The sequence below is a fragment of the Aeromonas sp. MR16 genome (assembly GCF_022549315.1).
Taxonomy (GTDB): domain Bacteria; phylum Pseudomonadota; class Gammaproteobacteria; order Enterobacterales; family Aeromonadaceae; genus Aeromonas; species Aeromonas aquatica.
The window spans coordinates 56,682-105,994 of the sequence record NZ_JAKZFK010000014.1 but is presented as its reverse complement, the minus strand read 5'-3'; the positions used below and the strand labels follow the sequence as shown (position 1 = coordinate 105,994).

Here is a 49,313-nt window from a genome sequence, read left to right as displayed (position 1 = left end):
AGCGCGATGACAAGGGCTTTTTGTGAAAAAAGTCCTGTTTGCTGAAAAAGCAGGCTGAAGTGTATGAAACACCGGCTTCCCTTCTATTCAACGCCGCTTTTTCACCCAAGCTCTCACTCTGGGTCTGGATATATGGTTACGCCTGTACCTTTGCAGTTCAAAGACCGATTCCAACACCTGTGCATGCTGCTCCTTATGATGAGGGCGCGCTTGCACCAGCATAACCTTGTCTCTGTTGTCCTGCTCGCTCTATGGCTGCTAGGTGACTCATGGCCTAGTCCACCTGGCTTTGCTGCAACAGCAGCTCGGCGGCCCTTGGGATAACCGTACTGCCTGGCGAGCAGTTGCAGTTGTGCATTCTGCAACCCTGTCTTGGCCAGGCGGCCGCATCCACTGCTTTCTCTATGATGTTGTTGAAAGGATTTGCCGTCATTCAGAGCGGGGGCGACCAAAATGCCTGCTTTCATAAAGAAAGAAGTGAACGGCCAGTGGTAACGGGACCGGCCTCCAAGGCCATTCCACTGCACACAGACTGGATCATGACAATTACTCTTGCGGCATCAACGTATCGTGACAGAGACAATCAGATGATTTTCTTGGCCTTCTGCCGAAAAAACAGGATAATTTTTAGACAAACACGGGAGTTACGGGCGTTGGTTGTCACAACACCATATTAAATAACTAAAAAATGTCTTTTCGATCAGGATGATAGAGGTCGGAAAAGGAGAGTGACATGTTTAACGATGCGATCTGGGAACACATTGATCGGTTCACCAAGGCCAAGAAGACCAGCGATATCCAGCAACAACTGGAGCGCTTCAGTCATCAGATGGGGTTTGATTACTTCCGTTTGCTGATTATTTTTCCCATCAGCATGCAAAAATCCCACGTAGCATTATTTAACAATTGCCCAACCAGCTGGTTTGAAGCCTATTCGGAGCGGCACTACCTGACTCAGGATCCAGTGGTTTTTCTGGGCCTTAAGCAGACCCAGCCCATCTTCTGGAACAAACTCGACTGCGATTCCCCCTGGTTGCCCAGCGCCAGTCGGGAGGTGATGAACCTGGCGGCCGACTTCGGGGTGAGAAATGGCGTCTCCTTCCCGCTGCATACCCCGCAAGGAGAGCACGGCATCCTTTCCTTTATCAGCAAGGAAAAATCCAGTTCTGACCTGATGTTTGAAAACGTTCCCTTGCTGTCATTTTGCGCCAGCTACATCTTCAACTCGGCGCTGCAGCTGATAAAGAGCAGACCGGACCTGATGAAGCACCTGGCCGAGCTGTCGGATCGGGAGAAAGAGTGCCTGTTCTGGGCCAGCGAGGGCAAAACCTCCTGGGAGATCGCCACCATACTCGGCATCAGCGAACGCACGGTGAACTTCCACCTCAACCAGGTCACCAACAAGACGGACTCCAAGAACCGCAACCAGGCGATCGCCAAGAGCATCTCCAGCGGCATCATAGTGCCCTCCCTGGATGATGTGACCATCACCAATCTGCGTCTGTCCTAGACAGGCCGATGGAAAAGCAAAAAGAGCCGCGATGCGGCTCTTTTCCATTCTGTGGCTAGGTCATATCACCCTAGGATAGCAATCATTCCAATTTATCCTGCGTGTCCTGTTCAGCCCTCCAGCAGGGCCAGGGCGGCGTCGAAATCATAGCGATCCACCTGTTGAGCTACCCGAGCCAGACGCTCGGCCAGTGCGGGTGCCAAGGCAAGGGCTCGCAGCTCAAGCAGCGCCTCGACCGCCTCGCTGTCACTCTCGGCCAGCAAACGGCCAAGTCGGGCCAATCGTGGCTGAAGGTAGGGATCGGACTCCTGTGTCCGCGGTTTCGGCGCAGGCTGCTCCTCTCCCAGACAGGCCAGAGCATCGAGCACCGGCCCCAGTCTTAACTCAACCTCGGCCAGACTGGCCTGGACCAGGTCATCCGCCGCTCCTGTCTGGCAGAGCCGTTCCAGTTCAGCTGCCGCTTGTGTTATCCCGAAGGCGCCGATATTGCCAGCCGTTCCCTTCAGGCTGTGTGCGAGCCGAGCCGCCGCCACAGGATCTGTGTCGGCAAGTGCGACCTCGAACTGCTCGGTAAAACCTCGATAGGCGGTAAGGAATTTGTGCAACAACCGCAGATAGAGATCGGTATGCCCCTGACAGGTGGCCAATCCGGCGGCCTGATCGATGCCATCAAGCTCTGCAGGCAAGATGATGTCCGCTTGGTGCTCAACCTCTACCACTTTCGCCGGTACGCGCGCCCGCGGCCTGATCCACTTGGCCAGAGTGGCAAACATGGTATCCACATTGATTGGCTTGGCGATGTGGTCGTTCATGCCGCAAGCCAGTACTCGCTCACGATCCCCGCTGATAGCGTTGGCCGTCATGGCGATCACCGGCAACGCCGCGAAACGTGGCTGCTGGCGGATCAGCTGGGTCGCGGTGTAGCCGTCCATCACCGGCATCTGGCAATCCATCAATACGCCGTCGAAGTCGGCGTCACGCTCCAACAAGTCGAGCGCCTGCTGACCATCAAACGCCTGATGCAACTCTATACCCACCCCCTGCAACAGCTCGTTCACCAGCTCACGGTTCAGCTCGTTGTCCTCCACCAGCAGCAGGCGAGCACCACGCAGGCTGGCCGTGGTGCTGGCGCTCTGCTCGCTGCGTTCAGCCAGGCGGGTATCAAGCTGAGGCGTCCTACCGAGCGCCCCCCCCAACGCCTCCAGCAAGGTGGATGGTGTCACCGGCTTGGTCAGCACCATGGGCAACACGACACCGTGCAACTCTGCCTGCTCACGCACCTCCTCACGGCCGAAGGCTGTGACCATGATCACCGACGGTGTGCGGGCCAGGTTGGCCCCATGTATCTGCCGCACCGTCTCAACTCCGTCCATGCCCGGCATGCGCCAGTCCATCAATACCAGGTCATAGGGCAAGTGCTTGTGCTCGGCTTCCACCAGCATTGCCAGGGCCATGCGACCACCGTCGGCCACGTCCACCTCGACCCCAAAGCTGCTGGCCATGCCAGATAGGATCTCGCGGGCGCTGGCATTGTCGTCGACCACCAGCGCCCGCACACCGCGCAGCTCGTCCTGGGTGAACATGCGCCGTGGCAACAGCTCGTCCTGGCGTCCAAGGATGGCCGTAAAATGGAAGGTGGAGCCCTGCCCAGGCACGCTTTCTACCCAGATGCGCCCCCCCATCAACTCGATCAGGCGTTTGGAGATGGAGAGACCCAATCCGGTGCCACCGTATTTGCGGGTGATGGAGCTGTCACCCTGACTAAAGGACCGGAATATCCCTTCGCATTGTTCGATGCTCATGCCAATACCGGTATCACGCACCCAGAAGTGCAGCTCCAATCCAGCGCCATCATCGCCGAGCAACTCGGCACCTACTACTATCTCGCCGCGCTCGGTGAACTTCACGGCATTATTGCCCAGGTTGATCAGTACCTGCCCCAGCCGCAGCGGATCCCCCACCAGTGCGGTAGGCAGATCGATGGCGGGGTTGAACAACAGTTCAAGACCCTTGTCTTCGGCACGCAGGCCAATCATGTTGGCAAAATTGTCCAGCACATCCTCCAAATGGAAGGGGATCTGCTCCAGATCCATCTTGCCGGCCTCGATCTTCGAGAAATCGAGAATGTCGTTGATGATGCCGAGCAGGTTCTCCGCCGAGCGATGCACCTTTTCGATGTAGTTGCGCTGGCGACGATCCAGCTCTGTACCCAACGCCAGATGGCTCATGCCGATGATGGCGTTCATCGGGGTACGGATCTCGTGGCTCATATTGGCGAGGAAGGCGCTCTTGGCCTGGGTCGCCTCCTCCGCGACCGCGCGTGCCTCGGTCAGCGCCGTGACGTCGATATTGACCCCGGTTGCCCGCAGCGGCGTTCCTTCCGGGGTGCGAGTAAAACGACACAGGGACTTGAAGGTGCGCACCGCACCATCCCGTTGACGCAGGATACGAAAATCGATCTCGAGTCGGTCATCGCCGTTTGCGATCGCCATTTCGAAGGCGTCGCCGGCAGGCGTCGCATCATCGGGGTGCAGCAGCGCCTTCCAGTGATCCAGCGTGCCGCCGAAGCCACCCGGCTCCAGCCCGAACATATTTTCCAGCTGGGGTGTCCAGTAGCCATGGCCGGTCACGAGATCCATGTCGAACAGACCTATGCCGCCAGCCTCCTGCGCCAGCGTCAGGCGCTCACTGGCCGTGCGCAACCTGGCCCCCAACGCCCGGCGCTCACTGACATCCCGCACCGAGGCACAGACACAGGTGCCACGCCCGGCCAGAGTGGGCAGGTGGGACAAGCCGATCTCCACGGAGAACAGGCCGCCATCCTTGCGCACCCCTTGCAGATCTTCGATGCTCGCCCCCATCTGGCGAGTGCTGCCGTGAGTGATGAAGTCATCACGCCGCGCCACATGGGCGCCACGGCCGCTCTCCGGTACCAGACACTCGATGGATTGACCGATCAGCTCGCCGCTGGCATAGCCGAACAGCTTGTCCAGCTGCGGATTGGTGAGCAGGATGCGGCCATCGGCACCGATCACCAGCATGCCGTCTGGCGCCGCCTCTATAATGCCGCGATACCATGCCTCGGTGGCCCGCAACGCAGATTGCTGCACCTCCAGTTCTACCGCCTGACGCTCCAGTTGCAGGGTTTGTGCCCCCATCTCGTCGGCCTGGCGCCGGGTCTCCTGTAACAGAGTCAGGGCGGCCTCGCTGCGTTCCATGATGGCCATGGCACCAGCCAGCCTGGGCAACACCTCCTGCAATAAGAGAGCCTCAGTCTCCCCAAGGGGATGGAAACCGGCCAACTCCATTACACCGAGCAGTCGATCGCCACGCATCACGGGTTGCACCAGCAGGTGGCTGGCCGGAGCCCCCCCCAACTGGGAACGCACATGCCAGAATGACTCGGCCAACCCCTCCAGCTGACGCGGCCGACGATCGATCGCGCACTGACCGAGCAGCCCCTCACCGAGAGCAACCGTCACTGCCAGCGGATGCGCGGGATCATTGGCATAACCCCCCAACAGTTGCAGGCTGCTTGAGCCTTGATGCAGGCTGTAGAGCCCCCCCTGGCAGATGCCAAGTGATGGGGCCATGTGAGCAAAGAAGACTTGCGCCAACTCCTGCGGAGTCTCTGCCTGCTGCAGATCGACCTGCAGCAAAGAGACATGGGACTTGACCTTGCGCTGCAGCTCGAGCTGGCGTGCCTCGAGCTGCAAAGTGGCGATGGCCCGCGCCAAGTCGCCAGTCTCGTTGGACATATCGACATGGGGTATGGGTTGATCCAGCTGCCCGGCCGCCAGCAGGTCCACCGCATGGCGTACTCGATCGAGCGGATTGTTGATCGATTTGCTGACCAACCAGGCCAGCATCAGCGCCAGCGCCAGGCCTCCCAGCAGCAGGATGGAGGTGAGCACGCTGCTGCGCTTGGCATAATCGCTGATTTGCATGACCAGATCCCGCAGAGCCTCCTGTTTGATCTTTGCAATCTGCGTCAGCATGCTGTCGGCGCGAAAATCCAGCTGCTCGAACTCATCGCCGTTGAGCAGCGCCTGCGCCTGATCCTGATGGCCCTGAGCAGCCAGTTGCAAGGCTCTGTCGCCGAGCTGTTGGTGACGTTCGAGCTGTAGTTTGAGTTCGGAGGCATTGATCAGGTTTTCGGTACGCCAGAGTGTCGGCTGGGTCAGAGCCAGCTCCTCGCGCAGGCGCAACTGGGCGTCATGCAGCTGCTTGATGGCCTCGCGCCTGATGTCTTCATCATCGGTACCGACGGCCTTGTGGAGCGCCTGTACGATATGCGGCAACTGTACCCGCGCCTCCTGTAGGTGGAGGGCACCCACCAGATCCTTGCTGTAGAGATGATCCAGATCCCGGGTCAGTTTGGTCTGGACACGCAGGCTCTGCACCCCAAGTGCCAGCGCAAGCACCAGCAACACGGCAAACCCCAGTATCAGCTTGTGTCGCAGCGCGAGCCGCTCAAGCAGGGCAAGCACTCTCATCATGGGCTCCTTGTTCCTGGCTCAGGGGGTTGGGCTATGCTTGGTCGCCAGCAGATTGGTCATATCCTGCTCGCTGTCGCTAAAACGCTCGGCGATAGCCCGGAATTGCTCGTGGGCAGACAGAAAGGCATCGCAGACGTCCGGATCGAAGTGCCGGCCCCCCCCCTGGCGGATGATCTCCACCGCTTCCTGGTGAGACATGCCTGGCTTGTACACCCGGCGACTGATCAGCGCATCATAGACATCCGCCACCGCCATCAGCCGGGCGCTGATGGGAATGGCATCTCCGGCCAGACCCTGCGGGTAGCCGCTGCCGTCCCACTTCTCCTGATGGCTGTAGGCAATCTCCTTGGCCAGACGCAAAAAGTCCACCGAGATGCCGAGCTGATCCTCGGCCCGCTGGATGGCATCACGCCCCAGGGTGGTGTGGGTCATCATGATCTCGAACTCTTCCACCGTTAATCGACCGGGTTTCAGCAGGATGTGATCCGGAATGCCGACCTTGCCGATGTCGTGCAGGGGGGCCGATTTGAACAGCAGCCCGATGGTGTCGTCGTCGAGGAAGTGACGAAAACGGGGGTGATCCCACAGCCGCTCGGCCAGCAGTTTGACGTAGTGCTGGGTGCGGCGAATATGATTGCCGGTCTCGTTGTCACGGGTCTCCGCCAGGGAGGCCATGGCCTGGATGGTCACGTCCTGGATGGCCATCACCTCGCGGGTGCGGCGCTGGACCTCCTGCTCGAGAAAGTCGTTCTGATCCCGCAGGAAATCGGCGGCAGCCTTGATCTTCAGTTGGGTATCAACCCGGGCCAGCACCCGGGGCGGGCTGATGGGCTTGGTGATGTAATCCACGGCGCCGAGCGCCAGTCCCTGGATCTCGCTCTCCACGGCGGTCATGGCGGTGAGGAAAATGATGGGAATATCGCGGGTTCGCGGCTCTTGCAGGAGCCGCTCGGCCACCTGATGGCCGGAGAGTCCCGGCATCATGATGTCGAGCAGTATCAGCTCAGGCAGAGGATCCCCCTGCAGGATGCGTAGCGCCTTCTCACCGCTGTTGGCAACCTTGACCCTGTACTTGTCCTTGAGCAAGGCGGCCATCAGCATCAGGTTGTCCGGGGTATCGTCCACCACCAGCACGGTTGCTGACTGATGGAAGTCTTGAGGATGATTCATGGTGCTTCCTGCTCCAGTTCAATAATGAGTGACCATTGCCATAAGCCACTCGATCTAGAGGAAGCTTAACTTTGATATAAACTGCCTGCTTTCAATAAGTTGAGCAATAAAAAACCGGCGCACCACTGGCATGGTGCGCCGGTTTTCAGGCGGGATCTCCCGGGGCGGACGGCGCCGTGAACCCGGGGTCTATTCCACGGTGACGGATTTAGCCAGGTTGCGCGGCTGATCCACGTCGGTGCCCTTGATCAGGGCGACGTGGTAGGAGAGCAGCTGCAACGGCACAGTGTAAACGATGGGGGCTATCATCTCTTCCACGTGGTTCAGGCTCATCACCCGCATGGTCTCGTCGCTCTTGAAGCCGGCATCCGCATCGGCGAACACATAAAGGATACCGCCGCGGGCACGCACCTCTTCCACGTTGGACTTGAGCTTCTCCAGCAGATCGTTGTTCGGCGCCACCACTATGATGGGCATCTCGGCATCGATCAGCGCCAGCGGGCCATGCTTGAGCTCACCGGCGGCATAGGCTTCGGCGTGGATGTAGGAGATCTCCTTCAGCTTGAGCGCCCCCTCCATGGCGATAGGGTACTGGCTGCCACGGCCGAGGAACAGGCTGTGGTGCTTGTCGGCAAACTCTTCGGCCAGGGTCTCGATCTGCTTGGCCAGCGCCAGGCTCTCCTTGATGCGCAGCGGCAGCGCTTGCAGCGCCTTGACCAGCTCGGCCTCGGCGGCGGCACTCAGGTTGCCACGGCAGTGACCGACGGAGGCCACCAGCATCAGCAGGCCGGCCAGCTGGGTGGTGAAGGCCTTGGTGGAGGCGACGCCGATCTCGGCACCGGCCCGGGTCATGAAGGCGAGATCCGATTCACGTACCAGGGAAGAGCCCGGCACGTTGCAGATGGCAAGCGAGCTCATGTAGCCGGACTCCTTGGCCAGACGCAGGGCGGCCAGGGTATCGGCGGTCTCGCCGCTCTGGGACAGGGTCACCAGCAGGCTGTTGGGGCGTACCACGGACTTGCGATAGCGGAACTCGGAGGCGATCTCCACGTCGCAGGAGACACCGGCGATCTCCTCGAACCAGTAGCGCGCCACCATGCCGGAGTTGTAGGAGGTGCCACAGGCGACGATCTGGACGTGCTCGACCTTGTCGAAGATGGCGCGGGCGCCGTTGCCGAACGACTCGACGATCACGTGATCGTTGCCAAGACGCCCTTCCAGGGTGTTGGTGATGGCCTTGGGCTGCTCGTAGATCTCTTTGAGCATGTAGTGGCGATATTCGCCCTTGTCACCGGCATCGTGGGACAGCTCAGACTCCAGCTCCTCGCGCACCACGGCGTCGCCGTTGGTGTCGAACACATGGACGTCGCGGCGGGTCACCTCGGCCACGTCCCCCTCTTCCAGGAAGATGAAGCGACGGGTCACTGGCAGCAGGGCCATCTGATCGGAGGCGATGAAGTTCTCGCCGATGCCGCGGCCAATCACCAGCGGAGAGCCGGAGCGGGCCACCACCACGCGGCTGTCGTCGCGGCTGTCCATCACCACAGTGCCGTAGGCGCCACGCAGCTGCTTCACCGCCACCTGCATGGCGGCCAGCAGGCTGGGGGCGGATTTCAGCTCGTGGTGTACCAGGTGGGCGATCACCTCGGTGTCGGTGTCGGAGCTGAACTCGTAGCCCATGCCCTGCAACCTGCTGCGCAGCTCTTCGTGGTTCTCGATGATGCCGTTGTGCACCACCACGATATGTTCGGAGATGTGGGGGTGGGCATTGCGCTCGGACGGCTCGCCGTGAGTGGCCCAGCGGGTGTGGGCGATGCCGGTGCCGCCGTGGACGGACTGCTCTTCCAGCGCCTTGGCCAGTTCGGCCACCTTGCCCAGACGACGCACCCGCTGCAGCGGCTGGTTGGCGCTGAACACGGCCACCCCGGCGGAGTCATAACCGCGGTACTCGAGACGGCGCAGGCCTTCCACCAGAATTTCAGCCACATCACGTTGGGCCACGGCCCCGACGATGCCACACATAGACTTCTCCTTGAACTTGAACTGTTAACAATGGGATGAGCAGGCGAGATTCAGCCTGCGAGGGGGGCGCAGATCAGCGTCACCCCTTTGGATTCGAGTAGTTGCCGGGTCTCGTCGGCCAGGCCGGCGTCGGTGACCAGGGTATGGATCTGTGCCCAGGGCAGCTCCAGATTGGGGATCTTGCGGCCTATCTTCTCCGACTCGACCATGACGATGACCTCGCGGGACACCTCGGCCATCACCCTGGACAGGCCCACCAGCTCGTTGAAGGTGGTGGTGCCTCGCTCCGGGTCTATGCCGTCGGCACCGATGAACAGCTGGTCGAAGTCGTAGGAGCGCAGCACCTGCTCCGCCACCTGGCCCTGGAAGGATTCGGAGTGGGGATCCCAGGTGCCGCCGGTCATCAGCAGGGTGGGCTCGTTCTCCAGCTCGCGCAGGGCGCCGGCCACGTTGAGGGAGTTGGTCATCACGATGAGGCCACGCTTGCTGCCCAGCATGGGGATCATGGCGCTGGTGGTGCTGCCGCTGTCGATGATGACGCGGTTATGATCGCGGATGCGCTCGGCGGCGGCACGGGCGATGGCCAGCTTTCGGTTCGAAACTTGTTCGAGGTTGCTGTCCGCCACCATCTCGCTCGGCAGGGGCACAGCACCACCGTAACGACGCAGCAGCAGACCACCGGTCTCCAGCACGGCCAGATCCTTGCGGATGGTTACTTCCGAGGTGGAGAAGTATTTGGCGAGGGTATCGACGCTCACTTCCCCCTGTTCCTGTACCAGGGTCACTATGGTGTGGCGACGCTGCTGAGTGTTTCGCTTGGTCATCTTAAAGTTTCGATTCGAAATAATGTCGAAATGTTAGCGTCTTTTTTGGAAAAATAAAACCGCAAATAGGATCCGATTTGGTTCGATGCCAGAATGGACAGGCTGATTTGCAACGAGGACGCCATGCAAAAACGAGTCATCTGGCTGGTGGAAGATGAGGCCAGCATCGCCGACACCCTGATCTATGCGCTGCAAACCGACGGTTTCGAGGTGGAGTGGTTCCCTCTCGGTCAGCCGTTGCTGGTGCGACTGGAACAGACGCGACCCGATTTTCTGATCCTGGATGTGGGGCTGCCTGACATCAGCGGTTTCGAACTGTGCAAGCAGGTACGAGCCCGCTGCGACACACCGCTGATGTTCCTCACCGCCCGCAGCGAGGAGATAGACAGGCTGATCGGGCTGGAGATTGGGGCCGACGACTACGTGGCCAAGCCGTTCTCGCCGCGGGAGGTGTGCGCCAGGGTGCGGGTGATACTGCGCCGTAGCCAGCCGGTCGCTCAGGCCACCAGCCAGCCGCTGGTGCTGGACGAGGAGCGGGCCCGTATCTGCTTCCACGGCCAGGCGCTGGCCCTCACTCGCTACGAGTACCTGCTGCTCAAGACCCTGATGCAGGCGCCGGGTAGGGTCTACTCCCGCCAGCAGCTGATGGATCTGGTGTGGAGCGGGGCCGAGGAGAGCCTGGATCGCACCGTGGATACCCACATCAAGACCCTGCGCGCCAAGCTGCGGGAGAGGGACTCGGAAGCAAATCTGATCCTGACCCATCGCGGGCTGGGCTACAGCCTGGAGTTGGCATGAGAAGCGGGATTGCAACGGCTGCGTGGACTGAGGCTCACATGACAAGAGAACGGCAACAGCTGTGCAGCCGGGTGTGGGCATGAGAATAGGGCTGCAACTGCTGTGCGGGCTGGTGCTGATCTTCGCGCTGGCCGCCTGGTTCGTGCTGGAGATCTTCGTCGAGGAGATAAAACCCGGGGTGCGCAGCGCCACCGAGGACACCCTGGTCGACATGGCCCAGCTGCTGGCCCCGCTGGCGCTGGACGATCTGCAGGAAGGCAAGATGGTGGATGGCCGGCTAGCCAGCGCTTTCGATCGCCTCAACCAGACTCCGCTTAACGCCCTGATCGACGGCCACCTCAAACAACAAGCCGAGTACCGCATCTATGTGGTCGATGCCCAGGGCAAGGTGGTCTATGACTCCAGCGGCCAGGATCTCGGCAAGGACTATTCACGCTGGAACGATGTTTACCGCACCCTGCGCGGTGAATACGGCGCCCGCAGCACTCGCAGTGACCCGGACGATCCCACCAGCTCGGTGATGCACGTGGCCGCGCCGCTGCGGGAGGGGGATGAGATCCTGGGATCCCTTACCGTCGCCAAACCCAATCGCACCCTGCTGCCCATGATAGAGCGCAGCGAACGCCAGTTGCTGCAAGGGGCCGCGCTGCTGCTGGGTCTCTCGCTGCTGATCGGCGCCCTGCTGGTGTGGTGGCTCACCCGCGCCATCGGCAAGCTGGTGCACTATGCCGATGCGGTCAGTCAGGATAAGCCCGCGCCCCTGCCCAGACTCCATAGCCCGGAGCTGGACCGGCTCGGCCGCTCCCTGGAGACCATGCGCCGCCAGCTCGATGGCAAGTCCTACATCGAATCCTATGTCCACAGCCTGACCCACGAGCTCAAAAGCCCGCTTGCCGCCATTCGCGGGGCCGGTGAACTGCTGGATGAGACACCGCCGCCAGAGGTTGCCAGGCGCTTTATCGGCAATATCAACCAGGAAACGGCCCGCATGCAGCAACTGATAGAGCGCATGCTGCAGCTCGCGCGCCTCGAATCGGGTCAGGGGCTGGACAGACAGGCCATCGCGCCCGCCAGGCTGGGCAGGCGAACCCTGGATGCTCGCCAGATAGTCGCCGCACGCCGCCAGATCAGCCTCGAAGGCGAACTCACCGAGGCCCCCAAACAGAAATGGGATCCCCTGCTGGTGGAGCAGGCCCTCGGCAACCTGCTGGATAATGCCCTCGACTTCTCCCCCCTGGGGGGCCGAGTCTGGTTGAGCGGCGAGATGAGCGCCGACGGCTACTGCTTCCTGGTGCGGGATCAGGGGCCCGGCATCCCGGACTATGCGCTGCCACGGATCTTCGAGCGTTTCTACTCCCTGCCCAGGCCCGACAAGGGCAAGAGCAGCGGTCTGGGGCTCAGCTTTGCCGCCGAGGTGGCCCGCCAGCACGGCGGCCAACTGACCCTGGGCAACCTGCCGGAAGGCGGGGTACTGGCCGAGTTGTGGCTGCCGGCCGGCTGACTTCACACCGAGCACACAGAGCGCAGCTAGGCTGTGCCTCCTCGAGAGCTTGCCCCACCAGGGGCATAGACGCGCATTCAGATGAATCAAGGAGATATTCATGCCCCGCATCCTGCTGTCCGGCCTGCTCGCCGCCGGCCTGCTCTGTTCATTGCCCGCCAGCGCAGCCTCCGGCTGCCTGCTGTTTGCCGATGGCAGCGGCAAACCGATTTCCACCGAGGGGGATTGCGCCGCCCAGCTGCCACCCGCCTCCACCTTCAAGATCCCGCTGGCGCTGATGGGCTATGACAGCGGCTTCCTGGTGGATGAACAGCTGCCAGCCCTGCCGTTCAAGCCCGGCGACGCCGACTTCCTGCCGGAGTGGCGGGAGACCACCACCCCGAGCCGCTGGATGACCTACTCGGTGATTTGGTACTCCCAGCGCCTCACCGAGTGGCTGGGGATGGCTCGCCTCCAGCAATACGTCGACCGCTTCGACTACGGCAACCGGGATCTCGCGGGCAACCCGGGCAAGCACGACGGTCTGACCCAGGCCTGGCTCAGCTCCAGCCTCGCCATCAGCCCGCAGGAGCAGGCCCGCTTCCTCGGCAAGCTGGTGAGCGGCAAGCTGCCGGTCTCAGCCCAGACCCTGAACCACACCAGCGCCATACTGCGCCAACCGGACATCGATGGCTGGCAGATCCACGGCAAGACTGGCATGGGCTATCCCAAACTGCTGGATGGCAGCCTCAACCGGGAGCAGCAGATCGGCTGGTTCGTCGGCTGGGCCAGCAAGCAGGACAAGAAGCTCATCTTCGTCCACACCGTCATCCAGAAGCCGGGCAAACAGTTTGCCTCGCTCAGAGCCAAGGAAGAGGTATTCGCCGCCCTGCCGGCCCAGCTGAAGAAGCTGTAACCCCTTCCCTCAACCGGCGCCCAGCGCCGGTTTTTTTATTCCCTTCACCCTGACTTCACAGGGCCTCATTCCCTCTTCACCCGGACCCGGCACAGTCGCTCTCATCAACAAGGAGATGCGTCATGGTCAAACAGATACTCACCCACAAGATCGTCCTGCTACTGCTGCTCAGCCTGCTGCTGATGATCCCCGTTCACTCCATCATGGAGCTGAACCGGGAACGCCAGGCTTACCGCAGTCAGGCCATCCACAGCATCATGGACAGCAGCAGCGGTCCGCAGCACTTGCTGGGGCCGGTGCTGGTGCAACCCTATACCCGAGCCGTCACCGTGGAGCAGGACGGCAAGCGTTTCGTGCGCGAGGAGCGGGTCTATCGCTACCTGCTGCCGGATCAGCTGGATGTGCGGGCCAGCATGGAGGTCACCCCGCGCAAGCTCGGCATCTATCAGGCTCAGGTGTACCAGACTCGCCTCTCCCTCTCCGGACGTCTGCCGACCAACCTGGCCGACAAGGTGCTGGTGGCCGGCAACCCTGATCTGAGCTTTGACGGCGCGGATCCCGCCCTTGTCCCGGGCAAGCCCTACCTCAGCCTGGTGCTGTCCGATGCCCGCGGCATCAACAGCGTGCCCGAGCTGCGGCTGGGGGAGGCGCGTATCCCCTTCGCGCCCAGCGCCCTGTTGGGAGATGGGATGGCCGGCATCCACGCGCCACTCGATGCCTTGCCCGGCGAGGATGGCCGCTTTCACATCGAGCTGAACCTGCAGGGGATGAACGCGCTGGAAGTGGTCCCCCTCGGTCAGGACAGCAAGTTGCATCTGAGCGGTAACTGGCCCCACCCCAACTTCATCGGCGACTTCCTGCCGGGCAACCGCACCCTGGGCGAGCAGGGGTTCGAGGCCAACTGGCAGACCAGTTGGTTCGCCACCGACATGGAGACCCGCTTCACTCGCCTGATGAAGGGGGTGGGTGCCAAACTGCCGAGTTTCAGCGTCAGCCTGGTGCAGCCGGTGGATCACTATCAGCTGAACGAGCGGGCCGCCAAGTATGCCCTGCTGTTCATCGGCCTCACCTTCCTCAGTTTCTTCATGTTCGAGCTGCTCAAGGGGCTGCGGGTGCACCCAATCCAGTACGCCCTGGTGGGCATGGGGCTGGCCATCTTCTATCTGGTGCTGCTGGCGCTGACCGAGCACCTGGGCTTTGGCTGGGCTTACCTGGTCGCCAGCCTCGCCAGCGTGTCGCTCAACGGCTTCTACCTCAGCCACGTGCTGGGCGGGCCGCGTCAGGGCCTTGGCTTCGCGGCTCTGCTCGGGCTGGTATACAGCATATTGTTCGGATTACTGCAGGCAGAAGAGATAGCCCTGCTGCTCGGCGCCCTGCTGCTGTTTGCCATACTGGCGCTGGTCATGATGCTGACCCGCAAGCTGGACTGGTATCGGGTGATGGCCACGTCCTCCTCCCCGCGCGAGTCATAGCCGGCAAGCCAAAAACAAAACCGGCGCCCTTGGGCGCCGGTTTCATTTCATTGATCGGGCATCACTTCTTCACCGGGCGGGCCCAGTGCTTGATGTGACGCTGGGGTACCCGGGTGATGACCAGCTCGTGCTCGGCCACATCCTTGGTGATGGTGGAACCCGCCCCCAGGGTCGCGCCCTTGCCGATGCGCACCGGCGCCACCAGCTGGGTATCGGAGCCGACGAAGACGTCATCCTCTATGATGGTCTGGAACTTGTTCACCCCATCATAATTACAAGTAATGGTACCGGCACCTATGTTCACCCTGGCGCCGACCTCCGCATCCCCCAGATAGGTCAAGTGTCCGCATTTGGAGCCAACCCCGAGCCGTGCCTTCTTCATCTCGACGAAGTTGCCGACGTGGGCATCCTGCTCCAGCACGGCGCCGGGGCGCAGGCGTGCGAAAGGACCGACCGAGCATTGATCGGCGACCTGGGCACCTTCGATAACGGAGTAGGGCTTCACCTCGCTGTGATCGCCTATCTCGCAATCTTTCAGCACGGCGCCGGCGCCGATGCGCACATGGTTGCCGAGCTTGACCTTGCCCTCGATGATGACGTTGGCGTCGATCACCACCTCTTCACCGATTTCCAGCGTGCCGCGCAGATCGAAGCGGGCCGGATCGATCAGGGTAACACCGGCGATCATCAACTTCTCGGCCTGCATCTTCTGATAGCTGCGCTCGAGCTGGGCCAGCTGGACCCGGTTGTTGGCTCCTTCCACCTCCATGGCGCCGTCCGGGTGGACGGCGGCGATGGGGCAGCCGTCGCCGTGGGCCATGGCGATCACATCGGTGAGGTAGAACTCGCCCTGGGCATTCTTGTTGTCCAGGCGGGACAGCCAGCTGCGCAGCTGCGCCCCCTTGGCCACCAGCACGCCGGTGTTCACCTCGCGGATGGTGAGCTGCTCGGTATTGGCATCCTTCTGCTCGACGATGCCGATCACCTGACCGTTCGCCCGCACGATGCGGCCATAACCGGTCGGGTTGTCCAGCACCACGGTCAGCAGCGCCATGCCACCCGCAGCCTTGGCGGCCAGCAGCCGTTGCAGGGTCTCCGGCTGGATCAGCGGGGTATCGCCGTACAGCACCAGTACGTCGTCTTCGTCCTGCCAGAACGGAATGGCCTGGGCGACCGCATGACCGGTCCCCAGCTGCTGCGCCTGCAGCACCCAGTTCAGATCCGGGGCGGCGATCCGCTCCTTCAGCAATTCGGCGCCGTGGCCATAGACCAGATGCAACTGCCCGGCACCGATCTGGCGCGCCGTCTCGATGACATGGGAGACCATGGGCTTGTTGGCGACGGGGTGCAGTACTTTTGGCAAGGAGGAGCGCATACGAGTACCTTTACCCGCAGCCAGGATCACGACGTTGAGAGACATAGCCAGCCTTTGAAACATGAGGAAATGCTCGGCGGAGTCTATCCAACGGATAAAAAAAAAGCGACCCGAAGGTCGCTTTTTGCATCACCGAGATTAACGGTAATTCTTTTTGACGATATCGATAACCCGCAGCTGGGCCATCGCTTTGGACAGCTCGGCAGATGCCTGCGCATAGTCGATATCACCATGGGAGCTGTGGATCCGCTCTTCGGCACGACGCTTGGCTTCCTGGGCTTTCGCCTCATCCAAGTCTTCGGCACGAATGGCGGTATCGGCCAGCACGGTCACGGACTCGGGTTGCACTTCCAGCATGCCGCCGGAGATGTACAACACCTCTTCGCTACCATTTTGCTTGATCAAGCGGACCAGGCCCGGCTTGATGGCAGTCAGCAGCGGAGCATGACCGTGGCGAAGACCCAGCTCACCCTCGGAGCCTGTTACCTGAGCGGATTGTACGCGACCGGAAAACAGTTTCCCTTCGGCGCTCACCACGTCCAGGTGAAATGAGATCATCTCAGCCATAGGCCCTCCTATCGAGGCTTACAGTTTCTTGGCTTTCTCGACGACTTCGTCGATGCTGCCAACCATGTAAAACGCCTGCTCTGGCAGATCGTCGTACTCGCCTTTCAGGATGCCCTGGAAACCACGAATGGTCTCTTTCAGCGGCACGTATTTGCCGGAAGAACCGGTAAATACTTCGGCCACGAAGAACGGCTGGGACAGGAAACGCTCGATCTTACGGGCACGGGATACGGTCAGTTTGTCTTCTTCTGACAGTTCATCCATACCCAGGATGGCGATGATGTCCTTCAGCTCTTTGTAGCGCTGCAGCACGATCTGTACACCACGAGCGGTCTCGTAGTGCTCCTTGCCTACCACCAGCGGATCCAGCTGACGGGAGGTGGAGTCCAGCGGGTCAACGGCCGGGTAGATACCCAGGGCCGCGATCTGACGGGACAGAACGATGGTCGCATCCAGGTGGGCGAAGGTGGTCGCCGGAGACGGGTCGGTCAAGTCATCCGCAGGCACGTAAACGGCCTGGACTGAAGTGATGGAACCAGTCTTGGTGGAGGTGATACGTTCTTGCAGAACACCCATCTCCTCGGCCAGGGTCGGCTGGTAACCTACTGCGGACGGCATACGGCCCAGCAGCGCGGATACTTCGGTACCGGCCAGGGTGTAACGGTAGATGTTATCCACGAAGAACAACACGTCACGACCCTCGTCACGGAACTTCTCGGCCATGGTCAGGCCGGTCAACGCGACGCGCAGACGGTTTCCGGGCGGCTCGTTCATCTGACCGTAAACCAGAGATACTTTGTCCAGTACGTTGGACTCCATCATCTCGTGGTAGAAGTCGTTACCCTCACGGGTACGCTCACCCACACCGGCGAACACGGAGTAACCGCTGTGTTCGATCGCGATGTTACGGATCAGTTCCATCATGTTGACGGTCTTGCCGACACCGGCACCACCGAACAGACCGACCTTACCACCCTTGGCGAACGGACATACCAGGTCGATAACCTTGATGCCGGTCTCCAGCAGCTCGGCGCTGTTGGACTGATCTTCGTAGCTGGGGGCTTCGCGGTGGATGGACCAACGCTCTTCCTCGCCGATCGGGCCTTTCTCATCGATAGGCTCGCCCAGTACGTTCATGATACGACCCAGGGTCGAGGTACCAACCGGTACCTGGATGGCCTTGCCGCTGTTAACTACTTCCAACCCACGACGCAGACCGTCGGAGGAACCCATGGTGATGCAGCGAACGACGCCGCCGCCGATCTGTTGCTGAACTTCCAGTACCAGACCCTGGCCTTGGCCTTCGCTGATCACTTTCAGTGCATCGTACACCTGGGGCACGGCATCCTGCGGGAACTCGATGTCCACCACGGCGCCGATGATTTGGACGATGAAACCATTACTCATGTCAAATCCTCTAAACCTTTGATAACCCTTGCCTTACACCGCAGCAGCACCGGACACGATCTCTGTCAGTTCCTGGGTAATACTGGCCTGACGGGCCTTGTTGTACACCAGTTGCAGATCGTTAATCAGGTTACCGGCGTTGTCAGTCGCGGCTTGCATGGCAACCATTCGGGCTGCCTGTTCACTGGCCAAGTTTTCTACCACACCCTGATACACCTGGGATTCGACATAGCGAATCAGCAGGGCATCCAGCAGTTGCTTGGGATCAGGCTCATAGAGGTAATCCCAGTGGTTCTTCTTGTTCAGCTTGCTGTCTTCTGTTACGGGCAAAGGCAGCAGTTGATCGACCTTCGGTTGCTGAACCATGGTGTTAACGAACTTGTTGTACACCAGATACAGTCTATCAATCTCACCGTTGTCGTAAGCCTTCAGCATGACCTTGACTGAACCAATCAGGTCATTGACGCTCGGGTTATCACCCAGTCCTGAGACATGGGCTTTCACCTTGGCGCCGTGCCGTTCGAAGAAGTTGGAGGCCTTGCTACCGATCAGTGCCATGTCAACCTTGGCACCTTGCTCGCTCCATTTCTTCATATCGTTGAGGGCAGCCTTGAACAAGTTGATGTTCAGACCCCCACACAGGCCACGGTCGGTGGAGACGACGATGTAACCCACTCGCTTGACCTCACGTTCGATGAGGTAGGGGTGCTTGTATTCCAAGTTCCCCTGAGCGATATGGCCGATCACCTTGCGCATGGTTTCAGCGTACGGACGGCTGGCAGACATGCGTTCCTGCGCACGGCGCATCTTGCTGGCTGCCACCATTTCCATAGCGCTGGTGATCTTCTGAGTGTTTTTCACACTCCCGATCTTGTTACGTATCTCTTTTGCGCCGGCCATCTCTTCTCTCCATCAGGTGGCAGCTTGCGCTGCCACACACGCTTACCAGGTCTGGGTTGCCTTGAAGTCATCCAGCAACGCAGTCAGCTTGCCAACGACAGCGTCGTTGTAGTCAGCCGAGGCATTGATTTCAGCCATCAGCGGACCGTGCTGGGTATTGGCGTAAGAGAGCAGAGAGGCCTCGAAGTCGACGATCTTGGCGATTTCGACATCGGCGAGATAACCCTTCTCGGCGGCGAACAGCACCAGAGCCTGGTGAGCCACGCTCATCGGAGAGTACTGCTTCTGCTTCATCAGCTCGGTCACTTTCTGACCGTGATCCAGCTGCTTGCGAGTCGCATCGTCCAGATCGGAAGAGAACTGGGCAAACGCCGCCAGCTCACGATACTGGGCCAGCGCGGTACGGATACCACCGGACAGCTTCTTGACGATCTTGGTCTGAGCAGCACCGCCCACACGGGATACGGAGATACCCGGGTCAACCGCCGGACGAATACCGGAGTTGAACAGCTGAGTGGTCAGGAAGATCTGGCCATCGGTGATGGAGATCACGTTGGTAGGAACGAACGCAGAAACGTCACCAGCCTGGGTTTCGATGATCGGCAGCGCGGTCAAAGAACCGGTCTGGCCAGTCACGGCACCCTTGGTGAACTTCTCGACGTACTCGACGTTGACGCGGGAAGCACGCTCCAACAGACGGGAGTGCAGATAGAAGACGTCGCCCGGGTAAGCTTCGCGTCCTGGCGGACGGCGCAGCAGCAGGGAGATCTGGCGATAAGCTACGGCCTGTTTGGACAGGTCATCATAGATGATCAGCGCATCTTCACCGCGGTCACGGAAGTACTCACCCATGGAGCAACCGGCATAAGGTGCCAGGTACTGCAGGGCAGCGGCTTCGGACGCAGAGGCAACGACGACGATGGTGTTGGCCAGGGCGCCGTGCTCTTCCAGCTTGCGCACCACGTTGGCGATGGTGGAGGCCTTCTGGCCAATCGCAACGTAGACACACTTAATGCCGGAGTCTTTCTGGTTGATGATGGTATCGATCGCGATGGCGGTCTTACCTACCTGACGGTCACCGATGATCAGCTCACGCTGGCCACGACCGATAGGGATCATGGCATCGATGGCTTTCAGACCGGTCTGGACTGGCTGGTCAACAGACTTACGCTCGATAACGCCCGGGGCAATGACTTCGATCGGCGAGTAGCCGTCGTTGTCTACCGGACCCTTACCGTCGATCGGCTGACCCAGGGTGTTGACCACCCGGCCCAACAGACCACGACCGACCGGCACTTCCAGAATACGGCCGGTACCTTTTACTTTCATCCCTTCCGCCAGGTTGGCATAGGGACCCATTACTACGGCACCAACGGAGTCACGCTCCAGGTTCAATGCCAGAGCGAAGCGGTTGCCCGGCAGCTCGATCATCTCACCCTGCATGGCATCGGCCAGGCCGTGGATACGAATGATACCGTCGCTCACAGAGACGATGGTACCTTCGTTACGCGCTTCGCTCTTGACATCAAACTGCGCGATGCGCTGCTTGATAAGCTCGGCGATTTCAGTGGAATTCAGTTGCATGCTCTAATACCCCAATCAAGATTGCAGCGCATCGGCCATGCGATCCAGCTTACCGCGGACTGTGCCGTCGATAACCAGATCACCGGCCTTGATGAGCACCCCGGCCATCAAGGACGCATCGATGCTGCACTTCAGCTTCACTTTGCGCGCGAGACGTTGTTCCAGAGAAGCCTGAAGTTTGGCTTTCTGCTGGTCGGTCAGTTCGATCGCCGAAATCACGTCAGCCTGAACTTCTTTGTCCAGTTCAGCTTTGAGCGATACAAATTCAGCAACGACTGCCGGCAGCACACCCAAGCGACCATTCTCGGCCATCACCCGGATCAGGTTCTGACCATGCTCGTCGAGTTGCTCACCGCAGACACCCACAAACAGATTTGCGAGTTCTTCGGCAGCCACGGAGCCGTTCACCAGGTTGTGGATGGTCTCGTTCTCCGCTACTTGTGCAGCGAAGCCGAGCATCCCCAGCCATTGGTCAACCGCCTTGTGCTCAACGGCAAACTCGAAAGCAGCCTTGGCGTAGGGGCGAGCGATTGTAGTCAGTTCAGACATAGCCCCGTTCCCGTTACAGTTCTGCTACCAGTTTGTCGACGATGTCGCTGTTGGCAGCCTGGTCGATTTGGCGTGCCAGGATCTTCTCTGCACCCGCGATGGCAAGAGCAGCAACCTGCTTGCGCAGTTCTTCTTTGGCACGATGACGTTCAGCTTCGATCTCTGCACGGCCCTGAGCCAGGATTTTTTCCCGCTCTGCTTGAGCTCCGACAGCGGCTTCATCAATGATCTGGGCCTTGCGTTTGTTGGCCTGATCGACGATTTCAGCAGCCTGAAGCTTGGCTTCTTTCAGCTGATCGGTGGCGTTGGCCTTGGCCAAATCCAGATCTTTCTTGGCACGTTCGGCAGAAGAGAGACCATCAGCAATTTCTTTCTGACGGGCTTCGATGGCAGCGATCAACGGCGGCCATACGTACTTCATGCAAAACACTACGAAGATGAAAAAAGCAATTGCTTGGCCGAGGAGGGTGGCGTTGATATTCACAGCCGATGTCCTCTTAAGTTAGTTAATGGGTTCTGCGTGAGTCGAAACGACTTAGGCAACCGCAAACATCACATACAGACCCAGACCAACGGCGATCATCGGGATCGCATCTACCAGACCCATCACGATGAAGAACTGGGTACGCAGCACAGGGATCAGATCCGGTTGACGAGCAGCACCTTCCAGGAACTTACCACCCAGGATACCGATACCGATGGAGGCGCCGATAGCCGCCAGACCCATCATCATTGCAGCAGCGATGTACAGCAGGTCCATGTTCAAGTTTTCCATGAGGATCTCCATTTATTTAGATGTAATTGATTGTATAAGAACGATTATTTGAGTTGCATCATCAATGGTCTTCTTGTGCCATCGACAGATAGACGATGGTCAGAACCATGAAGATAAACGCCTGCAAAGTGATGATCAGGATGTGGAAAATTGCCCAAGGCACGGACAGGATCCACTGTGACCACCAGGGTAACAAACCCGCAATCAGGATAAAGATCAGTTCGCCAGCATACATGTTGCCGAACAGTCGCAGACCCAACGAAACAGGCTTGGAAATCAACGTGACGGTTTCAAGGATGAAGTTAACCGGGATGGCAGCGGGGTGATTGAAAGGCTGAAGCGTCAGCTCCTTCACGAATCCGCTGATACCCTTGACCTTGATGCTGTAATACAGGATCAAGAAGAACACGCCCAAAGCCATGGACATGGTGATGTTAACGTCAGCAGAGGGAACCACACGCAGATAGGGAACACCCATCAACTGTGCAGCGTGAGGGATAAAGTCAACGGGGATCAGATCCATGAAGTTCATCAGGAAGATCCAGACAAACACTGTCAGTCCCAACGGTGCGATGACCGGGTTCCGACCATGGAAGATGTCCTTGACGTTACCATTCACAAACTCGACCAGCATCTCCACAAAGCACTGCAGCTTACCGGGCACACCGCTGGTTGCCTTGACGGCTACGCGGCGGAACGACCAGATAAACAGGGCGCCTAGCAAGACGGAAAATATCATGGAATCGATATTGACCGTCCAGAACCCGGACCCGACTTGCAGGTGGGTCAGGTGGTGGGAGATATATCCCTGAGGAGTCAGGACTTCTCCGGTTGCAGACATGAGTTTTCCTAATAGTGGTTGTTAAGCGTGAATGAAACTATCCACTGTACAACGAGGGCGAGGATATAAGTGGCGAAGAACGAGACGGTGTTGACCTCGATCCCGGAGCCAAACATCAGGGCGAAGAGTCCTGTTGTAGTAATGAGCTTAATCCCTGCCCCACCATAAAAGTCCCGCAAAACCAGACCCACGCTCTCTTTCGTCACCTTGCGGCGCAGAACCCAGAGTGTGAACAGGGCTTGAGGAACCCAGTACATTCCCCCCCCATAGAGGGAAGAACGTCCGGCAAACGCTCCCGACTGATAAAACCAGACGGTACTGATCGCCAGGATCAGGATGAGCTGACAAACGAGCATAGCCAAGGCTAGCATCAAACCTTCCAAGGCTACTTTCTGTTTCACCAACCTACCCCTGAACATTACAGAACTGTAAAAAATCGGGATCCGAAGACCCCAGGTTCACAGCTCGAAAAGCCGGTCAAATTATACCCGTGGAGACGGCTATTGCAATATGGCAAAAATCCTTAATTTTTGCGGCTTTCCGCGCGAAATTAAGGTTATGTTCATATCGAAAGGAATGGATGTTTTATTACTACAAAAAGCGTAAAAATCACGATTCTGACAGGCCAAAATAGCACAGTAAGCGGTCCAAATCCGCTAAGTTATCGTAACTTATTACTAACTTACCGCTATCCTGCTTGCCCGGTTGAAGTTGTACCTGATTGCCAATTTTTTCTGAAATCTGGCGCTCGAGATAACCGAACTGGGGATCGCGAACAGGCTCAACCTTGGTTTTTGCCGGCTCCAGCGTCTTTTGAACGAGTTTCTCGGTATCTCGCACGGTCAAGCCCTTCTGGGCAACCAGCTTGGCTAGCTCGGACTGCGCCGGGCCGCTCAGTGCCAACAGGGCGCGGGCATGACCCATGTCGAGATCGCCGTGTTCAACGAACCGCTTCACGTCCTCGTTGAGCTGATTGAGCCGCAGCAGGTTGGTCACAGTAGTGCGGGACTTGCCCACCGCCTCGGCCACTTGCTGATGGGTCAACTCGAACTCGGTCAGCAACCGCTGCAGGGCAACCGCCTCTTCGATGGCATTGAGATCCTCGCGCTGGATGTTCTCAATCAGCGCGATGGCCACCGCAGCCTCATCGGGCACATCCCTGACGATACAGGGGACAACCTCGAGCCGGGCCAGCTGGGAGGCGCGCCAGCGCCGCTCACCGGCGATGATCTCGAAACGGTTCTCACCGATCGAGCGTACCACTATGGGCTGAATCACACCTTGCGCACGGATCGAGTTGGCCAGGTCTTCCAGCGCATCCTGCGACATGTCCTTGCGCGGTTGGTACTTGCCGGACTGCAACCACTCCACCGGCAGCTTGCGCAGCTCGCCCTGATTGGTGGGCGCCATGGCCTGCTCGGTGCGCTGGTCGCTCATCACCTGCTTCTGGCGGGCGGCCGTGCTGGTGCTGAGCAGGGCATCCAGCCCCTTGCCCAGTCCACGTTTCTTCGGAGTCATAGGCTCTCTCGATCTGCGGTGGTGGGCTGATGTTCCTGCTCCTGGCGGCGCAGGATCTCGCCGGCCAGCGCCAGATAGGCCTTGGCCCCCACCGATGATTTGTCATAGTGCATGGCCGGGGCCCCGAAGCTCGGCGCCTCCGCCAGTCGTACGTTGCGGGGGATGATGGTGCGATAGACCTTGTCCCCGAAGTGCTGTTTCAGCTGATCGGACACATCATTGGCCAGCCGGTTGCGGTGATCGAACATGGTGCGCAGCACCCCTTCGATCTTCAGCTCCGGGTTGACCACGGCTGCCAGCTTGCTGATGGTGTCGACCAGGGCGGTCAGCCCTTCCAGCGCGTAATACTCGCACTGCATGGGCACCAGCACGGAATCGGCGGCGGCCATGGCGTTGACGGTCAGCATGTTGAGAGAAGGCGGGCAGTCGATGAAGACGTAGTCGTATTTGTCCCGTACCGAGGCCAGCGCGTTGCGCAGGCGGATCTCGCGGGCGAAGAATTCCATCAGGCGGATTTCCGCCGCCGTGACGTCGGCGTTGGCGGCGATGAGGTGATAGCCCCCCGAGGTCTCGGGGATGATCACCTCGTTGATGGGGGTATCCTCGATCAGCAGTTCATAGGCGGTGCGCTCGACTTCGTACTTGTCGATGCCGCTGCCCATGGTGGCATTGCCCTGCGGATCCAGATCGATCACCAGCACCTTGCGCCGGGTGGCGGCCAGGGAGGCGGCCAGATTGACACAGGTGGTCGTTTTACCCACTCCACCCTTCTGGTTGGCTATGGCAATGACTTTTCCCACACTATCCCCTAAATGAATACAGCGGCCCTATTCGGGCTGGATGGCTTTAAACTCCAGCAGATGACGTTCACCTTCCAGCTCAGGCACCACCAGCTTGTGGGCGGCAACCAGACGGATGCTGGCGGGCAACTGGGCCAGTTCCTGCTCGGGATATTGCCCCTTGAGCGCCAGGAAGCTGCCTTCGGGTGACGGTAGATGATGACACCAGCCCAGCATGTCCTCAAGGGAAGCAAAGGCCCGGCTGAGTACACCATCAAAACCCACCTCGGGCTGATACTCTTCAACCCGGGATTTAACCGGCGTCACATTGGTCAAGCCCAGCTCCAGGATCACCTGGCGGATGAAGTTGATTCGCTTGCCCAAGCTGTCCAGCAGCACGAACTGCTTGTCCGGGTTGATGATCGCCAGCGGCAGGCCGGGCAGGCCGGGGCCGGTGCCGACATCGATGAAACGCTCACCGTGCAGGTGAGGGCTCACCACCAGGCTGTCGAGGATGTGCTTGACCAGCATGGCGTCGGGATCGCGCACCGAGGTGAGATTGTAAGCCTTGTTCCACTTGTGCAGCAACTCGACCAAGTGCACCAACTGGCTCTTCTGGGTGTCGGTGATAACAATACCGGCCTGCATGAGCAGGCCGTTCAATCTTTCCAGCATGGGGATCCTCAGGCGGTTTTACGCAGCAGGCCGTGTTTCTTCAGGTGAACCAACAGGATGGAGATGGCCGCCGGGGTGATGCCGGAAATGCGGGAGGCCTGACCTATGGTCTGCGGCTTGGCATCGTTGAGTTTGGCGATCACCTCGTTGGAGAGACTGTTCACGTCGCGGTAGTCCATGTCCAGCGGCAACAAGGTGTTCTCGTTGCGCAGCTGCTTCTCCACCTCGTCGTGTTGACGCTCGATGTAGCCGGCGTACTTGATCTGGATCTCCACCTGATCCGCCGCCGCTGTGTCTGCCAGCGCGGGGCCGACCCCTTCGATGGCCATCAGGGCATCGTAGGTGACCTCGGGGCGACGCAGCAGCTCTTCCAGGCTCTGCTCGCGGGACAACGGGGTGTTGACCAGGGCATTGACCGCCTCCAGCGATGGGTGTTGCGGGTGGATCCAGGTCGAACGCATGCGTTGACGCTCCTGCTCGACCTGTTCCATCTTGGCGTTGAATTTGCTCCAGCGGTGATCATCCACCAGACCCAGCTCGCGGCCGATGGCAGTCAGGCGCAGATCGGCGTTGTCTTCCCGCAACAACAGGCGATATTCGGCACGGCTGGTGAACATGCGATAGGGCTCGCGAGTCCCCATGGTAGAGAGATCGTCCATCATCACGCCCATGTAGGCCTGATCCCGACGGGGATGCCAGGGATCCTTGCCCTGGGCACGCAGGCCGGCGTTCAAACCGGCCATCAGCCCTTGGGCCGCCGCCTCTTCGTAACCCGTAGTGCCGTTGATCTGGCCGGCGAAGAACAGGTTTTCGATGCACTTGCTCTCCATGTTGGCCTTGAGATCCCGCGGATCGAAGAAGTCGTATTCGATGGCGTAGCCGGGGCGGGTGATGTGGGCATTCTCGAAGCCACGGATCGAACGCACGATCTGCACCTGCACATCGAAAGGCAGGCTGGTGGAGATCCCGTTCGGGTAGAGTTCGTGGGTGGTCAGGCCTTCCGGCTCGACAAAAATCTGGTGCGCCGTCTTGTCCGCAAAGCGGGTGATCTTGTCCTCGATCGACGGGCAGTAGCGGGGGCCTATCCCCTCGATCACCCCAGCGTACATGGGGCTGCGATCCAGGTTGTTGCGGATCACCTCGTGGGTCTGCTCGTTGGTATGAGTGACGTAGCAGGGTACCTGGCGCGGGTGCTGGCTGGCATCGCCGATAAACGAGAAGACGGGGCGCGGATCGTCACCGTGCTGCTGCTGCATCACGGAGAAATCGACGGTACGGGCATCGATGCGCGGCGGCGTGCCGGTCTTGAGGCGATCCATGCGAAACGGCATCTCACGCAGCCGTTGAGCCAATGCGATCGAGGGAGGATCCCCGGCGCGACCGCCCTTGTAATTTTCCATGCCGATGTGGATCAAACCATTCAGGAAGGTCCCCACGGTCAGCACGACCGTCTTGCCGCTGATGCGGATCCCGCTCTGGGTCACGACACCGGCAACGCGATCCCCATCCATGATCAGATCGTCACAGGCTTGCTGGAAGATCTTCAGGTTTGGATAGTTCTCCAGGGTCTGACGTACCACCGCCTTGTACAGCAGGCGATCTGCCTGGGCGCGAGTGGCACGCACGGCGGGCCCTTTGGAGGAGTTCAGAGTACGGAACTGGATCCCGCCAAGATCGATGGCTTGCGCCATGATCCCGCCGAGTGCATCCACTTCCTTGACCAGGTGTCCCTTGCCGATCCCGCCGATCGCCGGATTACAGGACATGTGTCCCAGCGTATCGATGTTGTGGGTCAACAACAGGGTGTTGAGGCCCATACGGGCAGCTGCCGTCGCTGCTTCGGTGCCTGCGTGACCGCCACCGACGACGATCACATCAAATTGTTCATGGTATTGCATTGGGATCACCTTGATCTGCACGCCTGAAGATCTGTATTTGCCTGGGCTCAGGGGCGGATCATTCTATCTGTTTCGCATCCTGAGGGGAACGTCTACTTCAGGATCAGAATGGATGAAGGATCCGTTAAATAGATCTTAAGGATCTTTAGATCGATCTTTTATTGGATCTTTTATTAGGATCCGGGATTTCTGTTGATAAGCACTTTTTGATCATAAAGATCATCTGGTTAAAGACGATCTCAGCTTGTGGAAAAGCTTGGATCCCAGGGCCGGGAACAGGGGGATAACCAGTGCTTTTATACACAGACCGCTGGCGGCTCGGATCTCATACATGGATAACTATAGGTTTTGCAGAGCTTTACACCATAGTTATGCACATTACCCCTGGGCATTGTGGGTAACCATGTAGAACAACTCGCCCGGATCAATCTGTTAATAACATGGTGGATAGTTGATCTGGGGATAAGTGGGGAGATCAAGCTTTTTTTCAGGATCTCCCGGCGCTGATCAGGCGATCATTGCCATCCAGTCATGGATCCAGGCCTCGGCGGCATCTTCCGGGATCTCGTGCTGGGTCACATCGATATCAAGACGATCCCCGATCCGGCTGGCGCCGCAGCTGGCCAGCAGTTGATCCAGGGTTCTGCCGCCCTGGCAGAAGGTGTCATAACTGCGGTCACCAAGCCCGATCACCCCATATTTCAAGCCCTTAAGATCCGGATGTTGCTTGGCAAGATCCTGGGCGAAGCGCTGCAGGTTATCGGGGACATCACCGGCGCCATGGGTGGAAGTGACCACCAGCAGGATGGCATCCGGCTCCGCCAGCACCTCGGCCAGGCTGGCCGGGTTGTGGATCTTGGTCTGGTGACCCGCCTGTTCCAGCAGATTGGCGACATGATCCGCGACATATTCGGCGGCCCCCAGCATGGAACCGACGACGAGATTGAGTTTGGCCATGGTATGGATCCTGAAAAATCGAAAGCGGGATTCTACCGCCAAAGGATGTGGATAAATATGGATAAAGCTTGGGGATAAGGATCCTTCACGATTTTTATGGCAGAGGCCGCCCTCGCCATCTTTTTTCATCCTCCCCTGTGTTCCCTTCTCTTGAGCACCCACCTGAATGAGTCTTTCTGCCGGAAATGTCATCCGTTGATACAACAGGTAACAATAGAGATGCAAATGATTAGCAATTATTGAATCGATTCGATCATGGCTCTTGTAGTAGCATTGTGCCGATTTATTCGCCTAAGGAGTCGGGCAGACCGGCCGCATTGGGCACCCATAATAAGAAACCAAAATATAACTCATTGATATTTGAGACACTTATATGATTGCGCATAAAAATACCCCAAATGCAGTGATGCGAAAGAGGGCAGCCAAGCTGTTGCCGCTCTCCTGTTTGCTGGCTGGCCTGCCGGTGCTGGCTGCGGAACAAGTAGAAAAAGAGCAGACCAAGACCAACGAAACCATGGTGGTGACAGGTACCGCCATGAAGATCGACGTGCCCATGGCCGAGACGGCACGAGCCGTCTCCGTGGTGAACCGTGAGGAGCTTGATCAGCATGCCGTGCAGCAGCTCGACGAGTCCGTGCGTTATCGCGCGGGCGTGCTCACCGGTCTCTATGGCTCTGACAACAACACCGACTGGTTCAAGGTCCGTGGTTTCGACGCCGCCTCCTATCTGGATGGCAACCGCCTGTTCAGCACCGGTTATTACGTCTGGACTCCCGAACCATTCGGCATGGAAAGCGTGGAGCTGCTGAAGGGACCGGCCTCCATCCTCTACGGTGAGGCCCCTCCCGGCGGTGTGATCAACGCCATCAGCAAGCATCCCACCGAGACGCCGCAAGGCCAGGTCAATCTGCAGCTGGGCGACCGGGATCTGCGCCAGGTCGGGGTCGATATTTCCGACGAGCTGACCGACAACAGCCGCTATCGCATGGTTGCTCTCTATAAAGAGCGCGATGGCGTGCTGGATGGCACCTATAACGAGCGAACCTATCTGGCGCCGAGCGTGACCCTGGATATCTCGGATCGCACCAGCCTGACCCTGCTGGGCAGCTTCCTGCACGATGAAGGGGTGCCCACCAACGGCTTCTTCCCCGTCTACGGTACCCTCAATACAGAGGGTGGCCAGATCGATCCCAGCACCAACCTGAGCCAGCCGGATTACGATCGCAACCGCAATACCCAGATCTCCGCCGGTTACGAGCTGGCCCACGAGATCAACCAGACTTGGGAGTTCAAGCAGAACGTCCGCTTCAACTACAACGATCTGCTGCTGCGCCAGACCTATATCTTCCCGACCTATGAAGGCACCACCGCCTACCGTGGTCTGGTCTACCGTGATGGCGACACCAAGAGTGCCACCATGGACAACCAGATGGTGGGTTACTGGAGCACGGATCGCACCGAGCAGACCTTGCTGTTGGGGATCGATCTGCAGCGTCACGTGAACGAAGGGGTCGAGGCCGACAACTACGCCATGGGATCCATCGATACCATGAACCCGGATTACAGCGGCTTCCCCGGCTTCGATGAGTCCACCGCCACCTATCAGAAGAGCACCAAGGGTCAGAGTGGCCTCTATGCCCAGCACCAGATCCGCTGGGATGATCGCTGGTTGCTGACCGCCGGCGGTCGCTTCGACTACGTGGAGACCCACAACATCAGCGAAGCCAAGAGCAAAGACGAGAAGCAGTACGACGACAACCTCTCTCTCTCCGGCAGCCTGATGTACCTGGCCGACAACGGCCTCTCTCCTTACTTCACCTATGCGGAGTCATTCGAGGTGCTGGCGGGGATAGACCCCAATACCGGCAACTCCTACAAACCGCTCGAAGGCAAGTTGTACGAGACCGGCATCAAGTATGCGCCGAGCTTCCTCGATGGTTACATCAATCTGGCGTTGTTCGATCTGGAGCAGACCAACTCCCTGGTCTCCACCGGTACCGGCCAGCAGACCCAGGCCGGCAAAGTGACCTCCCAGGGTGTCGAGCTGGAAGGGAGCGTGCAAGCTACCGCAGCACTGCGCCTGACCGCGGCTTATACCTACACCGATGCCAAGACCAACGACACCGGCAATGGCGATCGTCAAGCCAGCCTGATCCCGCGCCACCAGGCCTCCTTCTGGGGCAACTACAAGGTGCAGCAGGGCCCTGTCTCCGGGCTTGAAGTCGGCACCGGGGTGCGCTACATCGGCTCCAGCGTCGGTATCGGCGCAGTGGATGCCAACTACAACCCCATCTATGGTTCGGCCCAGGTGCCTGCCCAGACGGTGTGGGATGCGATGATCGGGTATGACTTTGCCAAGAACTGGCGTGCCCAGATCAACGTCAACAACCTGCTGGACGACACCTACGTAGCGAGCTGTGATTACTACTGCTACTACGGTGAGCCGCGCAGCATAGTCGGCACCGTCAACTACCGCTGGTAAGATACAGGCCGGGCGGGAGCGTTAGCTCCCGCCCTCCTTCTTTTTGTACACAGGCCTGTCATGGAACTCTTGTCACTCGTTTACCGCCAATACCGTTGGCCCTTCATCGTCATCAGCCTGCTCAGCCTGCTCAGTGCAGTGAGCGGGATAGGTGTTATTGCCTTTATCAATCAATCCCTTATCGAATCAATTGGCGACCCGCTACCGGTACTCGGCCAACTGCTTGGTCTCATTTTGCTGCTGCTGGTCATCACACTCGGCTCGCAATTGGCCCTGACCACACTCGGTCATCATTTCGTTTATCGTCTGCGTGGCCGCCTGCTCAAGCAGCTGCTGGACACCGATGTCGCCCGCATTCGCCAGATAGGGCAGGGGCCACTGCTGGCTTCCCTCTCCAGCGACATCGGCCAGATCACCATCGCCTTCGTGCGCCTGCCGGAGCTGGTGCAGGGGCTGGTGCTCACCCTGGGCTCCGCCCTCTACCTCGGCTGGCTGTCGCCGGCCCTGCTCGGCGTCACCGCGCTCTGGGTCACCTTCACCATGGTGGTGGGCTGGCTGCTGGTGAACCATGTCTATCGCCACCTGTCCCGCATGCGGCAGGCCGAAGACAAACTCTATCAGAACTATCAGGCCATCATCGCCGGCAGCAAGGAGCTGGCGCTCAATCGCGAGCGTGCTCACTTCGTCTACCACCAGCTCTATGAGCAGAATGCGCAAGACTATCGCCGCCACATCATCAGCGCCGATACCTATCACCTGAGCGCGGTGAACTGGTCGAACATCATGATGCTGGGGGCCATCGGCCTGGTCTTCTTCCTGGCCAATGGCCTGGGCTGGGCTAACACCAACGTGGCCGCCACCTTCGCCCTGACCCTGCTGTTCCTGCGTACTCCCTTGTTGCAGGGCATAGGCGCCCTGCCGACACTGATCGCCGCCCAGGTGGCGTTCGACAAGATAGCGACGCTGACATTGGCCGAGCAGGATCCCGACTTCCCGTTGCCGCCGGCCCCCAGTGCCTGGCAGCGCATCCAGCTGGAGGAAGTGAGCTTCCACTATCAAGGGGAGGGCGGCTTCGCGGTGGGTCCGATCAATCTCACTGTCGAGCGGGGGGAGCAGATCTTCATCATTGGTGGCAACGGTTCCGGCAAGTCGACCCTGGCCATGCTGCTGACCGGCCTCTATCAGCCGGTCTCTGGCCGGATCCTGCTGGATGGCGAGCCCATAGTGGATCGCAACGCCTATCTGGCGCTGTTCTCCGCCATCTTCACCGACTATCACCTGTTCCAGCACCTGCTGGGGCCCGAGCCGAAGCAGGCACTGATCGCCGAGTGGCTGGAGCGGCTGCAGATGGGCAGCAAGTTGCGCATCGAGGATGACTTCATCGCCAACATCGAGCTCTCCCAGGGCCAACGCAAGCGGGTCGCCCTGCTGCTGGCGCTGGCCGAGCAGCGCGAGATCATGCTGTTCGACGAGTGGGCCGCGGATCAGGATCCCCAGTTCCGCCGCATCTTCTATCAGGTGCTGTTGCCACGCCTGAAGGAGATGGGCAAGACGGTGATCGCCATCAGTCACGACGATCTCTACTTCTCCCAGGCGGATCGCCTGCTGGAGATGCGCCAGGGGCAGCTCACCGAGCTGACCGGCGAACGGCGCGAGCGGGTCAGCCAGGATGCCGTCGCCCATCTGGATAGCGAGGTGCCGGTCTGATGCCGGCCGCAAGGGGGAGGCGAGAGCCAACCCCTTTCAGCACAGGAATGAATCATGTTTGAGATGAAAGCCGCCAGCTTCACGATAAACGACCGCAAGCTGCTGCACCCCACCGACCTGCGCTTCGAGCAGGGCCAGGTCTACGGCCTCATCGGCCACAACGGCTCCGGCAAGTCCACCCTGCTCAAGTTGCTGGCTCGCCAGCAGCCCCTGAGCGATGGCGAGATCCTGTTCGACAACAAGCCGCTGTCCGACTGGGGCAATAGAGACTTCGCCCGCCAGGTCGCCTATCTGCCACAACATCTGCCGAGCGCCGAGAATCTGCTCGGCCGGGAGCTGGTGGAGATGGGTCGCTACCCCTGGCGTGGCCTGCTGGGCCGCATGGGGGAGGAGGATCATAGTCAGGTCGACAAGGCCATCGCCCTCACCCATACCGAGCGTTTCGCGGACAGACTGGTGGATACCCTGTCCGGCGGCGAACGGGGGCGGGTCTGGCTGGCCATGCTGCTGGCCCAGGAGAGCCGCTTCATCCTGCTGGATGAGCCGCTGGCCGCGCTGGACGTGGCTCATCAGGTGGAGGTGCTCACGCTCGTCAAGCAGTTGAGCCGGCAGCTCAACCTCGGGGTTATCATCGTCATCCACGACATCAACATGGCGTCCCGTTTCTGCGATCAACTAGTGGCGCTGCACAGCGGCCGTCTGTTGATCCATGGGGAGCCTTCACGGATCATGACCAGCGAGACCCTGCATGCCATCTATGGCATCCCCATGGAAGTGATGCGCCATCCGGCCCACGCCCACGCTATCGCCATCATTTAGACAAGGGTTGTTATCCCGATGAGTTTATTTGCACCCATATCACGACAAACCGGCGAGACCCTGCACTCCATGTATCATGGCATCCCCATGGAGGTCATTCGCCATCCGGCCCACGCCCACGCCATCGCCATCATTTAGACAAGGTTCGCTATCTTGAGATCTTCATTGAAAAAGGCGAGCTGGCTGCTCTGCCTGCTGGCGCCGCTGGCGGTGCAGGCCGGCCCGGTGAGCAACACGGCCGTCGGCGATGCTGTTTTGCCTGGCGAGCACCAGGCTGTGCCCCGTATCGCCACCGTCGACTGGACCATAGCCGAGACCTTGCTGGTGCTGGGCGTGACCCCGCTGGCGATGGGTGATGTGGATTCCTATCGCGCCTGGGTGGGGGAGCCGAGGTTGCCCGCCGAGGTGGTGGACATCGGCCTGCGAGCCCAGCCCAATCGCGAGCTGCTAGCCGAGCTCAAGCCGGATCTCATCCTCATATCCCCGCTGGCGGCACCGCTGGCGCCAACCCTGTCCCGCATCGCGCCCGTGCAGTCCATCGCCCTCTATGAGCCCGATGCCGAGCTGTGGCCGCGACTGCGCGAGGCGACCCTGACCATAGCCGCGCTGGTGAACAGAACCGCCGAGGCCGAGCGCCAGCTCGCCGCGCTGGAGCGGGATCTGGCGCAGATGAAGGGGGCGCTGCCCGCCGATCTGCCCCCCTTGCTGGTGATGCAGTTCATCGACGAGCGCCATGTGCGGGTGTTTGGCCGCCACAGCCTGTTCGAGGCGGTGATGGCGCGGCTCGGCCTGCGCAATGCCTGGCAGGGGGAGACCAATGCCTGGGGCTTCTCGGTGGCCAGCCTGGAGCAGTTTTTAGCCATTCCCGAGGCCAGGCTGGTGGTGGTGGATCCCATTCCCGTGGGGGTGAGTGAAAAACTGCAGGAACCCGGGCTCTGGCAGCACCTGCCGCTGGTACAGAACGCGCCCGTGCTGCATCTGCCCGCGACCTGGAGTTTCGGCGGCATGCTGGCCGCTCGTCGTTTCGCCACCCTGCTCGGCGAGGCCCTGCAGGAGCAGGCAAGTGTGGCCCTCAAGGGAGAAGCCCAATGAACCGTTTCGTCTCCTCTCCCTTGCTGCGCCCGGGCCTCTGCCTGCTGGCGCTGACCCTGGTGCTGGCCTGTGGTGAGCTGGCGCGCCAGCTGCCGGGCTCCCTCTGGTGGCAAGCGCTCTTCTCTCCCAGGCTGGACGACGCCCGCCAGGCTGTCATCCACTTCAGCTGGTTGCCGCGACTGGTGGTCTGCCTGCTGGCCGGTGCCGCCCTCGGGCTCGCCGGTACCCTGATGCAGCAGGTGCTGCGTAATCCCCTCGCGTCCCCCACCACGCTCGGGGTGGCCTCCGGCGCCCAGCTGGCGCTGATGATGGTGACCCTGTTCGCCCCCTCCTGGCTGCTGATCGGCAGGGAGTGGATCGCCATGGCCGGTGGCAGCCTCGCCATGGGGCTGGTGTTTGCCCTGGCCTGGCGTCGCCAGCTCAATCCCGTGGTCATCGTGTTCGCCGGCCTGGTGATCAACCTCTATCTCGCGGCCATCAGCATGGGTCTGCTGCTGTTCTTCCAGGAGGAGCTCAAGGGCCTGCTGGTGTGGGGCAGCGGCTCCCTGGCCCAGAACAGCTGGAGCGGCGTCCTCTACCTGCTGCCGCGGCTGCTGGTGGCCGGGGCCCTGGCCGCCCTGCTGGTCCGCCCCCTGGGCGTGCTGGAGCTGGACGATGCCAGCGCCCGCAGTCTGGGGGTCTCCCTCAAGCAGCTGCGCTTCGCCGGACTTGGACTCGCGGTCTTCGTTACCGCCTGCGTGGTGAGCGTGGTGGGGCTGATAGGCTTCATCGGGCTGGCGGCGCCGGCCATGGTGCGACTGCTGGGGGTGAGGCAACTCGGCCAGCGCCTGCTGTGGGCCCCCATACTGGGTGCCTTGCTGCTGGCGGCTACGGATCTGCTGCTGCAATCCATGAGCCGCTTTTGGCCAGTGCTGATCCCGACCGGGGCCATGACGGCGCTGCTGGGGGCGCCGCTGCTGCTCTGGCTGATCCCTCGGCTTTCCTTCAAGTCGGGTGCCCCCAAGGCCGCCAGCGGACTGACGGTGGCACGCCATGGGGCACCTGCTCGGCTGGTTACCTTGCTGCTGCTTGGGTTGGGGATTGCCATCCTGGGCTCACTGCTGGTCGGGCAGGGGATGCACGGCTGGAGCTGGCCGAGCTGGCTCAGGTGGCAGGCCCAGCTGGAGTGGCGCCTGCCGCGTACCCTGGCGGCGGGCGCGGCCGGGGTCTTGCTGGCCCTGGCGGGCACCCTGCTGCAGCGGGTCAGCAACAACCCCATGGCGAGCCCCGAGCTGCTGGGAGTGAGCGGCGGCACCTTTATGGGGGTGATAGCGACGGCCTTGCTGCTGCCAGCCCTGCCACTGCCCATGATGCTGCTGGGGGGCTTGATAGGCGCTTTCGGCTGCCTCTTGCTGCTGGTGCTGGTCAACCGCAAGCACGGCTTCCAGCCTGAGCGGATCCTGCTCTCCGGCATCGCCATCACGGCGCTGTTCGAGCCGCTGCAGGCCATTGCCCTGGCCAACGGCGATCTGCGAGTGCAGCAACTGCTCTCCTGGATGTCCGGCTCCACCTATTACGTCACCCTGCCGGTGGCCTATGGCCTGACAGGGTTGGCGCTGCTGATGCTGGCGGCCTGCCTGCTGGTGAGCCGCTGGCTCGATCTGATGCCGATGGGACCGGCGGTGGCGACGGCGCTTGGGGTTCGCCTCAACCGTGCCCAGCTCGTCATACTGCTGCTGGTGGCGGTGTTGACTGCCAGCGCGACCCTGGTGATAGGCCCGCTCTCCTTCGCCGGCCTGCTGGCACCCCACATGGCCAAGCTGATGGGGCTGGTGCGGGCCCGCTGGCACCTGCTCGGTGCGGCAGGGTGCGGGGCCCTGCTGATGGTGTTGGCGGACTGGGTCGGCCAGCAGATCCTGTTCCCGCAGGAGGTGCCGGTCGGGCTGGTCTCCACCCTGTTAGGGGGCGCTTACTTCATGTGGTGCCTGCGCCGCCTCTAGGGTTGTGAAGAAAAAATGCACAAAAAAAAGCCCGGGATCATCCCGGGCTTTTCATTTCCTGCCGTGCAGGTTTATTTGCCGATGCAGAAGCTGGAGAAGATGCGGCCCAGCAGATCGTCCGAGCTGAACTCGCCGGTGATCTCGGACAGGGACTCCTGCGCCAGGCGCAGCTCCTCGGCCACCAGCTCGCCAGCCACATAGACTTCAAGCTGCTCCTTGGCCACCAGCAGCCGCTCGGCGGCGCGCTCCAGTGCATCCAGGTGGCGACGGCGGGCCATGAAGCCCCCCTCGGTGTTGCCCTGGAAGCCCATGCAGGCCTTCAGGTGCTCACGCAGGGCGGGCAGCCCCAGCTCGGTCTTGGCGGAGATGCGGTAGACCGCGTGGCCTAGCTCCTGGCTGGGAGCCAGATCCTCGCCGGTCAGATCGGCCTTGTTGCGCACGACGGTGAGACCGATGTTTTTTGGCAGGCGATCGACAAATTCCGGCCAGATCTCCCTCGGGTCTATCGCATCCGTGGTGGTGCCATCCACCATGAACAGCACCCGATCGGCCTGCTCTATCTCGGCCCAGGCGCGCTCTATGCCGATCTGCTCCACCTTGTCCTGGGTGTCGCGCAGGCCGGCGGTGTCGATGATGTGCAGCGGCATGCCATCCAGGTGGATGTGCTCGCGCAGCACGTCGCGGGTGGTGCCGGCGATTTCGGTGACTATGGCGGACTCGCGGCCGGCCAGGGCGTTGAGCAGGCTCGACTTGCCGGCGTTGGGACGGCCGGCGATCACCACCTTCATCCCTTCCCGCAGCAAGGCGCCCTGCTTGGCTTCGCCGCGCACGTCGTCCAGCTCGGCCATGATGCTGTACAGATCGCCGGCCACCTTGCCGTCGGAGAGGAAGTCTATCTCCTCGTCCGGGAAGTCGATGGCGGCCTCCACATAGATGCGCAGCCGGGTCAGGCTCTCCACCAGCTGCTGGATCTTGCCGGAGAACTGGCCCTGCAGGGAGTGCATGGCACTGCGGGCGGCCTGCTCGCTGGAGGCCTCAATCAGATCGGCGATGGCCTCGGCCTGGGCCAGGTCCAGCTTGTCGTTGAGGAAGGCGCGTTCGCTGAACTCGCCGGGACGGGCGGGGCGGATGCCGTCGATCTGCAGGATGCGGCGGATCAGCATGTCCAGGATGACGGGGCCGCCGTGACCCTGCAGCTCCAGCACATCTTCGCCGGTGAAGCTGTTGGGGGCCTTGAACAGCAGGGCGATGCCCTGATCCAGCGGCTGGCCCTGCTCATCGTTGAACGGCAGATATTCGGCATAACGCACCCTGGGGAGCCTGCCGAGCACGGCTTCGGCGACGCGCTCTACGGCGGGGCCCGAGACCCGGACTATGCCGACGCCACCCCGGCCGGGGGCGGTGGCCTGGGCCACGATCGTATCTGTTGTCATTTGCTTGACTCGTCTGTTCGGTGATTGCGGACATTGTAATAAAAAAGGCGGCCCTAAGGCCGCCTCTTTTGTCATCGAGGAAGATTAGCTGCGGGTGTGCAGGCCTTTCTTCTCCAGCTGACGATAGATGATGGTCTGCTGGGTGATGGAGATGACGTTACTCACCAGCCAGTACAGGGTCAGACCAGCCGGGAACCAGAGGAACATGAAGGTGAAGATGATCGGCATGAACTGCATTACCTTCTGCTGCATCGGGTCCGTGATGGTGGTCGGGCTCATCTTCTGCAGATACCACATGGAGGCACCCATCAGGATCGGCAGCACGAAGAAGGGGTCCTTCACCGACAGGTCGGTGATCCACAGGGCGAACGGCGCATGGCGCAGTTCAACAGATTCCATCAGTGCCCAGTAGAGGGCGATGAAGATGGGCATCTGTACCAGGATCGGCAGACAGCCACCGAGCGGGTTGACCTTCTCCTTCTTGTACAGCTCCATCATGCCCTGGGACATCTTCTGGCGATCGTCACCGAAACGTTCCTTGAGCGCCGCCAGCTTGGGTTGCAGCATGCGCATCTTGGCCATGGAGGTGTACTGGGCCTTGGTCAGCGGGAACATGATACCGCGCACCAGCAGGGTCAGCATGATGATGGCCACACCCCAGTTCTGGACGAAACCGTGGAACACGGTCAGCAGCCAGTGCAGCGGTTGGGCGATGAACCAGAGCCAGCCGTAGTCGACGGTCAGGTCCAGGTGGTTTGCCACCTTGGCCATCTGGTCTTGCAGCTTGGGACCGACCCACAGCTTGCTGGTCACTTCGGCCTGCTGACCGGCAGCCACGTCAACCAGCGGCGCCTTGTAGCCGATGATGGCCTGGTCTTTACCCGGGATCACGCGGCTGTAGAAGCTGTTGGTGTCGTCGGCATTCGGTGCCCAGGCGGAGACGAAGTAGTGTTGCAGCATGGCGACCCAACCACCCTTGGTGGTCTTGTTCAGGTCGGCATCCTTCATCTCGTCGAAGGTGTATTTCTTGTAGCGGGTATCTTCGCTGGAGAAGGCGCCACCACGGTAGGCGCTGGCCACCATGGCATGACCTTCCTGATCCTTCGGTGTGGTCACGGTCTGCTTCAGCTGACCGTAGAACTGCACCTGAACCGGTTCGGCGGATTTGTTGTCGATCTTGTAATCGACGCCAATCGCGTAGTCACCGCGCTTGAGCACGAATTCCTTGGTGAAGACAACCCCCTTGCTGTCGGTCCAGGTCATGGGAACCACGACTTGATCCTGACCGTCGGCCAGCTGGTAGCTGGTCTGGGCGGCTTCATAGGTGGGACGACCCTGGGGCTGGCTGTCCGGGCCATCGCGACCCACCAGACCACTCTGGGCAACATAGAGGTGCGCAGGTTGGCTGGTCAGCAGCGTGAACGCCTGTTCCTTGCCTTCTTCCAGCTTGTGGGCCAGCAGTTCGGCAGAGACGATGTCACCACCCTGGGTATCCAGGGTCAGCTTGAGCACGTCGGAGGAGACGGTAACAAGCTTGCGTGCGGCGGTGGCGTTGGCTTGCTCGGAAACCTGAGGAATATCACCGGTCTGACCGGCTTCAGGCACGAAATGTTCGGTTTGGGCCACGGTAATCGGGGCAGGCTTCGGAGCCTTGTCGGACTCCCACTGTTGCCAGAGCAAGAAGCTCACGAACAGCAAACCGATCAGAAGTAAATTGCGTTGTGATTCCATAGTCTTCAGTTTCTTCGCTTTGGTTGCGGAACCGGGTCATAACCACCCTCGGATAAGGGATGGCATTTTAATAGACGTTTGCTAGCTAACCAAACGCCTTTTATGAAACCGTGAAGTCGGATGGCTTCTATCGCAAATTGGGAACAAGTCGGAGTGAAACGGCAGCGCGGCCCGAGCAGGGGACTAATGATTAGCTGATACAGGCGTATCAGTTTGATAGCTACCCATTGCAACGGCGTGACAGAGTGCGCCATAGCTTTTCCAGTAACTTGAACAACTCCTCGTTATCCATCTCTTTGACGCCGCCCTTGGCGATAACGACGATGTCGATAGCGGGCAGATTGGCCTGATTGAGACGGAAGCTCTCCCGTACCACTCGTTTGACACGGTTACGCCAGACCGCACGCTTGAGTGCTTTTTTGGGCACAGCGAGGCCAAGACGGGGATGTTCGAGAGTGTTGGGGCAAGCAAGAAGTGTAATTTGCGGAGAAGCGGCCCGGACAGGCTCGGCGAAAACGCGTTTGAAGTGTTCGGGAGTTAACAGACGTAACTCCCGAGAGAAGGTGTGCTGGGTAGGCATTAGACTACCAGGCGGGCACGACCCTTGGCACGACGAGCGGCCAGAACCTTGCGACCATTGGCAGTAGCCATGCGGGCGCGGAAACCGTGAGAGCGCTTGCGCTTCAGGTTGGACGGCTGAAAAGTACGTTTACTCATGATTAGATTCCGTATTTCTGTACAGTTTTGATTGTCACACTGAGCCGACGCGCCAGCTATAGCGTGTGACGACTAGCAAAAGAGGCCGAATTCTAAACAGAGTTCGGCTTCCAGTCAATCCGCCGTACCCCCTCATCTTGCTCTAACTCGTAAAGAGGCGGCGAAAGTTGACAGGATCCGTAGGATCAAGGGCCCGAATTATACTGGCAACCCGGGGTTAAACAAGGATCCTCCAAGAAAAAAGGCGGCCAGGCCGCCAAAGAGAGAGCTATTTAAGTACTTTGCGCAGGAACTCCCGGGTACGGGGATCCTGCGGATCGACCAATATCTGATCCGGCGGGCCCTGTTCGACGATCCGCCCCCCCTCCATGAAGATCACCCGATCGGCGACATCACGGGCAAACTCGATCTCGTGGGTCACCACCACCATGGTCTGGTGCTGGCTGGCGAGCAGCTTCATCAATCCCAGTACCTCATCAACCCATTCGGGATCGAGCGCCGAGGTGGGCTCATCGAACAGGATCACCTTGGAGTGTGCCGCCATGGCGCGGCCGATGCCGACCCGCTGCTGCTGGCCGCCGGACAGCGACGCCGGGTAGGCATCCCGCTTCTCGGCGAGGCCGATGTCCTTGAGGATGCCGAGCGCGGTGGCACGAGCCTCCGCCTTGGGCCGCTTCCAGACGGTGATCAGCCCCTCGGCGATGTTGTCCAGCGCCGTCTTGTTGGCGAACAGGGCATAGTTCTGGAACACGAAGGAGGCGCGCTTGCGCAGCTCTATGGCCTGCTGCTCGCTGGCGTTGGCCAGATCCAGCTGCAGATCGTCGATGGCAAGCGCTCCGGCATCCGGGGTCTCCAGCAGGTTCAGGCAGCGCAACAGGGTCGATTTGCCGGTCCCGGAGGGGCCGATAATCACCACTATCTCTCCCTTCTTGACCTCCAGATCGATGCCGTTGAGCACCTGATTGCCGTGAAAGGCCTTGGACAGACCGCTAAGTTTGATCATCGGCCCTCCTTAATAGGCGCGGTTAAGACGCACTTCCAGCAGGTGCTGCAAGCGGGTGAAAAAGATGACCACGACCCAGTAGACCAGCGCCACCGCCATGAAGCTCTCGAAGAACTTGAAGGAGGAGGCGGCTTCCATCTGCGCCTTGCCCATGATCTCCGCCACCCCTAGGGTGAAGGCCAGGGAGGTGCTCTTGATCATGTCGATGAAGTAGTTCATCAGAGATGGCGTCGCTATGCGGGCCGCCTGCGGCAGTATGATCCGCTGCATCGCCTGGTAGCGACTCATGCCGATGCTGAGGGCTGCCTCCATCTGGCTCTTGTGGATACCCAGAATGGCGGCCCGGATCGACTCCGCCATGTAGGCGGCGAAGTGCAGGGTCAGGCCTATGATGGCGGCGGTAAAGGCATCCATCCCCACGAAGACGGGGAACAGTTGCGGCAGGCCGTAATAGAGCAGGAACAGCTGGACGAGCAGAGGAGTACCCCGAAAGAACGAGATATAAAGCATCGCCAGCCAGTGAATCGCGGGAACGCGAAACACCCGTACTATCGCCAGGGCCAGCGACAGTACGAGTGCCAATACGAATCCCCACAGGGCCATCTCCATCGTGGTGCCCAGATACTTGAGCAGGATGGGGAACAGCCCGAGCGTGTACTCGAGATCGAATGCCATCATTTATTTGTTAGTGATGTCCGCTGCGAACCATTTTTCCGAGATCTTGGTCAGGGAGCCGTCTTTGCGCATGGCGGTGAGGGCGTCGTCGACTTTCTTCAGCACGGCCTGCTTCTCCGGGGTCTTCAGGAAGGGCAGGGCGTTCTCGATCGTCTCGAAGGGGGCGCCAGCCTGTTGCAGCGGCAGCTTGGATTCCTTGATCAGCTGGGCGGTGGAGACGCGGTCCATCACGAAGGCATCGATGCGGCCCAAGGCGACGTCCTGTTCGAAGCTGGAGTCATAGGTGCGGACGTCGATCTTCTTGTTCGGGTCGTTCTTGCGCAGCAGCTCTTCGAAGTTGGAACCGAGGTTCACCGCGACAGTCTTGCCTTCCAGATCCTTGAGACCGTGGATGCTGTCGTTGCCCTTGCGCACTACGATCTGGGCGCCGTCATAGACATAGGGCTGGGAGAAGGCGTACTTGGCCTTGCGCTCGTCGGTGATGGTGATCTGGTTGGAGATGGTGTCGACGCGACCGGTTTCCAGCATGCCGAACAGGCCGGAGAAGCTGGCGGTGACGAATTCGACCTTGTAGCCGGTGCGCTCACCGATCTGGTTCCACATGTCCACCTCGAAGCCCTGCAGCTTGTCCTGCTTGACGAAGGTGAATGGGAAATATTTGCCGGACATGCCGACCTTGATGGTTTCCTGGGCGATGGCCTGGCCGGACAGGCTGGCCAGCAGAATGGCGGCGCCGGAGATCAGCTTGATGGTCGATTTCATGGGATTCCTCTCTCTGTTGTTCTGTATTTTTAGTTGTAATAACGGGTTGGCGCAGATGTTATTGGAATAAAATATAAAGAATAAATGATATTTGGTTATATAAAATAACCGGGATGACATGGAAACATTCTGTCCACACCCCAGCTGGGGGCTGTGGGTAACTTTGGGGATGAAATCAGATCCTGGGGCGTTGGATCCTTGAAAGTCAAGGATCTTATTTGCTGGATCCCCGTGGCGGTAACTGGAGATCCAGCCGCTAAAAACGTAGAATAGCCGGTCTTTAGTTAATCAATTGACGGGAGTCTAGAGTGACTGCTTCGCTATGGCAGCAGTGCCTAAACCGGCTGCAAGATGAGTTGCCCTCGGCAGAATTCAGCATGTGGATCCGGCCGCTTCAAGCGGAGTTGAGTGACAATACTCTGACCCTGTATGCACCTAATCGCTTCGTTCTGGATTGGGTACGCGACAAGTACCTGCTCCGGGTCAACGGCATCATCAACGAGCTCTGTGGGGTCGATGGTCCCACCCTGCGTTTTGACATCGGTAATCGTCCCCATCCCGTCGCGGTCGCCAGAGCGCCGACGCGCGGTGCTGCGCCTGTGAATAACTCTCACAAGAGTTGGGAAAGCAAGGCGGAAACCAAGCCCGAGCCGAACCACAAGAGCAACACCAACGTGAACTATACCTTCGAGAACTTCGTCGAAGGTAAGTCCAACCAGTTGGCTCGTGCGGCGGCCCGTCAGGTAGCCGACAATCCGGGTGGCGCCTATAACCCGCTGTTCCTCTATGGTGGCACCGGTCTGGGCAAGACCCACCTGTTGCACGCTGTTGGTAACGCCATCAAGGAACGCAAGAAAGACGCCAAAGTCATCTACATGCACTCCGAGCGTTTCGTTCAGGACATGGTAAAGGCGCTGCAGAACAACGCCATTGAAGAGTTCAAGCGTTACTACCGCAGCGTCGATGCCCTGCTCATCGATGACATCCAGTTCTTCGCTAACAAGGAGCGCTCCCAGGAGGAGTTCTTCCACACCTTCAATGCGCTGCTCGAGGGTAACCAGCAGATCATCTTGACCTCGGATCGTTATCCGAAGGAGATCAACGGGGTCGAGGATCGACTCAAGTCCCGCTTCGGCTGGGGCCTGACGGTGGCGATCGAGCCGCCGGAGCTGGAGACGCGGGTCGCGATCCTGATGCGCAAAGCGGACGAGAACCAGATCCACCTGCCGGACGAAGTCGCCTTCTTCATCGCCAAGCGGCTGAGATCCAACGTCCGTGAGCTGGAAGGCGCCCTCAACCGGGTGATCGCCAACGCCAACTTCACCGGCCGCGCCATCAACATCGATTTCGTGCGCGAAGCGCTGCGGGACTTGCTGGCATTGCAGGAGAAGCTGGTTACCATCGACAACATCCAGAAGACGGTGGCGGAGTACTACAAGATCAAGCTGGCGGATCTGCTGTCCAAGCGCCGTTCACGCTCCGTCGCCCGCCCACGCCAATTGGCGATGGCCCTGGCCAAGGAGCTGACCAACCACAGTTTGCCGGAGATAGGTGATGCCTTTGGTGGCCGTGACCACACCACCGTTCTTCATGCTTGCCGCAAGATCGAGCAGCTGAAGGAGGAGAGTCACGACATCAAGGAAGACTATTCCAACCTGATCCGCACCCTTTCCTCCTGATCACACAGCGGAAAGCGCAGATGCAGCTCGAATATTCCAACCTGATCCGCATTTTTTCCTCCTAACAACAACGGAGAGCACAGATGCAGCTCGAAATTAGCCGTGAGGCCCTGTTACGTCCTCTGCAACTGGTGTCCGGTGCCCTGGGTGGCCGGCCGACCCTGCCCATCCTCGGCAACGTCCTGCTCGATGTCAGCAACGGTCTGCTGTCGCTGACCGGGACCGACCTCGAGGTGGAGATGAGAGGTTTGGTCTATCTCAACAGCGAAAGTCAGGATGGCCGCACCACGGTGCCGGCCCGCAAGCTGCTGGATATCTGCCGTGGCCTGCCGGAAGGAGCGGACATTCGCCTCAACACCGAGGGTGAGCGGCTGATCATCCGTTCCGGTCGTTCCCGCTTCAACCTCTCGACCCTGCCGGCGACCGAGTATCCGAACATCGAGGATTGGGAGTCCGTGCTCGAGTTCGATATCAGTCAGCTGGAGTTGAAGAAGCTGATCGATGCGACCCAGTTCTCCATGGCCAGCCAGGACGTGCGTTACTACCTGAACGGCATGCTGTTCGAGAGCGAGGGCCATGGCCTGCGCACCGTCGCGACCGACGGCCACCGTCTGGCCACCTGCCGCCGCGAGGTGGTGCAGGATTCGCTGCCCGATCATCAGGTCATCCTGCCTCGTAAAGGGGTGCTGGAGCTGGTGCGCCTGCTGGAGGCGGAAGACAAGCCGGTACGGCTGCAGATCGGTCGCAGCAATCTGCGCGCCGCCCTCGACGGTTTTATCTTCACCTCCAAGCTGGTGGATGGCCGCTTCCCGGACTGGCGCCGCGTCATTCCGCGGGGCAGTGACAAGGCCCTGATCGCCGGCCGCGAAGATCTGCGCCAGGCCTTCGCCCGCGCCGCCATCCTCTCCAATGAAAAATTCCGTGGGGTGCGTCTCAATTTGCAGCAACATCTGCTGCGCATCACCGCCAACAACCCGGAACAGGAAGAAGCGGAAGAGCTGCTTGACGTACAATACGAGGCTGGCGAGATGGAGATCGGCTTCAACGTCTCCTATGTGCTGGACGTGTTGAATACGTTAAAATGTGACCAGATCCGGATCAGCCTGAGCGATTCCATCAGCAGTGCCATTATTGAGGATTTTGACAGCCAAGATGCTCAGTACGTGGTGATGCCGATGCGGATCTAGTCGTGTCCCTGGTCAAGCTCCAGCTCAGCGACTTTCGCAATATCCAGCAGGCCAGTCTCAAGCTGTCCCCCGGCCTCAATATCCTGGTCGGGTGCAACGGCAGCGGCAAGACCAGCGTGCTGGAAGCCATTCACTACCTCGGTCTCGGTCGCTCTTTTCGTACTCACCTGACCGGGCGGGTCATCCGTCAGGGGGAGCGGGCCTTCACCCTGTTTGCCCAGTGCGAGCTGGAGGGGCGTCAGGTGCCCATCGGGCTCGCCAAGGACAAGAGTGGCGAGACCCAGCTCAAGATCGCCGGGGCCCAGGCCCAGCGGCTGGCCGATCTGGCCGAGCTGTTGCCGGTGCAGTTGATCCATCCCGATGGTTTCAACCTGCTGACCGGCGGGCCTCAGGCGCGCCGGGCCTGGCTGGACTGGGGCGTCTTTCATCAGGAGCCGACCTTCTTCTCCCTGTGGGGACGGGTACGGCGGCTGTTGAAACAACGTAATGCTCTGCTGCGTCAGAGCAGTCAGTATCGCCAATTGGCGTTCTGGGATCAGGAGCTGGTAAGGCTTGGGAGTGAACTGGCAGAGTTTCGCGCCAGTTATTGTCAGGCTATTACCCCCCTGATCAAGGAGATGACGGCGGATTTTCTGCCGGAATTCGACATCAGTCTCGGTTTCTATCGGGGCTGGGAGAAAGACCGCCCCCTCGGCGAATTGCTGGAGGCGGGGTTTGAGCGGGATCGTTCGCTGGGGTACACAGGGGTAGGCCCACAGAAGGCCGATGTGCGACTCAAGGCGAACGGGGTGCCCGCTCAGGATATTTTGTCCAGGGGTCAGCTGAAGTTGCTGGTCTGTGCCATGCGACTGGCCCAAGGGCTCTATTTGAATCAACATAGCAGCCGCGGCTGTATTTTTTTAATTGACGATTTTGCCTCTGAACTGGATGTCGACAAGCGCCGACTGCTGGCTGCAAGGCTGAAGCAGTGTGCGTCTCAGGTGTTTATCACCGCCATCGATACCGGTCAGCTCGCAGACATGATGGATGCGAGTGACTGCAAGCTGTTCCACGTGGAACAAGGCAAGATCTCCGAAACGTTAGAGAAGGCAGAGAGTAAGCTATGAGTGAAAATACTTACGACTCCTCGAATATCAAGGTGCTGAAGGGCCTGGATGCGGTCCGCAAGCGCCCGGGGATGTATATCGGCGATACGGACGATGGCTCGGGTCTGCACCACATGGTGTTCGAGGTCGTCGATAACTCCATCGATGAGGCTCTGGCTGGCTACTGCTCCGATATTCTGGTCAAGATCCATTCAGACGGTTCCGTCTCAGTGCGTGACAACGGTCGGGGTATTCCGGTCGATATCCACGAGGAAGAGGGCCGCTCCGCTGCCGAGGTCATCATGACTGTGCTGCACGCGGGCGGTAAGTTCGATGACAACTCCTACAAGGTGTCCGGTGGCCTGCATGGCGTGGGCGTCTCCGTAGTCAACGCCCTGTCCGACAAGCTGTTGCTGACCATACGTCGTAACGGCCACGTCTATGAGCAGACCTATCACCTGGGCGAGCCGCAGGCACCGCTCAAGCAGATCGGTGACAGCTCTTCCGGCACTGGTACCGAGGTGCGCTTCTGGCCGAGCCCGACCATCTTCACCGATACCCTGTATCACTACGAGATCCTGGCCAAGCGCCTGCGCGAGCTCTCCTTCCTCAACTCTGGCGTCTCCATCCGCCTCGAAGATGAGCGTGATGGCCGCGAGATGCATTTCTGCTACGAGGGCGGCATCAAGGCCTTCGTCGAATACCTGAACCAGAACAAGACGCCGATCCACCCCAAGGTGTTCCATTTCTCCACCGAGCAGGACGGCATCGGCGTCGAAGTCGCCATGCAGTGGAACGATGCCTATCAGGAAGGGGTGTACTGCTTCACCAACAACATCCCGCAGCGGGATGGGGGTACTCACCTGGTGGGCTTCCGTACCGCGCTGACCCGTACCCTCAACACCTATATGGACAAAGAGGACTACAGCAAGAAGGCCAAGTCTGCCGCCAGCGGTGACGACGTACGTGAAGGCCTGATCGCAGTCATCTCGGTCAAGGTGCCGGATCCCAAGTTTTCCTCCCAGACCAAGGACAAGCTGGTCTCGTCCGAGGTGAAGACCGCCGTTGAACAGGCGATGGGTGAGAAGCTGAGTGAATTCCTGCTGGAAAACCCGAGCGATGCCAAGATCGTGGTCAACAAGATCATCGATGCGGCCCGTGCCCGCGAAGCCGCCCGCAAGGCGCGTGAGCTGACCCGCCGCAAGGGCGCGCTGGACATCGCCGGCCTGCCCGGCAAGTTGGCGGACTGCCAGGAGAAAGACCCGGCCCTGTCCGAACTCTACATAGTGGAAGGGGATTCTGCTGGCGGTTCCGCCAAGCAGGGTCGCAACCGCAAGAACCAGGCCATACTGCCGCTCAAGGGCAAGATCCTGAACGTGGAAAAGGCCCGTTTCGACAAGATGATCTCCTCCCAAGAGGTGGGCACCCTGATCACCGCCCTGGGCTGTGGCATAGGTCGTGACGAGTACAACCCGGACAAGCTGCGCTACCACAACATCATCATCATGACCGATGCGGACGTCGATGGTGCTCACATCCGGACCCTGCTGCTGACCTTCTTCTACCGCCAGATGCCGGAAATCATCGAGCGTGGTTACGTCTTCATCGCCCAGCCGCCGCTGTACAAGGTCAAGAAGGGCAAGCAGGAGCAATATCTGAAAGATGAAGATGCGCTGCTGCAGTACCAGACCGCCATGGCGCTGGACGGCGCGACCCTGCACGTCAACGAATCAGCCCCGGCCATCGGTGGCGAGGCGCTGGAGCGTCTGGTCAACCAGCATCGCGCCGTGGCTCACCTGATCGGCCGTATGTCCCGCCGTGCCCCCGAGGCCGTGTTGACCCAGCTGATCTATCAGCCTGAGTTGAACGAAGCCCTGCTGGCCAGCGAGAGCGACCTGCTGGTCTGGTGCCAGAGCATGGAAGCCGTGCTCAACGAGAGCAACCACGGCATCCAGTACCAGATCCAGGTACGCCGCGACGAGGAGCGCAGTCTGTTCGTGCCCCACGCCGTGGTGCGTCAGCACGGTGTCGATCGTGAATATCCGATCAGCTACGACTTCCTGCAGTCCGGTGAATACCGTCAGCTGGTTTCCCTCGGCAAGGAGATCGCGAACCTGATCGAGGACGGTGGTTTCATCAAGCGTGGCGAGAAGGTCAAACCGGTCGCCAACTTCGTGGAAGCCGTCGATTGGCTGATGAGCGAAGGCAAGCGCGGCATCTACATCCAGCGTTATAAAGGGCTGGGTGAGATGAACCCGGACCAGCTGTGGGAAACCACCATGGATCCGGAAGCGCGTCGCATGCTGCGGGTGACCATTGACGATGCCGTCGGTGCCGACCAGTTGTTCTCCACCCTGATGGGTGATGCGGTCGAGCCCCGTCGTGACTTCATCGAGACCAATGCCCTGCGGGTTGCGAACCTCGACGTCTAACGACTCAGTAGAGC

41 protein-coding genes and 1 pseudogene are annotated in these 49,313 nt (G+C 60.0%); 15 read left to right on the top strand and 27 right to left on the bottom strand.

Annotated elements, in window-relative coordinates:
• Positions 1-733: 733 nt before the first annotated feature.
• On the top strand, positions 734-1,510 hold the full coding sequence (locus tag MM194_RS12390) for a LuxR family transcriptional regulator (protein ID WP_033129649.1): 777 nt from the start codon (positions 734-736) through the stop codon (positions 1,508-1,510).
• A 110-nt stretch (positions 1,511-1,620) separates the two neighbouring features.
• Here MM194_RS12390 and MM194_RS12385 read toward each other — a convergent pair whose 3' ends face one another.
• The 4 genes from MM194_RS12385 to MM194_RS12370 all read right to left on the bottom strand — a co-directional run bounded on the left by MM194_RS12385 (position 1,621) and on the right by MM194_RS12370 (position 10,025).
• Positions 1,621-6,006 (bottom strand): response regulator, encoded by a 4,386-nt coding sequence (locus tag MM194_RS12385; RefSeq protein WP_241343714.1) that lies wholly within the window; start codon positions 6,004-6,006, stop codon positions 1,621-1,623.
• Between the two features lie 21 nt (positions 6,007-6,027).
• Positions 6,028-7,179 (bottom strand): two-component system response regulator, encoded by a 1,152-nt coding sequence (locus MM194_RS12380; protein ID WP_241343713.1) that lies wholly within the window; start codon positions 7,177-7,179, stop codon positions 6,028-6,030.
• A 189-nt stretch (positions 7,180-7,368) separates the two neighbouring features.
• Positions 7,369-9,201 carry a glutamine--fructose-6-phosphate transaminase (isomerizing) gene (glmS, locus tag MM194_RS12375; protein WP_042641128.1) on the bottom strand — a complete coding sequence of 611 codons (1,833 nt, stop codon included), beginning with the start codon at positions 9,199-9,201 and terminating at the stop codon, positions 7,369-7,371.
• A 50-nt stretch (positions 9,202-9,251) separates the two neighbouring features.
• Positions 9,252-10,025, bottom strand: a complete 774-nt coding sequence (locus MM194_RS12370; RefSeq protein WP_042641126.1) for a DeoR family transcriptional regulator — start codon at positions 10,023-10,025, stop codon at positions 9,252-9,254.
• A gap of 123 nt (positions 10,026-10,148) precedes the next feature.
• Between MM194_RS12370 and blrA the strand changes: the two genes are divergently transcribed.
• The 4 genes from blrA (at position 10,149) to creD (ending at position 14,691) form a co-directional block, all read left to right on the top strand.
• On the top strand, positions 10,149-10,823 hold the full coding sequence (gene blrA, locus MM194_RS12365; protein ID WP_241343712.1) for a beta-lactam response regulator transcription factor BlrA: 675 nt from the start codon (positions 10,149-10,151) through the stop codon (positions 10,821-10,823).
• Between the two features lie 79 nt (positions 10,824-10,902).
• Complete coding sequence (gene blrB / locus MM194_RS12360) at positions 10,903-12,324, top strand: beta-lactam sensor histidine kinase BlrB (RefSeq protein WP_241343711.1); 1,422 nt, start codon at positions 10,903-10,905, stop codon at positions 12,322-12,324.
• A gap of 100 nt (positions 12,325-12,424) precedes the next feature.
• Complete coding sequence (gene blaOXA / locus MM194_RS12355) at positions 12,425-13,219, top strand: class D beta-lactamase (protein ID WP_241343710.1); 795 nt, start codon at positions 12,425-12,427, stop codon at positions 13,217-13,219.
• 122 nt (positions 13,220-13,341) lie between these two features.
• Positions 13,342-14,691, top strand: a complete 1,350-nt coding sequence (gene creD, locus MM194_RS12350) for a cell envelope integrity protein CreD (protein ID WP_241343709.1) — start codon at positions 13,342-13,344, stop codon at positions 14,689-14,691.
• A 61-nt stretch (positions 14,692-14,752) separates the two neighbouring features.
• Here the strand turns inward: creD and glmU are convergent, their stop codons facing one another.
• The 15 genes from glmU to mioC form a co-directional block, all read right to left on the bottom strand.
• Complete coding sequence (glmU, locus tag MM194_RS12345) at positions 14,753-16,111, bottom strand: bifunctional UDP-N-acetylglucosamine diphosphorylase/glucosamine-1-phosphate N-acetyltransferase GlmU (RefSeq protein WP_241343708.1); 1,359 nt, start codon at positions 16,109-16,111, stop codon at positions 14,753-14,755.
• A gap of 93 nt (positions 16,112-16,204) precedes the next feature.
• Complete coding sequence (locus MM194_RS12340) at positions 16,205-16,633, bottom strand: F0F1 ATP synthase subunit epsilon (protein WP_033129658.1); 429 nt, start codon at positions 16,631-16,633, stop codon at positions 16,205-16,207.
• Positions 16,634-16,651: 18 nt separating this feature from the next.
• Positions 16,652-18,040 (bottom strand): F0F1 ATP synthase subunit beta, encoded by a 1,389-nt coding sequence (atpD, locus tag MM194_RS12335; RefSeq protein ID WP_033129659.1) that lies wholly within the window; start codon positions 18,038-18,040, stop codon positions 16,652-16,654.
• A 33-nt stretch (positions 18,041-18,073) separates the two neighbouring features.
• Positions 18,074-18,940: a F0F1 ATP synthase subunit gamma gene (gene atpG, locus MM194_RS12330; protein WP_033129660.1), complete on the bottom strand. Its 867-nt coding sequence runs from the start codon at positions 18,938-18,940 to the stop codon at positions 18,074-18,076.
• Between the two features lie 42 nt (positions 18,941-18,982).
• Positions 18,983-20,524, bottom strand: a complete 1,542-nt coding sequence (gene atpA, locus MM194_RS12325) for a F0F1 ATP synthase subunit alpha (RefSeq protein ID WP_033129661.1) — start codon at positions 20,522-20,524, stop codon at positions 18,983-18,985.
• Between the two features lie 15 nt (positions 20,525-20,539).
• On the bottom strand, positions 20,540-21,073 hold the full coding sequence (gene atpH, locus MM194_RS12320; protein WP_033129662.1) for a F0F1 ATP synthase subunit delta: 534 nt from the start codon (positions 21,071-21,073) through the stop codon (positions 20,540-20,542).
• 13 nt (positions 21,074-21,086) lie between these two features.
• Entirely contained in the window at positions 21,087-21,557 is a 471-nt protein-coding gene (gene atpF / locus MM194_RS12315; protein WP_033129663.1) for a F0F1 ATP synthase subunit B, read from the bottom strand.
• Positions 21,558-21,608: 51 nt separating this feature from the next.
• Complete coding sequence (gene atpE / locus MM194_RS12310) at positions 21,609-21,848, bottom strand: F0F1 ATP synthase subunit C (RefSeq protein WP_010672265.1); 240 nt, start codon at positions 21,846-21,848, stop codon at positions 21,609-21,611.
• Positions 21,849-21,909: 61 nt separating this feature from the next.
• A complete protein-coding gene (gene atpB / locus MM194_RS12305) occupies positions 21,910-22,689 on the bottom strand; it encodes a F0F1 ATP synthase subunit A (protein ID WP_033129664.1) in 780 nt (259 codons plus the stop codon).
• 8 nt (positions 22,690-22,697) lie between these two features.
• Positions 22,698-23,108, bottom strand: a complete 411-nt coding sequence (locus tag MM194_RS12300; protein ID WP_033129665.1) for an ATP synthase subunit I — start codon at positions 23,106-23,108, stop codon at positions 22,698-22,700.
• A 190-nt stretch (positions 23,109-23,298) separates the two neighbouring features.
• Positions 23,299-24,207 (bottom strand): ParB/RepB/Spo0J family partition protein, encoded by a 909-nt coding sequence (locus MM194_RS12295; RefSeq protein WP_033129666.1) that lies wholly within the window; start codon positions 24,205-24,207, stop codon positions 23,299-23,301.
• Entirely contained in the window at positions 24,204-25,007 is an 804-nt protein-coding gene (locus MM194_RS12290; RefSeq protein WP_042641118.1) for a ParA family protein, read from the bottom strand. Before MM194_RS12290 ends, MM194_RS12295 begins: the two co-directional genes overlap by 4 nt.
• Before the next feature lie 27 nt (positions 25,008-25,034).
• Complete coding sequence (gene rsmG, locus MM194_RS12285) at positions 25,035-25,661, bottom strand: 16S rRNA (guanine(527)-N(7))-methyltransferase RsmG (RefSeq protein WP_033129668.1); 627 nt, start codon at positions 25,659-25,661, stop codon at positions 25,035-25,037.
• Positions 25,662-25,669: 8 nt separating this feature from the next.
• Positions 25,670-27,559, bottom strand: coding sequence for a tRNA uridine-5-carboxymethylaminomethyl(34) synthesis enzyme MnmG (gene mnmG, locus MM194_RS12280; protein WP_033129669.1), 1,890 nt, complete (start codon positions 27,557-27,559; stop codon positions 25,670-25,672).
• A 507-nt stretch (positions 27,560-28,066) separates the two neighbouring features.
• Entirely contained in the window at positions 28,067-28,516 is a 450-nt protein-coding gene (gene mioC, locus MM194_RS12275; protein ID WP_241343707.1) for an FMN-binding protein MioC, read from the bottom strand.
• Between the two features lie 373 nt (positions 28,517-28,889).
• On the opposite strand from mioC, the gene MM194_RS12270 reads away from it, so the two are divergent.
• The 6 genes and pseudogenes from MM194_RS12270 (at position 28,890) to fhuB (ending at position 36,595) form a co-directional block, all read left to right on the top strand.
• On the top strand, positions 28,890-30,998 hold the full coding sequence (locus MM194_RS12270) for a TonB-dependent siderophore receptor (RefSeq protein WP_241343706.1): 2,109 nt from the start codon (positions 28,890-28,892) through the stop codon (positions 30,996-30,998).
• 60 nt (positions 30,999-31,058) lie between these two features.
• Positions 31,059-32,705 (top strand): multidrug ABC transporter permease/ATP-binding protein, encoded by a 1,647-nt coding sequence (locus MM194_RS12265; protein ID WP_241343705.1) that lies wholly within the window; start codon positions 31,059-31,061, stop codon positions 32,703-32,705.
• Positions 32,706-32,759: 54 nt separating this feature from the next.
• The gene (locus MM194_RS12260) at positions 32,760-33,524 is read left to right on the top strand and encodes an ATP-binding cassette domain-containing protein (protein ID WP_033129673.1); all 765 of its coding nucleotides are present in this window, start codon (positions 32,760-32,762) and stop codon (positions 33,522-33,524) included.
• 48 nt (positions 33,525-33,572) lie between these two features.
• Positions 33,573-33,662, top strand: a pseudogene (locus tag MM194_RS12255) (Fe3+-hydroxamate ABC transporter ATP-binding protein FhuC); the annotation flags it as partial.
• A gap of 72 nt (positions 33,663-33,734) precedes the next feature.
• Positions 33,735-34,616 (top strand): ABC transporter substrate-binding protein, encoded by an 882-nt coding sequence (locus tag MM194_RS12250; RefSeq protein ID WP_241343716.1) that lies wholly within the window; start codon positions 33,735-33,737, stop codon positions 34,614-34,616.
• Positions 34,613-36,595, top strand: coding sequence for a Fe(3+)-hydroxamate ABC transporter permease FhuB (fhuB, locus tag MM194_RS12245; protein ID WP_241343704.1), 1,983 nt, complete (start codon positions 34,613-34,615; stop codon positions 36,593-36,595). The genes MM194_RS12250 and fhuB overlap by 4 nt, the downstream gene beginning before the upstream one ends.
• Before the next feature lie 71 nt (positions 36,596-36,666).
• On the opposite strand, the gene mnmE is transcribed toward fhuB, so the two are convergent.
• From mnmE to MM194_RS12205, 8 genes are all read right to left on the bottom strand, one after another.
• Positions 36,667-38,028 carry a tRNA uridine-5-carboxymethylaminomethyl(34) synthesis GTPase MnmE gene (gene mnmE / locus MM194_RS12240; protein ID WP_241343703.1) on the bottom strand — a complete coding sequence of 454 codons (1,362 nt, stop codon included), beginning with the start codon at positions 38,026-38,028 and terminating at the stop codon, positions 36,667-36,669.
• An 84-nt stretch (positions 38,029-38,112) separates the two neighbouring features.
• Positions 38,113-39,759, bottom strand: a complete 1,647-nt coding sequence (yidC, locus tag MM194_RS12235; RefSeq protein WP_033129677.1) for a membrane protein insertase YidC — start codon at positions 39,757-39,759, stop codon at positions 38,113-38,115.
• Positions 39,760-39,764: 5 nt separating this feature from the next.
• A complete protein-coding gene (yidD, locus tag MM194_RS12230; protein ID WP_010672280.1) occupies positions 39,765-40,013 on the bottom strand; it encodes a membrane protein insertion efficiency factor YidD in 249 nt (82 codons plus the stop codon).
• Positions 39,980-40,339, bottom strand: a complete 360-nt coding sequence (gene rnpA / locus MM194_RS12225) for a ribonuclease P protein component (protein ID WP_033129678.1) — start codon at positions 40,337-40,339, stop codon at positions 39,980-39,982. The genes yidD and rnpA overlap by 34 nt, the downstream gene beginning before the upstream one ends.
• On the bottom strand, positions 40,339-40,476 hold the full coding sequence (rpmH, locus tag MM194_RS12220) for a 50S ribosomal protein L34 (RefSeq protein WP_033129679.1): 138 nt from the start codon (positions 40,474-40,476) through the stop codon (positions 40,339-40,341). The genes rnpA and rpmH overlap by 1 nt, the downstream gene beginning before the upstream one ends.
• A 268-nt stretch (positions 40,477-40,744) precedes the next feature.
• Entirely contained in the window at positions 40,745-41,479 is a 735-nt protein-coding gene (locus MM194_RS12215; RefSeq protein WP_033129876.1) for an amino acid ABC transporter ATP-binding protein, read from the bottom strand.
• A gap of 9 nt (positions 41,480-41,488) precedes the next feature.
• Positions 41,489-42,157, bottom strand: a complete 669-nt coding sequence (locus MM194_RS12210; RefSeq protein ID WP_152599067.1) for an amino acid ABC transporter permease — start codon at positions 42,155-42,157, stop codon at positions 41,489-41,491.
• Positions 42,158-42,916, bottom strand: a complete 759-nt coding sequence (locus MM194_RS12205; protein ID WP_033129875.1) for an amino acid ABC transporter substrate-binding protein — start codon at positions 42,914-42,916, stop codon at positions 42,158-42,160.
• A gap of 308 nt (positions 42,917-43,224) precedes the next feature.
• On the opposite strand from MM194_RS12205, the gene dnaA reads away from it, so the two are divergent.
• The 4 genes from dnaA to gyrB all read left to right on the top strand — a co-directional run bounded on the left by dnaA (position 43,225) and on the right by gyrB (position 49,299).
• Entirely contained in the window at positions 43,225-44,595 is a 1,371-nt protein-coding gene (gene dnaA / locus MM194_RS12200; RefSeq protein WP_033129874.1) for a chromosomal replication initiator protein DnaA, read from the top strand.
• Positions 44,596-44,678: 83 nt separating this feature from the next.
• Positions 44,679-45,782, top strand: coding sequence for a DNA polymerase III subunit beta (gene dnaN / locus MM194_RS12195; protein WP_241343702.1), 1,104 nt, complete (start codon positions 44,679-44,681; stop codon positions 45,780-45,782).
• Between the two features lie 2 nt (positions 45,783-45,784).
• A complete protein-coding gene (gene recF, locus MM194_RS12190) occupies positions 45,785-46,888 on the top strand; it encodes a DNA replication/repair protein RecF (RefSeq protein WP_241343701.1) in 1,104 nt (367 codons plus the stop codon).
• Positions 46,885-49,299: a DNA topoisomerase (ATP-hydrolyzing) subunit B gene (gyrB, locus tag MM194_RS12185; protein ID WP_033129871.1), complete on the top strand. Its 2,415-nt coding sequence runs from the start codon at positions 46,885-46,887 to the stop codon at positions 49,297-49,299. The genes recF and gyrB overlap by 4 nt, the downstream gene beginning before the upstream one ends.
• Positions 49,300-49,313 lie beyond the last annotated feature (14 nt).

Coding starts and splice junctions, on each gene's coding strand:
- atpD (WP_033129659.1), bottom strand. CDS start 18,040: ATGAGTAATGGTTTCATCGTCCAAATCATCGGCGCCGTGGTGGACATC.
- MM194_RS12270 (WP_241343706.1), top strand. CDS start 28,890: ATGATTGCGCATAAAAATACCCCAAATGCAGTGATGCGAAAGAGGGCA.
- atpB (WP_033129664.1), bottom strand. CDS start 22,689: ATGTCTGCAACCGGAGAAGTCCTGACTCCTCAGGGATATATCTCCCAC.
- blrB (WP_241343711.1), top strand. CDS start 10,903: ATGAGAATAGGGCTGCAACTGCTGTGCGGGCTGGTGCTGATCTTCGCG.
- MM194_RS12205 (WP_033129875.1), bottom strand. CDS start 42,916: ATGAAATCGACCATCAAGCTGATCTCCGGCGCCGCCATTCTGCTGGCC.
- rsmG (WP_033129668.1), bottom strand. CDS start 25,661: ATGCTGGAAAGATTGAACGGCCTGCTCATGCAGGCCGGTATTGTTATC.
- gyrB (WP_033129871.1), top strand. CDS start 46,885: ATGAGTGAAAATACTTACGACTCCTCGAATATCAAGGTGCTGAAGGGC.
- MM194_RS12265 (WP_241343705.1), top strand. CDS start 31,059: ATGGAACTCTTGTCACTCGTTTACCGCCAATACCGTTGGCCCTTCATC.
- MM194_RS12370 (WP_042641126.1), bottom strand. CDS start 10,025: ATGACCAAGCGAAACACTCAGCAGCGTCGCCACACCATAGTGACCCTG.
- MM194_RS12295 (WP_033129666.1), bottom strand. CDS start 24,207: ATGACTCCGAAGAAACGTGGACTGGGCAAGGGGCTGGATGCCCTGCTC.
- yidC (WP_033129677.1), bottom strand. CDS start 39,759: ATGGAATCACAACGCAATTTACTTCTGATCGGTTTGCTGTTCGTGAGC.
- creD (WP_241343709.1), top strand. CDS start 13,342: ATGGTCAAACAGATACTCACCCACAAGATCGTCCTGCTACTGCTGCTC.
- MM194_RS12390 (WP_033129649.1), top strand. CDS start 734: ATGTTTAACGATGCGATCTGGGAACACATTGATCGGTTCACCAAGGCC.
- rnpA (WP_033129678.1), bottom strand. CDS start 40,339: ATGCCTACCCAGCACACCTTCTCTCGGGAGTTACGTCTGTTAACTCCC.
- atpH (WP_033129662.1), bottom strand. CDS start 21,073: ATGTCTGAACTGACTACAATCGCTCGCCCCTACGCCAAGGCTGCTTTC.
- atpG (WP_033129660.1), bottom strand. CDS start 18,940: ATGGCCGGCGCAAAAGAGATACGTAACAAGATCGGGAGTGTGAAAAAC.
- mnmG (WP_033129669.1), bottom strand. CDS start 27,559: ATGCAATACCATGAACAATTTGATGTGATCGTCGTCGGTGGCGGTCAC.
- atpE (WP_010672265.1), bottom strand. CDS start 21,848: ATGGAAAACTTGAACATGGACCTGCTGTACATCGCTGCTGCAATGATG.
- mioC (WP_241343707.1), bottom strand. CDS start 28,516: ATGGCCAAACTCAATCTCGTCGTCGGTTCCATGCTGGGGGCCGCCGAA.
- blrA (WP_241343712.1), top strand. CDS start 10,149: ATGCAAAAACGAGTCATCTGGCTGGTGGAAGATGAGGCCAGCATCGCC.
- MM194_RS12215 (WP_033129876.1), bottom strand. CDS start 41,479: ATGATCAAACTTAGCGGTCTGTCCAAGGCCTTTCACGGCAATCAGGTG.
- rpmH (WP_033129679.1), bottom strand. CDS start 40,476: ATGAGTAAACGTACTTTTCAGCCGTCCAACCTGAAGCGCAAGCGCTCT.
- yidD (WP_010672280.1), bottom strand. CDS start 40,013: ATGGCGCACTCTGTCACGCCGTTGCAATGGGTAGCTATCAAACTGATA.
- MM194_RS12300 (WP_033129665.1), bottom strand. CDS start 23,108: ATGTTCAGGGGTAGGTTGGTGAAACAGAAAGTAGCCTTGGAAGGTTTG.
- MM194_RS12340 (WP_033129658.1), bottom strand. CDS start 16,633: ATGGCTGAGATGATCTCATTTCACCTGGACGTGGTGAGCGCCGAAGGG.
- blaOXA (WP_241343710.1), top strand. CDS start 12,425: ATGCCCCGCATCCTGCTGTCCGGCCTGCTCGCCGCCGGCCTGCTCTGT.
- glmU (WP_241343708.1), bottom strand. CDS start 16,111: ATGTCTCTCAACGTCGTGATCCTGGCTGCGGGTAAAGGTACTCGTATG.
- mnmE (WP_241343703.1), bottom strand. CDS start 38,028: ATGACAACAGATACGATCGTGGCCCAGGCCACCGCCCCCGGCCGGGGT.
- dnaN (WP_241343702.1), top strand. CDS start 44,679: ATGCAGCTCGAAATTAGCCGTGAGGCCCTGTTACGTCCTCTGCAACTG.
- MM194_RS12385 (WP_241343714.1), bottom strand. CDS start 6,006: ATGAGAGTGCTTGCCCTGCTTGAGCGGCTCGCGCTGCGACACAAGCTG.
- glmS (WP_042641128.1), bottom strand. CDS start 9,201: ATGTGTGGCATCGTCGGGGCCGTGGCCCAACGTGATGTGGCTGAAATT.
- MM194_RS12380 (WP_241343713.1), bottom strand. CDS start 7,179: ATGAATCATCCTCAAGACTTCCATCAGTCAGCAACCGTGCTGGTGGTG.
- fhuB (WP_241343704.1), top strand. CDS start 34,613: ATGAACCGTTTCGTCTCCTCTCCCTTGCTGCGCCCGGGCCTCTGCCTG.
- atpA (WP_033129661.1), bottom strand. CDS start 20,524: ATGCAACTGAATTCCACTGAAATCGCCGAGCTTATCAAGCAGCGCATC.
- MM194_RS12260 (WP_033129673.1), top strand. CDS start 32,760: ATGTTTGAGATGAAAGCCGCCAGCTTCACGATAAACGACCGCAAGCTG.
- MM194_RS12210 (WP_152599067.1), bottom strand. CDS start 42,157: ATGATGGCATTCGATCTCGAGTACACGCTCGGGCTGTTCCCCATCCTG.